The organism is Rhizobium sp. CF142, assembly GCF_000281145.1.
Taxonomy (GTDB): domain Bacteria; phylum Pseudomonadota; class Alphaproteobacteria; order Rhizobiales; family Rhizobiaceae; genus Rhizobium.
The window spans coordinates 1-40385 of record NZ_AJWE01000134.1; the positions used below are offsets into that span (position 1 = coordinate 1).

38 protein-coding genes and 1 tRNA gene are annotated in these 40385 nt (G+C 60.7%); 8 read left to right on the top strand and 31 right to left on the bottom strand.

Annotated elements, in window-relative coordinates; genetic code table 11:
- From PMI11_RS33950 to pcsA, 12 genes are all read right to left on the bottom strand, one after another.
- Nucleotides 1-206: NTP transferase domain-containing protein (locus PMI11_RS33950; RefSeq protein WP_007826680.1), on the bottom strand; the 206-nt coding region annotated here is incomplete at its 3' end.
- 64 nt (nt 207-270) lie between these two features.
- The gene (locus PMI11_RS33955) at nt 271-1044 is read right to left on the bottom strand and encodes a FadR/GntR family transcriptional regulator (RefSeq protein WP_007826683.1); all 774 of its coding nucleotides are present in this window, start codon (nt 1042-1044) and stop codon (nt 271-273) included.
- Nucleotides 1045-1057: 13 nt separating this feature from the next.
- On the bottom strand, nt 1058-2026 hold the full coding sequence (gene yjfF / locus PMI11_RS33960; RefSeq protein WP_007826686.1) for a galactofuranose ABC transporter, permease protein YjfF: 969 nt from the start codon (nt 2024-2026) through the stop codon (nt 1058-1060).
- Nucleotides 2023-3033, bottom strand: a complete 1011-nt coding sequence (locus tag PMI11_RS33965; RefSeq protein WP_007826688.1) for an ABC transporter permease — start codon at nt 3031-3033, stop codon at nt 2023-2025. Before PMI11_RS33965 ends, yjfF begins: the two co-directional genes overlap by 4 nt.
- The gene (ytfR, locus tag PMI11_RS33970; RefSeq protein WP_007826689.1) at nt 3030-4553 is read right to left on the bottom strand and encodes a galactofuranose ABC transporter, ATP-binding protein YtfR; all 1524 of its coding nucleotides are present in this window, start codon (nt 4551-4553) and stop codon (nt 3030-3032) included. The genes PMI11_RS33965 and ytfR overlap by 4 nt, the downstream gene beginning before the upstream one ends.
- 123 nt (nt 4554-4676) lie before the next feature.
- Complete coding sequence (ytfQ, locus tag PMI11_RS33975; protein WP_007826690.1) at nt 4677-5639, bottom strand: galactofuranose ABC transporter, galactofuranose-binding protein YtfQ; 963 nt, start codon at nt 5637-5639, stop codon at nt 4677-4679.
- 148 nt (nt 5640-5787) lie between these two features.
- Nucleotides 5788-6864: a BMP family ABC transporter substrate-binding protein gene (locus PMI11_RS33980; protein WP_007826691.1), complete on the bottom strand. Its 1077-nt coding sequence runs from the start codon at nt 6862-6864 to the stop codon at nt 5788-5790.
- A 52-nt stretch (nt 6865-6916) separates the two neighbouring features.
- Nucleotides 6917-7837 (bottom strand): ABC transporter permease, encoded by a 921-nt coding sequence (locus PMI11_RS33985; protein WP_007826692.1) that lies wholly within the window; start codon nt 7835-7837, stop codon nt 6917-6919.
- Nucleotides 7834-8919 (bottom strand): ABC transporter permease, encoded by a 1086-nt coding sequence (locus tag PMI11_RS33990; protein WP_007826693.1) that lies wholly within the window; start codon nt 8917-8919, stop codon nt 7834-7836. Before PMI11_RS33990 ends, PMI11_RS33985 begins: the two co-directional genes overlap by 4 nt.
- Nucleotides 8909-10477: an ABC transporter ATP-binding protein gene (locus PMI11_RS33995; protein WP_007826700.1), complete on the bottom strand. Its 1569-nt coding sequence runs from the start codon at nt 10475-10477 to the stop codon at nt 8909-8911. The genes PMI11_RS33990 and PMI11_RS33995 overlap by 11 nt, the downstream gene beginning before the upstream one ends.
- A gap of 39 nt (nt 10478-10516) precedes the next feature.
- Complete coding sequence (locus tag PMI11_RS34000) at nt 10517-11497, bottom strand: quinone oxidoreductase family protein (protein WP_007826702.1); 981 nt, start codon at nt 11495-11497, stop codon at nt 10517-10519.
- Between the two features lie 11 nt (nt 11498-11508).
- Nucleotides 11509-12234, bottom strand: coding sequence for a phosphatidylcholine synthase (gene pcsA, locus PMI11_RS34005; RefSeq protein WP_007826704.1), 726 nt, complete (start codon nt 12232-12234; stop codon nt 11509-11511).
- Nucleotides 12235-12482: 248 nt separating this feature from the next.
- Here pcsA and PMI11_RS34010 point away from each other — a divergent pair, with 248 nt between their 5' ends.
- The gene (locus tag PMI11_RS34010; protein WP_007826706.1) at nt 12483-13295 is read left to right on the top strand and encodes a ferredoxin--NADP reductase; all 813 of its coding nucleotides are present in this window, start codon (nt 12483-12485) and stop codon (nt 13293-13295) included.
- Nucleotides 13296-13343: 48 nt separating this feature from the next.
- On the opposite strand, the gene PMI11_RS34015 is transcribed toward PMI11_RS34010, so the two are convergent.
- From PMI11_RS34015 to PMI11_RS34065, 10 genes are all read right to left on the bottom strand, one after another.
- Nucleotides 13344-13958: a GntR family transcriptional regulator gene (locus PMI11_RS34015; protein WP_007826707.1), complete on the bottom strand. Its 615-nt coding sequence runs from the start codon at nt 13956-13958 to the stop codon at nt 13344-13346.
- A 102-nt stretch (nt 13959-14060) separates the two neighbouring features.
- On the bottom strand, nt 14061-15263 hold the full coding sequence (locus tag PMI11_RS34020; protein ID WP_007826708.1) for an ABC transporter permease: 1203 nt from the start codon (nt 15261-15263) through the stop codon (nt 14061-14063).
- Complete coding sequence (locus PMI11_RS34025) at nt 15253-15969, bottom strand: ABC transporter ATP-binding protein (protein ID WP_007826709.1); 717 nt, start codon at nt 15967-15969, stop codon at nt 15253-15255. The genes PMI11_RS34020 and PMI11_RS34025 overlap by 11 nt, the downstream gene beginning before the upstream one ends.
- 12 nt (nt 15970-15981) lie before the next feature.
- On the bottom strand, nt 15982-17280 hold the full coding sequence (locus PMI11_RS34030; protein ID WP_007826710.1) for an efflux RND transporter periplasmic adaptor subunit: 1299 nt from the start codon (nt 17278-17280) through the stop codon (nt 15982-15984).
- A 295-nt stretch (nt 17281-17575) separates the two neighbouring features.
- Nucleotides 17576-18454, bottom strand: coding sequence for a carbohydrate kinase family protein (locus PMI11_RS34040; protein ID WP_244430745.1), 879 nt, complete (start codon nt 18452-18454; stop codon nt 17576-17578).
- 14 nt (nt 18455-18468) lie between these two features.
- Nucleotides 18469-19500 (bottom strand): ABC transporter ATP-binding protein, encoded by a 1032-nt coding sequence (ugpC, locus tag PMI11_RS34045; protein ID WP_007826715.1) that lies wholly within the window; start codon nt 19498-19500, stop codon nt 18469-18471.
- Nucleotides 19500-21014 (bottom strand): argininosuccinate lyase, encoded by a 1515-nt coding sequence (gene argH, locus PMI11_RS34050; RefSeq protein WP_007826717.1) that lies wholly within the window; start codon nt 21012-21014, stop codon nt 19500-19502. Before argH ends, ugpC begins: the two co-directional genes overlap by 1 nt.
- A 3-nt stretch (nt 21015-21017) precedes the next feature.
- Entirely contained in the window at nt 21018-21875 is an 858-nt protein-coding gene (locus PMI11_RS34055) for a carbohydrate ABC transporter permease (RefSeq protein ID WP_007826719.1), read from the bottom strand.
- Nucleotides 21872-22744, bottom strand: coding sequence for an ABC transporter permease subunit (locus PMI11_RS34060; RefSeq protein WP_037072659.1), 873 nt, complete (start codon nt 22742-22744; stop codon nt 21872-21874). Before PMI11_RS34060 ends, PMI11_RS34055 begins: the two co-directional genes overlap by 4 nt.
- Nucleotides 22745-22828: 84 nt before the next feature.
- Entirely contained in the window at nt 22829-24085 is a 1257-nt protein-coding gene (locus PMI11_RS34065; protein WP_007826725.1) for an extracellular solute-binding protein, read from the bottom strand.
- 260 nt (nt 24086-24345) lie between these two features.
- Between PMI11_RS34065 and PMI11_RS34070 the strand changes: the two genes are divergently transcribed.
- From PMI11_RS34070 to PMI11_RS34080, 3 genes are read left to right on the top strand one after another with little or no spacing between them, the layout of a single operon-like run.
- On the top strand, nt 24346-25566 hold the full coding sequence (locus PMI11_RS34070; RefSeq protein ID WP_007826726.1) for an ROK family protein: 1221 nt from the start codon (nt 24346-24348) through the stop codon (nt 25564-25566).
- Nucleotides 25567-25601: 35 nt separating this feature from the next.
- Nucleotides 25602-27998, top strand: a complete 2397-nt coding sequence (locus tag PMI11_RS34075; RefSeq protein ID WP_007826728.1) for a PIG-L family deacetylase — start codon at nt 25602-25604, stop codon at nt 27996-27998.
- Between the two features lie 10 nt (nt 27999-28008).
- Complete coding sequence (locus tag PMI11_RS34080) at nt 28009-28875, top strand: DMT family transporter (RefSeq protein WP_007826729.1); 867 nt, start codon at nt 28009-28011, stop codon at nt 28873-28875.
- A gap of 54 nt (nt 28876-28929) precedes the next feature.
- Here PMI11_RS34080 and PMI11_RS34085 read toward each other — a convergent pair whose 3' ends face one another.
- The 8 genes from PMI11_RS34085 to PMI11_RS34120 form a co-directional block, all read right to left on the bottom strand.
- Nucleotides 28930-29823, bottom strand: a complete 894-nt coding sequence (locus tag PMI11_RS34085; protein ID WP_007826731.1) for an ABC transporter permease — start codon at nt 29821-29823, stop codon at nt 28930-28932.
- 11 nt (nt 29824-29834) lie between these two features.
- Nucleotides 29835-30773 (bottom strand): ABC transporter permease, encoded by a 939-nt coding sequence (locus PMI11_RS34090; protein WP_007826733.1) that lies wholly within the window; start codon nt 30771-30773, stop codon nt 29835-29837.
- A 1-nt stretch (nt 30774) separates the two neighbouring features.
- Complete coding sequence (locus PMI11_RS34095) at nt 30775-31770, bottom strand: ABC transporter ATP-binding protein (RefSeq protein ID WP_007826734.1); 996 nt, start codon at nt 31768-31770, stop codon at nt 30775-30777.
- The gene (locus PMI11_RS34100) at nt 31770-32807 is read right to left on the bottom strand and encodes an ABC transporter ATP-binding protein (RefSeq protein WP_007826735.1); all 1038 of its coding nucleotides are present in this window, start codon (nt 32805-32807) and stop codon (nt 31770-31772) included. The genes PMI11_RS34095 and PMI11_RS34100 overlap by 1 nt, the downstream gene beginning before the upstream one ends.
- Before the next feature lie 16 nt (nt 32808-32823).
- On the bottom strand, nt 32824-33654 hold the full coding sequence (locus tag PMI11_RS34105; RefSeq protein WP_007826736.1) for a metallophosphoesterase family protein: 831 nt from the start codon (nt 33652-33654) through the stop codon (nt 32824-32826).
- Between the two features lie 57 nt (nt 33655-33711).
- On the bottom strand, nt 33712-35358 hold the full coding sequence (locus tag PMI11_RS34110) for an ABC transporter substrate-binding protein (protein ID WP_007826737.1): 1647 nt from the start codon (nt 35356-35358) through the stop codon (nt 33712-33714).
- Nucleotides 35359-35602: 244 nt separating this feature from the next.
- Nucleotides 35603-37150 (bottom strand): alkaline phosphatase family protein, encoded by a 1548-nt coding sequence (locus PMI11_RS34115; protein ID WP_244430747.1) that lies wholly within the window; start codon nt 37148-37150, stop codon nt 35603-35605.
- Complete coding sequence (locus tag PMI11_RS34120; RefSeq protein ID WP_007826739.1) at nt 37137-37964, bottom strand: DeoR/GlpR family DNA-binding transcription regulator; 828 nt, start codon at nt 37962-37964, stop codon at nt 37137-37139. The genes PMI11_RS34115 and PMI11_RS34120 overlap by 14 nt, the downstream gene beginning before the upstream one ends.
- 305 nt (nt 37965-38269) lie before the next feature.
- Here PMI11_RS34120 and PMI11_RS34125 point away from each other — a divergent pair.
- The 4 genes from PMI11_RS34125 to PMI11_RS34140 all read left to right on the top strand — a co-directional run bounded on the left by PMI11_RS34125 (nt 38270) and on the right by PMI11_RS34140 (nt 39942).
- Nucleotides 38270-38345, top strand: a tRNA-Lys gene (locus PMI11_RS34125).
- Nucleotides 38346-38766: 421 nt separating this feature from the next.
- Nucleotides 38767-39021, top strand: coding sequence for a hypothetical protein (locus tag PMI11_RS34130; protein ID WP_007826740.1), 255 nt, complete (start codon nt 38767-38769; stop codon nt 39019-39021).
- Between the two features lie 302 nt (nt 39022-39323).
- Nucleotides 39324-39671: a helix-turn-helix domain-containing protein gene (locus tag PMI11_RS38320; RefSeq protein WP_037072658.1), complete on the top strand. Its 348-nt coding sequence runs from the start codon at nt 39324-39326 to the stop codon at nt 39669-39671.
- Between the two features lies 1 nt (nt 39672).
- Entirely contained in the window at nt 39673-39942 is a 270-nt protein-coding gene (locus PMI11_RS34140) for a hypothetical protein (protein WP_007826745.1), read from the top strand.
- 127 nt (nt 39943-40069) lie between these two features.
- On the opposite strand, the gene PMI11_RS38325 is transcribed toward PMI11_RS34140, so the two are convergent.
- Nucleotides 40070-40249, bottom strand: a complete 180-nt coding sequence (locus tag PMI11_RS38325) for a hypothetical protein (protein WP_007826747.1) — start codon at nt 40247-40249, stop codon at nt 40070-40072.
- Nucleotides 40250-40385: the final 136 nt, after the last annotated feature.

Here is a 40385-nt window from a genome sequence, read left to right on the forward strand (position 1 = left end):
CCGCCGATATCGGCGGCCTTCGCCACTTTCTCGGCATCGCGACCGACGACAAGGGCAACGGATGAAACGCCTGTTGCTGCCACCGCGTCCACGACATGGGCGATCATCGGACGGCCTGCGACCTCATGAAGCACCTTCGATTTCGCTGATTTCATGCGCGTGCTGTCGCCGGCGGCGAGAATGACGGCAAGGCAGGTGCGTTCCATGGGCAGACTCCGAGAATCCATTGCTAGTCGGCTGTTCTGCCGCTCATAGCAGCAAGGCGAGGCTTCAAAAAGACGAAATCGGCAGGGAGACGATGGGCTCGGAGAGCGCGGAGAAGGCTTCGTGGACGTGCTCCCTGCCCTCGATGATGACATCTTCCATCGCCTTGCGCGCTGCAGCAGTATTGCCTGCCGCGATCGCATCGACGATGCGCATGTGGGTTTCGGCGATGTTGGCGAAACCACTCTGCGATGGCGGCGTGCTCATGCGGAACATGCCGACGAGTGCGGCCTCTATGAGCCCGCCGAGCGTGCGCATGAAGGGATTGTGGGATGCTTCGGAAACGGCGAGATGGAAGCGCAGATCGGCAAGTGCCAGGCTGTCGGACGTATGGCCGCTTGCGGCCATGTCGAGCGCCAGACCGCGCAGCAATTCGATATCGGCCGGGTTTGCACGCTCGGCCACGAGACCGGCGGCGAATGGTTCGAAAGCCAGGCGGATATCGTAGAGCTGCAGGAGGAATTCTTCGCTCACACCGTTGGCGAAATGCCAGGAGATGATTTCGGTGTCGAACATGTTCCAGAAGTTCTTTTCCGTCACACGTGTGCCGACACGCGCCTTTGCAACGACCATGCCCTTGGCGGCGAGCGTCTTCATCGTTTCACGCAGTACCGTGCGTGAGACCTTGAAGCGCTGCGCCAGCTCTCCGTCTCCGGGCAGGATCGTGCCGACGGGATAGGTGCCGGCAACAATTGAACGGCCGAGTTCATCGACGACATGCGCGTGGCTTGTTCGGGTTCTTCGCCCTGCCTTACGGGTTTCAAGCGGTCTGTTGCGCAATCCGTTACTCCTCCTAGCCATATCTCCTGTTCAGACTGGAAAGGAAAAGGATGGCCTTCTGCATTACCATGAATGCAAAAAGCAGCAGGCCAATCAGGATTTTCGTCCACCAGCTCGACAGCGTACCGTCGAAGGTGATGTAAGTCTGAATGAGCCCCTGGATCAGCAGACCGATGAAGGTCCCTGCCACGAATCCCGCTCCTCCTGTCAGCAGCGTCCCTCCGATGACGACTGCCGCGATGGCATCGAGTTCAACGCCCACCGCCGCAAGAGAATATCCGGCAGAGGTGTATAGGGAAAAAACGATTCCGGATAGGCCCGCCAGGAAACCCGACAATGCGTAGATCTGGATCGTCGTGCGCGCCACCGGGACGCCCATCAATTGCGCCGTCTGCACGCCACCGCCCAGCGCATAGACATTGGTTCCGAAGCGGGTGCGATGGGCGATGAAGATGCCGGTTGCGAAGACGACCAGCATGATGCCACCGATCAGCGTCAGGCGCCCACCGCCCGGCAGACGATAGTAGAGGCTGGTCAGCGTCGAATAATATTCGTGATTGATCGGAATGCTGTCGATCGACAGGACATAGGCCATGCCGCGAGCAAGGAACATCCCGGCAAGTGTCACGATGAAGGGTGGCATCTGCAGGAAGTGAATGATCATGCCCATGACCGCACCGAAGGCCGTGGTGATGATGAGAACGATTGCGAAGGCCGCCAGCGGATGAATGCTGGTGTTCTGCAGGACCACGGCCAGAAAGACGCCGGTGAAGGCGATGACGGAGCCGATCGACAGATCGATGCCGCCAGAGATGATGACGAAGGTCATGCCGACGGCGGCGATGCCGAGAAATGCGTTATCCGTCAGCAGGTTGCCGATGACGCGTGTCGACAGCATGTTCGGATATTGCAGGGTGCAGACTGCATAGGCGAGCACGAAGATGACGATCGTTGCAAGGAGCGGCAAATATTTGGAATTCATTTGCGCCCTCCTGCGTCCGTCCGGCGAGTGAAGAAGCTGGCGAGCGATTGCATGGCCGGCGACTGGATGACCAGGATGACAATGATGATGACCGCCTTGATGATGAGGTTGAACTCCGGCGGAAAGCCGGAAAGCAGGATACCGGTGTTAACCGCCTGGATGATCATCGCGCCGATCAGCGAACCGATGATGCTGAAGCGGCCGCCGAGCAGCGAATTGCCGCCGACGACCACGGCAAGGATGGCATCGAGCTCCAGCCAGAGGCCGGCATTGTTGGCGTCCGCCCCCTTGATGTCGGCGGCGACGATGATGCCGGCGATGGACGCGCAGAGGCCACTCAGCATATAGACCGCCATCAGCAGCACCGGTGTCTGTACGCCGGAAAGCGTGCTCGCGCGCCTGTTGATACCGACAGCCTCGATCAGCATGCCGAGCGCCGTGCGGCGAACCAGCAGGATGACCAGCAGGGCGACGATCAGCCAGATGACGACGGGCATGGGCAGAAAGGCGAAGGAGCCGCTGCCGAGAAAGATCAGCCCGTCATCGTTGAAGGTCATGATGACACCTTCGGTAATGAGCTGGGCTATCCCGCGGCCGGCGACCATCAGCACAAGCGTCGCAATGATCGGCTGGATATTGAGGACGGCAACAAGAAAGCCGTTCCAAAAGCCACAGAGCAGACCGATGACAACGGTAAGCGCCAGCGTATAGGGAAGCGAATTGCCTTCGACGATCGACGAGGCAGCGACGGCGCCGCAGATCGCGATCACCGCGCCGACCGAAAGGTCGATGCCCTTGGTGGCAATGACGAGCGTCATGCCAATCGCCAGCAGCGCCACGGGCGCGCCGCGATTGAGCACATCGATGATGCTCCCATAGAGCCGGCCATTTTGAACAATCACATCAAGAAATTGCGGGAAGAAGCTGAAATTCAAAAGAAGAACAACCAAAAGCGCAATCAATTGCGGCGCAAGACGAAAGCCCAGCACCTTCAGCGAGGCAGTCATGCATCCTCCGTTCGTTTATCGGCGGCAGCAATGGCGTCGACGATGCCGGCGGCGGTAATGCGCTCACCGGTCAATTCAGCGATATGTTCGCGATCGCGCAGTACGATGACGCGCGAACTGTAAGCGACCAGCTCTTCCAGTTCCGAGGAAATGACGATCAACGACATGCCTCTGGCGCACAATTGCTCGATCAGCTTGATGATCTCGGCATGAGCGCCGACATCTATGCCACGGGTCGGTTCGTCCAGGATCAGGAAATCTGGATTCGTGGCGAGCCAGCGCGCAAGGATCGCCTTCTGCTGATTGCCGCCCGACAGAAGCCGGATGGGTTTTTCGCGGTCGGTCGTGCGGATATCGAGCGCCTTGATGTATTCGTCGGCAATCGCATTCTGTTCTGCGCGCGACAGCGGCCGTGCCCAGCCTCGGCGGGCCTGCAGCGCAAGGGCGATGTTCTCGCGGATCGACAGGTCACCGATGATGCCATCCGTCTTGCGGTCCTCCGGGCAAAAGCCGAAACCCTTGCCGATCGCGGCACGCGGGCTCGACAGCGTCACCGGCGATCCGTCTATCCTGGCAACACCGCTGTCGGCGCTTTCGATGCCGAACATGAGTTCGGCGGTCTCTGTACGCCCGGAGCCCAGAAGTCCGGCAATGCCGACGACTTCACCGACACGGACTTCGAGATCGAAGGGCTTCACCTTGCCGCGTTTTCCAAAGCCCTCGAAAGTATATTTAACCTCGCCGGAGGCAATGGTGCGTTCTTTGGCGGCATGCTCCGTCTGGGCGAGTTCGCGCCCGAGCATCATGGAGATCAGGTTCTGCCGCGGCAGTTCCGCTGCCTCATGCGTACCGACAAGCCGGCCATTGCGCAGCACGGTGATGCGGTCGCTGATTGCATAAACCTGCTCAAGGAAATGGGTAATGAAGACAATGCCTAATCCACGTTTCTTCAAGTCGTTTATGACGCCAAAAAGCATTTCGACTTCATGCGCATCGAGACTTGCCGTTGGCTCATCCAGAATGAGCACCTTGCCGGAGAGATCGACGGCACGGGCAATCGCCACGATCTGCTGGACGGCGACCGAGAAACGGTCGAGCTGCGCGGTTACATCGATATCGAGGCCATAGCCTGCCAGAAGCTCACGGGCATTCCGATTCATGGTACGGGCATCGATCATGCCGAAGCGCTTCGGCTGGCGGCCGAGGAAAAGGTTTTCCGCAACACTGAGATTGGAAAGGAGGTTGACCTCCTGGTAGACGGTGCCGATGCCGAGCTTCTGCGCGGCCAGCGTATCAGCCGGATCGATCTCGTGACCTTCCAGCGTCAGGCTTCCGCCGTCGCGGCGATAGGCACCTGTAATGCACTTGATGAGCGTCGATTTGCCGGCGCCGTTTTCGCCGAGAAGCGCATGCACCTCGCCCCGGCGCAGCGTGAAATCCACCTTATCCAGGGCGACGGCACCGGGGAAGAATTTCGATACGGCCGAAGCTGCGAGAATATTCTCGAAATTGTGAACCATGAGGGCTGCTGTTTCCTGATATTGCGCCTTGCGCCTGTGCCAAAACCAGGCATGACGCCCGGCCCGGCACCGGCAGTTCCGCACCGGTCCATGATGGACCGGTGCGGTTCCAGGTTCAAATCATCAGTAGCCCTGACCCTTCTTCTCTTCGTAGACCTTCATCGGGTCGTCGGCAGGCGTGTAGAGCTTGGACTCGGTCTGGATCCACTTCGGCGGAGCCTTCTTGTCCTTCAGATAGGCATCGAGCGCATCGAAGGCCGGACCTGCCATGTTCGGCGTCAGCTCAACTGTGGCATTGGCCTCACCCTCGGACATGGCCTTGAAGATATCGGGCACGGCGTCGATGGAGACGACGAGAATATCCTTGCCGGGCTTCAGGCCGGCTTCCTTGATCGCCTGGATCGCGCCGACGGCCATGTCGTCGTTATGGGCGTAAAGAGCGCAGATATCCTTGCCGCCATTCTCGGCCTTCAGGAAGCTTTCCATGACTTCCTTGCCCTTGGTGCGGGTGAAGTCACCGGTCTGGCTGCGAACGATCTTCAGGTTGTCGTGGCCGGCAAGGGCTTCTTCGAAGCCCTTCTTGCGAGCGATGGCCGGCGACGAACCGGTCGTGCCCTGCAGCTCGACGACATTGCACTTCTTGTCGCCGACGGTCTTGACCAGGAAGTCGCCGGCGACCTTGCCTTCATGGACCAGGTCGGAGGTAACCGCAGTCAGGTAGAGATCGTCAGGAGCCTTGATGGTGCGGTCGAGCAGGATGACCGGAATCTTGGCTTCCTTGGCTTCCTTCAGAACGTCGTCCCAGCCGGTTTCGACAACAGGAGCAACGAGAATGGCATCGACGCCCTGAGCAATGAAGGAGCGCAGTGCCTTGATCTGATTTTCCTGCTTCTGCTGCGCATCGGCAAACTTCAGATCGATGCCGCGCTTCTTGGCCTGCTCCTTCGTCACGGTCGTTTCAGCCGCACGCCAGCCCGATTCCGAGCCGATCTGCGAGAAGCCGACGGTCAGGCCGGCAGCCGAGGCCGAACCGAACATGCAGGCAGCCAAAATCGTGGCACTCAAAAGTGCAGTCTTCAATTTCATGATTTCCTCTCCCAATGCCGCGTCTCGCGGCGCAGGGTCAAAAAATCATATAGTATTACTTTTGTAAATGAGCATTTTAGCATGCAGCGCAGCAAAAAAGGCGCCCTTTTCAGAGCGCCTTTTCGCAACTGCGAGTTACAAACTCTGCTTACTGCGCCGGCAGCTTGTCATCCACGCCTTCGATGTAGAAGTTCATGCCGAGCAGCGTGCCGTCATCAGCCTTTTCACCGGCCTTCAGCCAGGGCGTGCCGTCCTGCTTGTTGATCGGACCGGTGAAGGGATGCAGTTCGCCGGACTTGATCTTGGCTTCGGTTTCCTCAGCCATCTTCTTTACGTCGTCAGGCATGTTCGTGTAGGGCGCCATCTTGAGGATGCCATCCTTCAGGCCGTCCCAGCTCTGCTCGGACTTCCAGGTACCGTCCAGAAGCGCATGAACGCGCTTGGAGTAATAGTTACCCCAGGTATCGACGATCGCCGTCAGCTGAGCTTTCGGGCCGGCTGCGATCATGTCAGATGCCTGACCGAAGGCATGGATGCCGCGCTCTTCGGCCACCTGCATCGGCGCGGTCGTGTCGGTGTGCTGCGTCAGCACGTCGACGCCCTGGTCGATCATGGCCTTGGCGGCGTCGGCTTCCTTGCCCGGGTCGAACCAGGTGTTGACCCAGATGACCTTCAGCTTGAAGCTCGGGTCGATCGACTTTGCGCCCTGCTCAAAAGAGTTGATGCCCATGACCACTTCCGGGATCGGGAAGGAAGCGATGTAGGCAGCGCCGTGATTCTTCGAGGTCTTGGCGGCGATCTGGCCGAGGATGTAGCGGCCTTCATAGAAACGCGAGTTGTAGGTCGCGAGATTCGGGCCGGCCTTGTAACCGGTGCCGTGTTCGAACTTGACCTTCGGGAACTTGGCAGCAACCTTGACCGTCGCGTCCATGAAGCCGAAAGACGTGGTGAAAATCAGCTGGCAGCCGGAGCGGGCAAGGCGCTCGATGGCGCGTTCGGCATCCGGCCCTTCCGGGACGTTTTCGAGATAAGGCGTTTCGATCTTGTCGCCGAATTCGGCCTGGACCTGCTGGCGGCCGACATCGTGTGCCTGCGAATAACCGCCGTCATTGTGTGCGCCGACATAGACGAAGCAGACCTTCGTCTTGTCCGCTGCCGCGGCAGCAGAGGAAATGCCGATCACGGCTGCGGCCGATGCGGCAAGAGTGAGTGCGAACTTCTTCATGATGACCCCTGTTGGTTTGAAGTTATTCCGTAAACCCGTCCGTGTTCTTGTTTTATCGCTCCGGTACGAAGGCTTTTCCAAGCGACGCGGGCGTGTTGATCAACGTCGTGCGTCGATTATGAGAAATGATGATGAGAACCACAATAGTCGCGGCGTAGGGCAGCATCGAGAGAAACTGCGCGGGAATACCGAGGCCGAAGGCCTGTGCATGAAGCTGCAGGATCGTGACCGCGCCGAAAAGATAACCACCGGCAAAAACCCGCCACGGACGCCAGGAGGCGAAGACAACCAGCGCCAGTGTGATCCAGCCCCGGCCGGCCGACATGTTCTCCACCCATTGCGGCGTATAGACGAGCGAAAGCTGCGCACCGGCAAGACCCGCACAGGCACCGCCGAACATGACAGCCAGATAGCGCGTGCGGATGACGTGAATGCCAAGCGCATGGGCCGAGCCGTGACTGTCACCGATCGCCCGAAGCTTCAGGCCGGCGCGGCTCTTGAACAGGAACCAGCTGACGCCGAAGAGCAATGCGATCGACAGGTAGAAGATCAGGTCCTGCTTGAAGAGAACCGGGCCGATAACCGGAATATCGGACAGGAGCGGAACGTCGATTTCCTCCAGCCGGATGCCGGGTACGCTGACATAGGGCTCGCCAAGCTGGCCGGAGACGCCAAGGCCGAGAAGGGTTAGCGCCAGGCCGGTCGCCACCTGGTTTGCAACCAGCGTCAGCGTCAGGAAGGCGAAGAGCAACGAAAACAGCCCGCCCGCGACGATGCCACAGATGATGCCGACATAGGGTGAGCCCGAGATCTGCGCACCGGCAAAAGCGGCGACAGCGCCCATGATCATCATGCCCTCGACGCCGAGATTGAGGACGCCGGAGCGCTCCGTTACGAGTTCGCCGAGTGCGGCAATGACGAGAGGCGTGGAGGCGGTAATGACCGTCAGCAGAATGGCTTCGAAGATGCTCATGCCGCGCCACCCCTGACCCGCGACCAGACGATGCGGATTTTGTAATAGATCAACGTGTCACAGGAGAGCACGAAGAAGAGGATCAGCCCCTGGAAGACACGGGTGACCTTGTCCGAAACACCGATCGAAAGCTGCGCCGCCTCACCACCCAGATAGGTCAATGCCAGCACCAGACCCGAAGCGATGATGCCGAGTGGGTTGAGGCGGCCGAGGAAGGCGACGATGATGGCGGTGAAGCCATAACCCGGCGAAATCGCCGGCTGCAGGTGGCCGATGGAACCCGAGACTTCGCAGATGCCGGCAAGGCCGGCCAGCGCACCGGAAAAGAGGAAGCTGAACCAGATCATCTTCTTCGACGAGAAGCCTGCGAAGCGCCCTGCCCGTTCCGATTGGCCGAGCACGACGATCTCGAAGCCCTTCAGCGTGAAGCGCATCATGAACCAGACGAGCACCGCCGCAACAATGGCGAAGATGAAGGCCCAATGGGCGCGTCCCGATTCCTCCCAGATTGCCGGCACGATCGCTTCCGGCGCGAAATCGCGCGAGACCGGGAAGTTGAAGCCCTTCGGATCACGCCATGCGCTCCGGATCAGCCAGTCGAGAAACAACTGGGCAATATAGACCAGCATCAGCGATGTCAGGATCTCATTGGTATTGAAATGCGCCTTCAGGAGCGCCGGAATGGCAGCAAACAGAGCGCCGCCGAGTGCGCCGAGGATCAGCATCAGCGGTAGCACGAGCGGCGAATGCCAGTCGTAGAAGACGATCGGAATATAGGAGCCGGTGATCGCGCCGATGGTAAACTGGCCTTCGGCGCCGATATTCCAGTTGTTGGAGCGATAACAGACCGCGAGACCAACGGCGATCAGGATCAGCGGGGCCGCCTTGACGGCCAGTTCGTGCAGCGACCACACTTCCAGAAGCGGCTCGAGAAAGAAGGCGTCGAGCGCTTCGACCGGATCCTTGCCGAGCATGGCGAACATGATGGCGCCAAATATCAGCGTCAGAACGAGAGCGAGAAGCGGTGAAACGAAGGCATAGAGTTTCGAGACCTGCGGGCGCTTTTCAAGCTCAATGCGCATGAGCAGCCTCCGCAGCATGCTTGCTTTCATGCAGCCCGCCCATCAGCAGGCCGATCTTCTCGCGCGTGAGTTCACCTGCCGCGTAGGGTTTCGAAAGACGCCCCTCGGAAATGACAGCGATATCAGTCGCCACTTCGAAGATCTCGTCGAGATCCTGGCTGATGACGACGACGGCCGAACCGGCCTTTGCCAGGTCCACCAATGCCTGGCGGATGCGGCTTGCCGCACCAGCGTCCACGCCCCAGGTCGGCTGATTGACGACGAGAACGGAGGGCTGGCGGTCGAGCTCGCGGCCGACGATGAATTTCTGCAGGTTGCCGCCGGAGAGCGAGCCTGCGGCGGGGTCATCGCCGCTCTTGCGCACGTCCATGGCCTCCGAAATGCGACGTGCGGCAGATTTTACTGCGCTGTAGCGGATAATGCCGAGGATACCGAGGAAGGCGTTGCGGTCGGACTGGCTGCGGGCCAGCACCAGATTATCGGAGAGTTTCATGGCGGAAACGGCCGCATGGCCATGCCGCTCTTCCGGCACGAAGCCGGCACCGAGCAGGCGCCGCGCGGTAATGCCTTGCGCTCCGACCGGCTTCTTGCGGATCACGACCGCTTCGGCCGAGGTGACAGGATATTCACCTGACAGCGCATCGAAAAGTTCGCTCTGCCCATTGCCCGCAACACCGGCGATCGCGAGGATCTCGCCTGACCGTACCGTCATGGAGACATCGCGCAGCGGCATGGCAAAGGGCGTGCGCGCGGCAACGGAAAGATTCGAGACCGCGAGCTGTACATCACCCTTGTCACTGCGCTCGGGATGCGTGACGGAAGCCACCTCGCTGCCGACCATCATGCGGGCGAGAGAGGCTGGCGTTTCCTGCTTCGGATCGCAGGCGCCGGTTACCCGGCCATGACGCAGCACGGTGGCGCGATCACAGATGCGCTGCACCTCTTCCAGACGATGGCTGATATAGAGAACGGAGCGGCCCTCGGCACGCAGCTTGAAGAGGGTTTCGAAGAGCTTGTCTGCCTCCTGCGGCGTCAGCACCGATGTCGGCTCATCAAGGATGATGAGCTTCGGATTCTGCAGCAGCACCCGGACGATTTCGATCCGCTGGCGCTCGCCGACCGAGAGATCGGCGACATGGGCGTGCGGATCGAGCGGCAGGCCATAGGCCTGCGACAGCGCCCTCGCCTCTTCGGCGATCCTGCCGATCGGAATGCTGTCATCAAGCGAAAGCGCGATGTTTTCGGCAACGGTCAGTGCTTCGAACAGCGAGAAATGCTGGAAGACCATGCCGATGCCGAGCTTCCGGGCCTCGCCCGGCGAGGTGATCGTGACCGGCCTGCCCTCCCAGAGGATCTGCCCGTCCGTCGGCTCCAGAACGCCGAAAAGCATCTTGACCAGTGTGGATTTGCCTGCGCCATTTTCGCCGAGGAGCGCATGAATTTCGCCCGGCGCTATATCGAGATCGATTTCATTGCAGGCGGCAAAGCTACCGAAGAATTTCGTCAGCTTCTGGACCGATAACAACGCACCGGAAGCCGGCACATTCAATGGCGACACGTTCCCCTCATTTCTTCTGCCGACCGGTCCGTTCGGATCTCATGGAATCAGCAGCGTCGTTCCGGTTGTTTTTCTTGTTTCCAGATCTGCGTGGGCCCGCCCAACCTCACGCAGCGGATAGGTTTGGTTGATATTGATACGCACTTTGTTGCTGCGCACAACATCAAATAGATGGTTTGCACAATCGGTTAGCTCCTGACGTGAGGCGATATAAGTGAAGAGCGTCGGCCGCGTGGCATAGAGCGAGCCCCGTTGCGCGAGATGTGCCATGGTAAAGTTCTCGATCGCGCCCGAGGATTGGCCAAACGACGCGAAGAGCCCGCGCGGCTTCAGGCAATCCAGTGATTGCAGGAAAGTGTCGCGGCCGATCGAGTCATAGACCACGTCGACACCTTTGCCACCGGTGATCTCCCGCACGCGCTCTGCGAAGTTCTCGGTCTTGTAGTTGATGACATGATCATAGCCATGTTCGAGCGCCAGCTGAACCTTGTCGGCGGAACCTGCCGTGCCGATGACGGTTGCACCGAGCGCTTTCGCCCACTGGCCGGCGATGAGGCCGACGCCGCCGGCTGCGGCATGAAACAGCAGCACGGTCTCGGGGCCGACCTTGAAGGTTCGGTTCAGCAGATATTCCGCCGTCATGCCCTTCAGCATCATGGCAGCGGCCGTTTCCAGGCTGATGCCGTCAGGCACCTTTACCAAATGTTTCGTCTCGATATTGCGTTCCGCGCTATAGGCGCCATCGGCACTGGCATAGGCGACGCGGTCACCCACGGCGAAATCGGTCACACCGGGGCCAATTGACGTGACGACGCCGGCGGCTTCCTTGCCGGTCACGAAGGGCAGATGCGGCGCCTTGTAGGTGCCGTCACGGAAATAAACGTCGATGAAATTCAGCCCGACCGCTTGCTGGCGGATCTGCACCTGCCCCTCAGAAGGCGGCGGCAGATCGATATCGACATATTCGAAAACCTCGGGACCACCATTTCTGGAGAAAGAAACCGCCTTCGTCTTTGTCATCTCAGTCTACCTCATTTACGTCCAAGCGCCGGGAAAAATTGGAGCACGGCACCGATAACGTAAAGATAGATGCCGCTCACGATGAAGAGAACGACCGCCCATTGCGGCATGTCGAAAGACTTCAGCAGCGAATAGGCACCGAGTGCCGACCACAGCAGAAAGACGCCGAGGTTCAAAGGGCGCAGACGCTGGACCCGTACGGGGTGCAGGAAGTTGATCGGCAGGAAAGTCAGGATCACGGAGACGGTGACGACGATAAAGGCGGTCATTTCGCTCGCATGCATGACGAAGAGCGTGAAGACCACCATATTCCAGACAACGGGGAAGCCGGAAAAGAAATACTCCTCCGTCTTCATGCCCATATCGGCATAATAAATGGCGCTAGACACGACAATCATGCCGGCTGCGGCGAAGGACCAGGGCTCGCCGATCATGCCGCTCTGATAGAGCGCAAAGGCCGGCAGCAGCACATAGGTTACGTAGTCGATGATATTGTCGAGTGTGTCGCCGGACCAGTTGGGCAGGACTTCCTTGACGCGCACCTTTCGGGCGATCGGCCCGTCGATGCCATCGACGAGGAGTGCCAGGCCCAACCACCAGAACATGTCAACGAAGCGATGCTCGGCGGCGGCCACCACACCGAGAAAGGCAAGGAAGGAACCTGAAGCCGTCAGTATATGGACGGAAAATGCGCGCATTTCCGCATAAGGAACGCGCTTGTAATTGAAGATTTTCATGTTCCCCCGTGACCACCTGTCGCGCCCCGCGCCGCGGCGGACGTCGTTTTTCGCCTAATATGCATCCTTTGAATAGCTTAGCCAGCGCAAAAGCGACAGTTCATCACAGGCCAGGAATCCTGACCGTGACATGCATATTTCGCTCCCCAGCCGTGCGAAGGAATGGATTGCCTTTAATTTAGCGGGGTTTTGTAATATCTGCCTCGCATACAGATGATCATCTTGAGAACGACGAGCCCGATATCGAAATGAACGCTCCTGCAAAGACCGAAGAATTCGCTTCCGCCATTCCCGCCGGCGTCTACGCCGAGACGGTGCTGAGCGTGACGCATTATACCGACCGGCTCTTCCGCTTCACGATGACCCGGCCGGATGGCTTCCGTTTCCGTTCGGGCGAATTCGCGATGATCGGCCTGATGGTCGAAGGCAAGCCGATCTTCCGCGCCTATTCGATCGCCAGCCCCGCTTGGGCCGAAGAGCTGGAATTCTTCTCCATCAAGGTGCCGGATGGCCCGCTGACCTCGCATCTGCAACTCATCAAGCCGGGCGACCAGGTGCTGATGCGCAAGAAGCCGACGGGCACGCTGGTTCTCGATGCGCTCACCCCGGGCAAGCGCCTCTACATGTTCTCGACCGGCACCGGCGTCGCACCGTTCGCGAGCCTCATCCGCGATCCGGAAACCTACGAGAAGTTCGACGAGGTCATCCTCACGCATACGGCGCGCGAGATTTCTGAGCTGAAATACGGCTTCGATCTCGTCCACGAGATCCAGAATGACGAACTCCTCAAGGAAGTCGTCGGCGACAAGCTGCGCCACTATGCGACCGTCACCCGCGAAGATTTCGAATATCGCGGCCGCATCACCGACCTGATTTCCTCAGGCAAGCTCTTCACCGATCTCGGCGTGCCGCCGATCGATCCGGCCATCGACCGCGGCATGATCTGCGGTTCTTCGGCCATGCTGAAGGACACCAAGGAGCTTCTGGAAAAGGCCGGCCTCGAAGAGGGTGCCAACAGCAAGCCCGCCGAGTTCGTGATCGAACGCGCCTTCGTCGGCTGAAGCCAGAAAATAGATTTCCAGGTAACGGCTCCGGAGACGGGGCCGTTTCTATTTCTGGCTCAGATAATCGATCAGATCGGCCATGGTCTCGCGCGCCTGCTCGACCTCACCCTGATGAATGGCCCTGATGACCGCGACGTGCAGCGAGATGGAACGATCCATTCGTTCCGGATTGGCGGTTGAATACCACAGACGGCGGGAATGGGTCTGGACCGCCCCCAATGCTGACGTCATGAAACTGTTCGGGCAGGCATCCTCGAGGATCTCGTCAAAGGCCTTGTCGGCGGCGAAAAAGCCCGCCACATCGCCGCTGACAGCGCATTCCTCCATGGCGCGGGCGCAAGCGCCGAGCCGGGTCCTCTGCTCCTCATTCGCAGCATCTGCAACAAGCGCTGCCGCAACCGGCTCCAGCTTGCGGCGCACCTGCATGACATTGGCATGATCTTCAGCATGGATTTCGGCGATCTGCAGACCGACGCGCGGCTTCACTACGATCAGCCCCTGCCAGGCAAGCTTCTGGATCGCTTCGCGGACCGGTGTGCGGCCATGGCCCGCAAGATCGATGAGCTGTTTTTCCGTTACCAACGCGCCCGGCGCCAAAGCCAGCGTCACGATAGCGTGCTCCAGCGCCAGATAGGCGAGATGGCTTAGCGATTCCTGCATGCGGGCGAATCCCAAACTGATATATCAATACTGGCACGGTTAAATGCCAAAGACAAGTTATCCTGATATATCAAAGTCATGCAGTGTGCGAGAGCGTTCCCCCTATTCGTGACGCAACGCCTCGATGGGATTGAGCTGTGCTGCACGTCTGGCCGGAAAGAAGCCGAAGATCATGCCGATTGCCGCCGAGAAGACGAAGGCGATGAAGATGATGAGCGGACTGACCACGAAGGGTACGTTGAGGAAGCTGACCGCAGCGTAGGCGAGAGTCAGGCCGAGCATGATGCCAGCTATGCCGCCGAAGAGCGACAGGGCGACAGCCTCGACGAGGAACTGCGTCAGCACCTGATTTTCAAGCGCGCCAATGGCAAGGCGAATGCCGATCTCGCGCGTGCGTTCCGTCACCGACACGAGCATGATGTTCATGATGCCGATGCCGCCGACGAGCAGGCTGACGGCGGCGACTGCGCCGAGCAGGCCGGTCAGCAATGTCGTCGTGCCGGTCATGGCTTCGGCGATCTGCGTCATGTCATTGACGTTGAAATCGTCCTGGCGGCCGGGGATGATCTTGCGGCGCTCGCGCAACAGGTTCTCGACATCGGCTTGCACCTTTGATGTCGAGACGCCGTCACGCGCCGAGATGAGGATCGTCGGCACGTTGGAGCTGCCGCTGATGCGTCTCTGGAAGACCTTGACGGGCATGATGACGGCATCGTCCTGGTCATTGCCCATGCCGGACTGGCCGCGCTTTGCCAGGACGCCGATGACCGGGCAGGAAACCTTGCCGACACGGATCAGCTGGCCGATCGGATCGGCGGCGCCGAAAAGCTGCTCGCGCACGGTCTCGCCGATGATGCAGCGCGACTGGCCGCGCTCTTCTGCCGGCGTGAAATTGCGGCCAAGCGCCAGATCCCAGTCCTGCGCGATGAAATAGTCGTTGGTCGTGCCGTATACCGTGGTGGAGTGGTTCTGGCCGCCAAAGATGACCGTCGCCGTCGACTGATTGGATGGCGCCACTGCCCGCAGGCCGGAGACCTGATCGCGGATCGCCTCGACATCTTTCAGCGTGAAGCGCCGCGCTTCGGAGCTGGCGCGACCGGGACCGAACTGGCCGGGGCGCACGAAGAGCATGTTGGTGCCGAGGCGCGAAAGCTCGGTCGAAACCTGCGCCGTCGTGCCATTGCCGATGGTGACGAGCGCGATGACGGCGGCAACGCCGATGACGACGCCGAGCACGGTCAGAAAGGAACGCAGAAGATTGCGGCTTATGGCCCGCAGCGCCAGCTTCAGCGTCTCAAAGAACATGCTCCGCCCTCCGCTGATGCTCGACCTCGGTTTCGAGCTTACCGTCGACGAAGCGGAGCAGGCGTCCGGCATAGGCGGCGATATCGGGCTCATGCGTGACCATGACGATGGTAATACCTTGCTCGCGGTTCAGCCGCGTCATCAGATCCATGATCTCCATGCTGGTCTTGGTATCGAGGTTGCCGGTCGGCTCGTCGGCAAGCAGCAGAGCCGGTTCGGTGACGATGGCGCGGGCAATAGCCACGCGCTGCTGCTGACCGCCAGAAAGTTCCTGCGTCTTGTGATGCTCCCTGCCCGACAGGCCGACCAGGCCGAGCGCTTCCCTCGCCCGCCTGCGCCGCTCGCCGACCGCCATGCCACGATAAATCAGCGGCAGTTCGACATTCTCCACGGCGGAGGTCCGCGACAACAGGTTGAAGCCCTGGAAGACGAAGCCCAGCATATGGCGGCGCAGCAACGTCAGCTGGCTGCGGTCGAAGCCGCCTGTCGAAATGCCCTGGAAGACGTAGTCGCCCGAGGTCGGCACGTCGAGGCAGCCGAGAATATTCATCGCCGTCGATTTGCCGGAACCGGACGGTCCCATGATCGCGACGAATTCATGCACGCGGATCGAGAGATTCACATGGTCGAGCGCGCGGATGGCCGCAGCGCCCTCACCGTAGATTTTCGAGACCTGCCTGAATTCAAGAAGCGGCGGGCGTTCCATCATCGGCCCCCGTCAGTTCGTTCGTGCCGCAGCATCGGTGATGATCGCATCCTTTTCGGCGAGTTCGCCCGAGGTGACCTGCGTGAACTGGCCATCAGAAGAACCGACCTGGATCACGACGGGCGCAGGGTGGCCGTTGCGTAGCACAAAGATGCGGCGCTGCGTGCCGCTGAGTTTGGAATCACCGCCGCCGCCACTGCGGGGCAGACGCGGCGGGCGGAACAGGCTGAAGATGCCGCGACCACCGCGCCCTTCCACTTGCGGCGGCGCGTAACGGAGGGCCGCATTCGGCACCATCAGAGTATCCTTGACGGCCTCGACGGTTATATCGGAGGTCGCCGTCATGCCGGGGCGCAGAAGCAAGTCGGCATTGTCGACCGAGAGGACCGCCTTGTAGGTGACGACATTGTTGACCACTTCAGAGGCAAAGCGGATCTGCTCGATCACGGCCGGGAAGGTGCGGTCGGGATAGGCATCGACGGTGAAGGTCGCCTTCTGGCCGACGGCGATCTGGCCGACATCGGCTTCATCGACATCCACCTGCAGCTCCATCTTCTTGAGATCGCCGGCAATGGTGAAAAGCACGGGCGCCGAGAGCGAGGCAGCAACGGTCGCACCCGGATCGACGGAGCGAGTGAGGATCACGCCATCGATCGGCGAGACGATCTTCGCCTTGCCGAGATTGACCTCGGCAAGCTGCAGGTCCGCCTCGGAGGCCAGGACCTCGGCCTCGTTGATATCCTTGGCGGCAACTGCCGAGTCATATTTGTAGGTCGCGTCGTCAAGGCTCTGCTGGGTCGAGACGTTACTTTTCACCAGGCTCTTCAGGCGGTCGAGCGAGGTCGCAGCCGATTCCAGATCGGCGTTCGCCTTGACCACATTGGCCTTAGCCGAGTTGAGCTTGGCACGCGAACTCTTCACATCGGCTTCCAGCTTGTTGGTATCAAGGACGGCCAGAACGTCGCCTGCCTTGACGGTGCTGTTATAGTCGACATTCACGTCGCGCATGGTACCCGACAATTCGCTCGATATATCCACCTGTTGGGTCGGTTGGACGGAACCCGTGGCGGTGACGAGCACTGTGAGGTCGCCGCGCTTGACCGGCTGTGTCGTGTAGGTGACCTCCGCGCTGCTGCGGCCCATGTAGAAATAGGCGGTAGCGGCGGCTGCGAGGATCAAGAGCACCAGAACGATCAGGCGTCCGCGCCAGCGACGGCCCCTGCTCTGCCGGCCGGCGACCAGAACGGCAGCCAGATCGGCATTTGCGCCTGTTACAGAACCGGTCTCTTTGCCAGCCTCCAAATTGTCCATCTAATCCTCGATGTATGCTTCGCCGTATCAGCCCTGCTTCACGCCGAGATAATCATGCCGAAGATGAACCCAACATTACCGATGCCCTGACGATGGCACGGAAATGCGGCTGAAAAACATGAAATATTCGTAAGGAAACAGCTGGATGGCGCAGCCAGCGAAAGCTGTTCGGCAACAAGCCCGCGGGCTCGACGCGAATAATTCAGGGTTGCATCTGGCGCAGCGATTTTGGTGCCGCTTTCGGTCAACCTAGAGCGATCCGCGGCTCTGGAAAGGCCGCGGTATCGTCCAAGCTCTAGCGTGCAGGCAGGATCGCAGCGCCGCCCGCAGCCTGAACCGCGAGGCTGCCCATGGCAATGCCTTCGCGCAGGCAGATATCGGCGCTCGCGCCGCCAAGCCAGGCATGGACGAGCCCGGCATTGAAGGCATCCCCCGCACCGGTCGTATCCACGACGTTGACGGCGGGGGCATTCTGATGGAGGCGCATATCTCCGGCCGCGAAGTAAGCACCGCCGGCGCCGGCCTTCAACGCCACCGCCGGGAAGCGCTCGGCGAGCCTGTCCAGCGCTACGTCCGGATCGGAGTATCCGGTGATGGCAACGGCTTCCTCGACATTCGGAAGGAAGAGATCGACACCCTCACAGCGATCGAGGAAATCGTGCTGGTAGATCAGCGTCTCGTCCCAGCTCGGATCGAGAGATACGGTAAGCCCATTCTCCCTCGCCTTTGCGATCAGGCCGGGGATTTCCGCCAAGGTGGCAAATTCGGCGATGTGCAGGTGACGCGCCTCGTTCCAGGCAAGCGCCTCGCCAAGCGTTGCCGGTTCGGCACCGCCGGCGCGACGGGACAGAAAGGCCCGCTCCTCGCCGTTGTTGATCGCGACCGTGACCTGCGGACCAGCGTCAGCCACCCGGTCGAGAAAGCGAAGATCGACCCCGCTCGCTTCCAGTTCCGCGATCAGGCCATTTGAAAGCCCATCAGTGCCGAGGCGGGAGAGCAGAGCCGTTTTGCGGCCGATATGGGCGGAATAAGCGGCCACGATGAAAGCGCCGCCGCCCGCTGCAATGCGCAAGTCATCGGCAAAGAGCTCACGCCCGAGCACGGGCATAGTCTCCAGTCCTGTGAAGATCAGGTCGCAATAGATCCGGCCGATGCTGAGCACCGCGGATCGCATGTCATTATCAGAGGTCATTGGCGCCCGAGGGCCTTTTCCGTTTTTGCATCGAAAACATAGAGAGCACCGGAGGCTGCATGGGCATTCACGGCGCTGCCGACGGCCGGTATCACCTTACCGGGGGCGGTTGCAATCACCGGCGTGCCCGCCACATCGAAATGCACCAGCGTTTCGGCACCGAGCGGCTCGACGGCCGTCACCGCGCCTGAGAGCGAAACGACGCCCGTGCCTTCGCCGATAACCAGATCATGCGGACGCACGCCGATCAGATGCGGGCCGCCCTGCCCGATACGCAAGCCGTCCGCTGCAGCGGTGCCCGGCAGAAGGTTCATCGACGGGCTACCGATGAAGCGCGCCGTGAAGACATCGGCGGGGTTTTCATAGATATCCATCGGGGTTCCCGCCTGCAGGATATGGCCGTCCTTCATGACGACGATGCGGTCGGCCATGGTCATAGCCTCGACCTGGTCGTGCGTGACGTAGACGATCGTCGTACCGAGCCGCTGGTGCAGGCGCTTGATCTCGATGCGCATCTGCGTGCGCAGCTGAGCATCGAGGTTCGACAACGGTTCGTCGAAGAGGAAGGCAGAGGGGTTGCGCACCATTGCGCGACCGATCGCCACACGCTGGCGCTGGCCGCCGGAAAGGGCTGCCGGGCGGCGGCCAAGATAGTCCGTCAGTCCGAGGATCTGCGCCGTCTCATCGATGCGCTTGTCCTTATCCGCCTGCGAAAGCTTGGAGGTATAGAGACCGAAGCCGATATTCTGGCGCACGCTCATATGCGGATAGATGGCGTAGTTCTGGAACACCATGGCGATGTTGCGCTGTTTCGGCTCGCGCTCGTTCACCACCTCGCCGCCGATCCTTAGCGTGCCGCCGGAAATATCCTCAAGGCCCGCGATCATGCGCAGCGTCGTCGATTTCCCGCAGCCGGACGGGCCGACGAAGACGACGAATTCACCGTCGGCAATCGCAAGATCGATGCCGTGCACAACATCCAGCTTGCCATAACGTTTGACGAGCCCCTGCAGTTCGATATTTGCCATCAGGCCGTCCCCATCAATGCCGTGAATCTGGTGTGAAGTTCCTGAGCCGCAGCGGCTTCGCGCGCTGCACTCTCCTGTGCATCTGCGGCGAATGCGGCAGCCTTTTCCTGGTAGGCTGCGAGCGCATCCGCCATCGGTGCCGGCGCGGGCCCGCCGAAGCGGGCGCGGACGGCAACGAAATGTTCCGGCGAAACGATCTCGGCAAATTGCGCCTCGTCGATACCGGGTTTGCGGCCGGCCAGTTCCTCGAAAGCGGCGAGGAAAGGCTGATAGCCGTCATCCGAAAGACCACCAGCCTTGGCGACCACGGCGCGGGCGACCGTTGCGGCAATCTCATGCGCCTGCCGGAAGGAGAGCCCTTCGAGGCGAACCAGCGAATCCGCAAGCTCGGTAATCGTGATGCAGGAACGGCGGATATTGTCTGCCACGCGCTGTGGATCAATGCTGATCTGCGCGACGAAGGCTGCGAGTAGGTCGAGCACGCGTCCGGCCGAATGAAAGGCTTCGTAGCCCATGCCCTGCGTTTCACCCTCGCTATCATTCATGTCGGTGAAGGGCGTGTTGTGCATGACATCAAGCACGGTGCGGGCGCGGCCGAAGGTCTGGCTCGCAAGATGGCGCATATGCTCGATCGGCACCGGATTGCGCTTCTGCGGCATGATCGAGGAGATCTGCACCAGCGCATTCGGCACATAGATCTGCCCGACCTCGAAGCTCGTCCAGAACTGGAAATCCTGGATCAAGCGGCCGAGATGCAGGAACATCAGCTCGATCGCGCTATAGGTCGACGTCGTATAATCGACGGCGGCAATGCAGCTATAGGAATTGCGCAGCGGCGCGGCGAAGCCCAGCAGTTCTGCAACGCGGGCCCGGTCGATCGGGAAGCCCGACGTCGTGATCGCCGCAGCCCCCATCGGGCTCAGATTAACGATCTCGCGTGCCTCGGCAAAGCGCTCGATATCGCGGATCAGCACCTCGATCGCCGCCGAGAGATAATGGCCGAACGTGGTCGGCTGGGCCGGCTGGCCGTGGGTATAGGCGACGATCAGCGTCTCCTTTTCCCAGTCGGCGGTGGCGATCATCGCATCGAGCAGCTTGCGTGCCCTGACCATCAGCGCGTCGATGCGCTCCTTCAGGCCGAGCTTGAACAGTGTGTGGTCGATATCGTTGCGTGAACGCGCCGTGTGCAGGCGGCCGGCGATATCGACGCCGATCCGGGCTTTCAGTTCCTTCTCGATGAGAAAGAAGAAGTCTTCGACTTCGCCAGTATAGACGAGCTTTTCCGGATCGATATCGCGATCGATCGCTTCGAGGGCGGCGGCGATCTTGCCGGCCTGTTCGCGATCCAGAATGCCGGTTTCGACCAGCATGACGAGATGGGCGCGGTCGATACGGCGGAAGCCATCGACATGGTGGGTCTTGGCGCCATCGAAGAGCGGCTTCAGCACCGTTTCCTTGTAGACAGGATCGGGAAAGACGCTTTTGTCGGCAAGGCGTGGGTTGGTTTCGGTCATGTCTTATCCCTTCAGACCGGCCAGCATGACACCGCGCACGATGTAGCGCTGCAGCACCAGGAAGACGAGCAGCGTCGGCAATGTCGCGAGTGCCGCACCGGTCATGATCATTTCCCATTGGATGGATTGCTCGACGGCAAAGCTCGAGAGGCCGACCGGCAGCGTGTAGAGTTCACGGCTGGTGGTGACGATCAGCGGCCAGAAGAAGGCCGTCCAGTTGCCGAGGAAGGTGAAGATGGCGAGCGCCGAGAGTGCCGGTGTCACCAGCGGCATCGCCACCTTCCACCAGATCTGGAATTCGTTGAGGCCGTCGATGCGGGCTGCTTCGAGGAAGTCGTTCGGCACGGTTTCGAAGAACTGCTTCATCAGGAAGGTGCCGAAGGCCGTCATCATGCCGGGGAACATGATGCCCCAATAGCTGTCGAGCCAGCCGAGCTGTGCCGACATCAGATACCAGGGAATGACCAGCATTTCCGTCGGGATCATCAGGGTCGAGAGGATCGCGAGGAAGATGAGGTAGCGGCCGCGGAATTCGAACTTGGCGAGGGTGTAGCCGACGAGACTGTCGAAGAAGACGTTGGATAGCGTCACCGTGCAGGCGACGATCGTCGAATTGAGGAACCAGCGCATGAAGCGGCCGTCGGAGAGAACGGTGATGTAGTTCTGCAGCGTCGGCTCGGCCGGAATGAGGCGCAGATCGTAGACCTGGCCTGCCGTCTTCAGCGAGGTCGAGAACATGAAGAGTAGCGGCGACACCATGATGAGGCCGCCGATGAAGAGCAGCGTCCAGGTGATGATGGCGCCGGGACGGATATTAGCTTTCGGCAGCGGTGCCGCGTTGTTTGTCGTCACGGCACTCATTTGCGCTCCCTCAGGATCCAGAGCTGCAGCAGGGAGACGCAGAGCAGGATGGCGAAGAGCACCACCGTTTGAGCTGCCGCATAGCCCATGTTGTAGGATGAAAAGGCCGTCTGGTAGATCATGAGAACCAGAGGCTTGGTCGATCCGAGCGGGCCGCCGGGATCGTTGGTCGTCATGTTGTAGACCTGGTCGAAGATGCGCAGGAAGCCGATCGAGGAGAAGACCACGAGGAAGACTGTCGTCGGTTTAAGGAGCGGCAGCGTGATCTTCCAGAGGATCGGCCATTCGCCGAGACCATCGATCTTCGCAGCCTCGTAAAATGTGTTCGGGATGGCGCGAAGGCCGGCCATGAAGATGATGATCTGGAAGCCGAGGCCGGCCCAGATCGAGGTGACCATGATCGATGGCAGAGCCTGATCTACGGAGCGGATGAACTGCTGCTGCGGCAGGCCCATCATGCCGAGCACGTCATTGATGACGCCGATCGGAGCCGGCTGGTAGAACCAGCGCCATACCCAGGCCATGGCGGCCGCCGTCGTCAGGAACGGCAGGAAATAGAGTGCGCGGATCAGTCCGTGCAGGAAGCGCACACGATCCAGGAAGAAGGCCACGACGAAAGAGACGACGAGGCTCAGCGGCGTGCCGATGATGAGATAGGTGAATGTGTTGCGGAAAACCTTCCAGAACTGCGGGTCGTTATAGAGCTTCACATAATTGGCGACGCCGATGAATTTCGGCGGCTTCATCAGATTCCAATTGGTGAAGGACAGGTAGAAGGCTTGCAGCGTCGGATAAAAACGGATCACGCAGTAAAACAGGATCGGCAGGGCGAGGAATGTCCAGACCCAGACGAGGCGCTTCTGACGCATCGTCAGCCGATCCCAGAACGATCCGGCGGGACGGCTCAAGGCCGCCCCTTCCGTATTCGCGGGTGCGGAGCTCATGGCCGTCCCTTATTTGCTCTTGGCATTGTCGATGATTTCCTGCTCGGCGGTTGCAGCCTGAGCAAGCGAATCCTCGGGCGACTGTCCCTCGAGCAGAACGCGGTTGACCATATCGATGGCGTTCTGGCGCTGGCCAGCTTCATCCACGAAGAGCGAGGTATGCGCGTAGGCGAGCGCCTTCAAGAACGGCGAGTAGATCGGGTTCTTGAGGTTTTCTTCGGTCAGCGCAGCTTCGCGGCGGGCCGGCAATTCGCCGACGGTGCCCAGCCAGACCTTCATGGCTTCCGGCGACGTCACGTAAGCCAGGAACTTCTTGGAGGCCTCAAGCTTTTCGCCGGAGACCTTGGCGCCGATACCGTTGGCAAAATAGCTCGCATAGTTTGAGCGCAGGCCATCGGCGTTGGCCGGAAGCTCGGTGACGCCCCATTCGAAATCCTTGATGCTGCCGAAGGAACCGAGACGGAAGGTGCCGTCGATGGTCATCGCCGCCTTGCCGCCGCGGAAGGCTGCCTGGCCCTCATCCATGAAGCCGGTCTGACCGACTTTCTTTTCGGTCTGCAGGCTGGTGTAGAATTTCAGCGCCTTGATGCCGGCATCGCTGTTGTAGGTCACCTTGGAATAGTCAGCCGTATAGGGCTCGCCGCCAAACTGGCGGATCAGAACTTCACGCCACCACTGGTGATCCTGGCCGCCCATGTCGAGCGTCGTGCCTTCGACGGCAATGTTGCCAGCGGCATCGCGCTTGACTGTCTTTTCAGCGGCAGCCACGAATTCATCGACGGTCTGCGGCGGTTTGTTCGGGTCGAGGCCAGCTTCCTGGAAGAGCTTCTTGTTATAGAAGAGCGCCAGCGAACGGACAGCGGTCGGCAGGCCGTAATAGTCGTCACCGCGCTTCATGGCTGATACGATCGGGAAGAAGTCTTTCTCGATCTGGTCATGCGGGAAAGCGTCTGTTGGCAGCGGCTGCAGCAGTCCACCGGCGATGAACTGGTCGAGCCAGCCGTAGAAGAGCTGCATGACGTCGGGACCATTGCCGGCGAGATTTGCGGCGACGACACGCGTCTGGTAATCGGCATAGGGGAAAGTCGTCTGCTTGACGGTGATGTCGGGATTGGCCTTTTCGAAATTGGCGATCAGCTGGTCCATCGCCTTGACACGCGTATCGTAGACATATTGCCAATATTCGATTTCGACGGCCTGGGCGCTGTTGACCGCAACCATGCTGATGCCGGCAAACAGCCCGGCCAATAAGATTCCGCGACGCATATTATCCCTCCATTGCCGAGCCGGCCTTCGAACCGCTCGCGCTCATCTGGTTCCCCAGGGCATCCCGCAAATCAGCAGCACCCCGATTTGATTGGCTCGGGAAGATGGAACTGAGGCTCCTCTTCCTCGGCATCGCACTGCGACCCTTTCAGGCTGGTTCGGGCGGAGGGTTTTGTCAATAAGATAATTTAGTTTAATTATTCTATTGCTCCTTTCATGATATCGGCGCTATCCATATCGGCAGAGACGAGGGCGGCGAGATGACACGGCAATCCGGCAAGCAGCAGATCGCGATGGGCAAGAATCCTGAGCGCAGCCGCGACCACAATCGTCGTGTCGTGCTCGATGTCGTGCGCATGCATGGTTCGCTCGGCCGCATGCACATTGCCAAGCTCACGCATCTGACCGCGCAGGCGGTGGCCAACATCGTCGACGAGCTCGTCAGCGAGGAGCTGCTGATGGAGATTGGAAGGTTGCGCTCCGGCCGCGGCCAGCCGCCGATCCAGTTTGCCGTCAACCCTGACGGGGCCGTGACCATCGGCGTGGAAATCGCCGCCGACCATATGGTGACGACAGTGCTCGACCTCTCCGGCAAGGTGCGCTCGGAAACTATCATGCCGGTGGACAATACCAGCCCGGAACATATCGTTCCGCTCTTTGCCGGCGAGGTGAAGAAGGTCCGAAAGCACTTCCCTTCCAAGCTTCTCGGCATCGGTGTGGTCATGCCCGGCCCCTTCGAGATCGAAGGCATGAGCTCGGTCGGCCCGACCACCCTGCCCGGCTGGAGCAGCATCAATCCGGCTGCATTGCTCAGCGAAGCGAGCGGCGAGACCGTTATCGTCGAAAACGATGCGAATGCTGCCGCCGTCGGCGAGCGGCTGTTCGGTGCGGGCCGCGCCATTTCCAATTTCTGCATGATCTATTTCGGCGTCGGCGTCGGTCTCGGGCTGATCCATGACGGCGCGCCTTTCCGCGGCGCCTTCGGCAATGCGGGTGAAATCGGCCATGTGGTCGTCGCCCCGCGCGGAAAACCCTGCCCCTGCGGCCAGCGCGGCTGCCTGGAGCGTTATGCCTCGCTGCATGCGCTGAAGGAGAAGCTCGCCGAGGCGGGCTATGAGAATGCCGATTTTGCGGCGATCGAAGTGCTGCATCGGGAGGGCAATCCCGTCGTGAAGGAATGGATCGCGGAGACCGCTGATTATCTTTCGCCAATGGTCGCAATGCTGGAAAATATCCTCGATCCGGAGACTGTCATCCTCGGCGGTGCGCTGCCGGATGCCGTCATCGACGAGATCGTCGCGGCTATGCAGGCGCTGCCCGTTTCCGTTGCCAGCCGGCGCACGCGCGCCCTGCCGCGCGTCATCCGCGGCCAGACGGGTCAGTTGACGGCCGCCCTCGGCGCCGCCGCGCTGCCGCTTTTCGAAGCCGTCACCCCCAAACTCGACATTTCACCGACCGCCGTCGCCGATAACGCAGCCTAAGATGCGTGCCGCCGGTCTGCCCCAATGGAGGAACCATGCTGACCGATCGAGATCGTATTGAGAAACAGAAGCGGAGCCTTTCGCTCACGCGGCTGCACCGGGCCCTGTCCCGCCTGACCTCGACCGTCACCATGATGAATACCGGCGCCCATCCCGATGACGAGCATAACGGCCTGCTCGCCTATCTGCGCCTCAGCCTCGGCATGCGCGTCATCGTCGCCTGCTCGACGCGCGGCGAAGGCGGGCAGAATGCGCTCGGACCGGAACGGCTCGGCGCGCTCGGCATCATGCGAAGCCGCGAGATGGAGGAAGCCGCCTACGAACTCGACGCCGATGTGCACTGGCTCGGCCACGGCCCTGATGATCCGATCCATGATTTCGGCTTCTCCAAGAATGGCGACCGGACCTTCGACCGTTGGGGCGAAAAGCGCATCGTCGAGCGGCTGGTGCGCGCCTACCGCAAGGAACGTCCCGATATCGTGCTGCCGACATTTCTCGACGTACCGGGTCAGCATGGGCATCACCGCGCGATGACGCGGGCGGCGGAAACGGCTGTTGGACTTGCCGCCGATCCGTCGGCTTTTCCCGAACATTTCGACGAGGGTCTGACGCCGTGGCAGGTCGCGAAATTCTATCTGCCGGCATGGTCAGGCGGCGGGGATACTTATGATGACGAAGTGCCGCCGCCGGTTATGACATTGCCGCTCGAGGCCACTGATCTCGAACCTGTCAGCGGCGTCAGCTACGACCAGATCGGCGAATGGTCGCGGTATTACCATGCCTCACAAGGCATGGGCCGCTGGTACGATATCGGCGATACCGAATGGCCACTGCATCTGAAGCTCAGCACGCAGGGCTCTGTCGCAGAAACCTCCATCCTCGATTCGCTTCCCTCGACGCTCGCCGAGCTCGCCCGCGAAACGGAGCTGCCGCAAAGTGTCGTCGATGCGCTGATGCGGGCGGATGGCGCAATCGGCAAGGCGATCGAGCGCTTTCCGGAACGATCCGCCATCGTCGATGCTCTGCTGCAAGCGGCACATCAAGTTGAAAAGGTACTTAAGGAAGCGCCTGAAGCGTTCCTCGAAACGCACGGGCATCGTCTGCAGCGCAAGCTCATGGAAATCGATGCCGCACTTTGTGAAGCCGAACAGGTCTTCGTCCGGGCGGTTGCCGAACCCGCCGCGCTTTCGGCTGGAGCAACCGGCACACTGATCCTCCATCTCAGCGGCAATGCCGGGACCGCCGTTGTCGACGCCGAAATAAGCTTGCCGGCGGGCATTTCGGCAAGCCTCAAGGAAACCTTGACGAAGCGGATCGTGTACGCGCTGACAGCGGCGGCGGATGCACCGCTGACGCGGCAATATCAGCCGGGATGGTCGAGCCTCGGCGGTAATGGCAACGCGTCAGTCGATGTGAGGGCGCAGATCGGAAGCCGTTCGGTCACGGTAACCGTCGATCTTGAGGAGCCGCTTACAGTCGCGCCGCAACACTCGCTGAACCTTCAGCCCAATGCCTTCATCATCCCCGTGGAGGGCGAGAGGCCGGAGCTGACGATCAAGGCTGCGTCTGCAGGACGTGTCGGCTTTTCCGCGCCGACCGGCTGGGCGATCAAGGAGGCTGATGGCGCGCTCACGCTTTCGTCTCCCGCCTCGATAACGCCCGGCCTCGTCACCATTTCGCCACTTGTGGACGGACAGCCGGCGATGCGCATCTCGCCGATTGCCTATCCGCATATCGGCCGCACCAGCTTTCGCGAACCGGAACTGCTGCGCATTCTGGCGCTCGACCTCAAACGGCCCGAAGGAGCCAAGATCGGCTATGTCGGCGGCGGCGCGGATCGCGTCGGGCTCTGGCTTGGCCGCATGGGGCTCGATGTCACCGAACTCGATGCGCAGGCCCTGTCCGGCGATCTCTCGCGCTTCACGACCGTCGTCGTCGGTATCTTCGCCTTCGGCATTCGCAAGGATCTCGCTGCTGCGACGGCCCGCCTGCATCGCTTCGTCGAAGACGGCGGCCATCTGCTGACACTCTACCACCGTCCGAGCGATGGCTGGCAGCCGGATGCCACACCGCTGAGGCGGATCGATATCGGTTCGCCCTCAGTGCGCTGGCGCGTGACCGATCCGACAGCAGAGGTGACCGTGCTGGAGCCTGATCATCCACTGCTCAGGGGACCAAACAAGATCACATCCGCGGATTGGGATGGATGGGACAAGGAGCGCGGGCTCTATTTCGCGGCCCGCTGGGACGATGCCTATGTGCCGCTGCTTGCCATGCACGACCCCGAGGAACAACCACTCAAGGGCGCATTGATTTCGGCTGAGATCGGCAAGGGACGGCACACGCATACGAGCCTCGTGCTGCATCACCAGCTCGACAAGCTGACGCCAGGCGCCTTCCGGCTGATCGCCAATCTCGTCCAGCCCGCCTGAGGCAACAGGAATGGATGCATCCACAGCAGCCAGGGACAGCCGTTTCGGCATTGTCTGGCTGCTTTCCGACACGACGCTGGTGACCGGCATGACGGTGCTGGTGAAGATGCAGGGTGCGTCCTATCCGGCGATCCAGCTCGTCTTCATCCGCGCACTGATCGGGCTCATGCTGATCCTGCCGATGATCTGGCGGCATCGCCGGCAGCTTGCCAATCCCAGGGATCCGCTGCGCAACATCATGCGCATCAGCTGTAATGCCGTCGCGCTGACCAGCAATTTCGTGGCGCTCACCATGCTGCCGCTGGTGCTGGTCAATGCGCTCGGTTTCACGCGGCCGCTGGTTTCGATGCTGATGGCCGTCGCCATGCTCGGCGAACAGGTCAGCCGATGGCGTTGGATCGGCGCGGTGTTCGCCTTTGTCGGCGTGCTGATCATGCTGGCGCCGGATACATTCGCCTGGAATCTCGGGCTGGTGGCGGTGCTGCTTTCCATCGTCTTCGGGGCGCTGGCGACGATCCAGACGCGGATGCTGCATTACGAGAATACCACCGTGATGATGGTCTTCTATACGGCCGGCCTGACCGTTATCACCTTCACTCCAGCACTCTTCGTCTGGCAGCCGGTGCGCAGCGAGGACTGGCCCGCCCTGCTCGGCATCGGCCTTCTGGCTCAACTCGGACAATTCTGCTTCCTGCGTGCCTATCAGATTGCCAGCGCCAGCCTGCTTGCGCCCTTCGGCTACCTGTCGATCGTCTTTGCGACGGCGAGCGGTTATGTCTTCTTCAATGAAGTTCCCGATCTTCGCACGCTCATCGGCATTGTCGTCATCATCGCAACGCTGCAGGCAGTCGCTTTCCTGGAACGACGCAAACGTTAATGCGTTGACGCAATTCCGGACGCAAAACCGCTGCGCACTTTTGCTGGAATTGCTTTAGCGCAGCGTCGGGTCCAGCCTGTCGCGGAGCCAGTCACCCACAACGGAGACGGACAGCGTAGTGATGACGATCACCGCAGCCGGCATCAGCATGATCCACGGTGCGGACTGAATATAGTCGCGACCGTAACCCACCATATTGCCGAGGCTCGTCTGCGGCGGCTGTAGGCCGATGCCGAGGAAGGAGAGGCTCGATTCCAGCAGGATCACGGCGGGGATATTCAGCGTCATGGCGATGACGATCATGGCGGAGATATTCGGCAGGATGTGGCGCAGATAGATACGCCAGGGCGAGGCACCGATGTCGCGCGCCGCGGCCGCATAGCCCTGCGCATTGGCCGAGATCGCCAGGCCACGGGCGATGCGAGTCACCTGCTCCCAGCCATACAGGCCGAGCAACATGATGAAGATCGGCAGCGAATTGCCGAGGAAGGCAAGTACGGCAATTGAGATGATCATGAAAGGCATGGCGAGCTGCGCATCGACGAAGGTCAGGATGACCTGATCGACCCAACCGCGGAAATAGGCGGCGATAAAGCCGAGCGTCACGCCGACCGCAGTCGAGAGCATTGTGGCGCAGATCGCAATGGTCAGCGAGATGCGGATCGAGATCAGCGCACGCGAAAACACGTCGCGGCCGAGCTGGTCCGTTCCGAGGATATGGGAGAAATCGCCGTCGAAGAAGACGGGTGGCTTTAGCCGTGCGCGTACATCTACCGCCATGAAATCATATGGGACGATCAGCGGCGCGATCACGGCGATCAATATCACCAGGCCAAGCCAGAACAGGGCGATCAGAACTGCTGGTGGCCATGCCTCCAGGAACGCCGTGATCTTCTTCTTTTCCTCGATGACGCTGCCGCTGGCGGCAATCTGCTGGTCGAGAGCCATGTCGTTCTCCCTCAAGCTGTTGCGCCGCGACCGCGGCTGCGCATGCGCGGATCGATGAGCCCGTAGAGCAGATCGACCATGAGGTTGGAAATCACCATCATCAGACCGATCAGGAGCACGATGACCTGTACCACGGCGAGATCGCGTGCCTGAACCGAGGAGACGAGCAGCCGGCCGATGCCCGGCCAGGAGAAGACGCTTTCGACGATGACGGCGCCGCCAACGAGGCTGCCCATCATGAAGCCGAAGATGGTAACAATCGGCACGGCGGCATTGGGCAGGACATGGCGTGTGACGATCTCCGAGGACCGTACGCCCTTGGCGGCCGCGGTACGTACAAAGGGACGGCCGATCACTTCGATCATGGCCGAGCGCGTATAGCGGGCGATGATGGCGGCACCCGCAATGCTCAGCGTCGCAATCGGCAGGATCATGTGGGCATAAGTCGAATAACCGCCCGACGGTAGCCAGCGCAATTGCACGGCGAAGATCAGCGCCAGCACCAAACCGAGCACGAAGGTCGGCACGGTGAAGCCGAGCACAGAGACCGACATGATGAGGCGGTCGAAGAAGGAATTTCGGTGCAGTGCCGCGGTGACGCCGGCCGCGATGCCGAGCGCGGTCTTGATGAACAGCGTCGGCACCATGATCTGAAGCGTCGCCGGCAACCTCGCCAGCACTGACTCAATTGCCGATCGGTTCTCCCGCATCGAGTTTCCGAGATCGCCATGGATGATGGCGATCAGGTATTTATAGAACTGCACCCAGAGCGGCTGATCGAGGCCCCACTGGCGACGGAATGCGGCAATCACCTCGGGCTGGGTTTGCGCCGGATCGAAGAAGCGCGTCGCGGGATCGCCTGCAACACGCAGGATGATGAAGGTAAACGTGACGATGATGAAGAGCGTCACCAGCGCCCGCAGCAGGCGGACCAGAATGAATTGCAGCATGTCAGGCCGCCTCCCCGCCAACGAGCGACGGATTGTTGACGAGATGGCAGGCGACGGAACGGCCACCTTCGGCGATGAGTTCGGGTTTGAGCGAACGGCAGGCCGGGCGCGCCTCCGGGCAGCGCGTGTGGAAGGGACAGCCCGATGGTACGTTGACGGGATTGGGCGGATCGCCGGTCAGGATGATGCGGCTGCGCGCCGGTCTTCCCGGCTGCGGCACGGCAGACACTAGCGCCTTCGTATAGGGATGGGCGGGAGACTGCAGGATATCTTCAGGGATGCCCATCTCGACGATGCAGCCGAGATACATGACGGCTACGCGATCCGCCACCTGGCGCACGACCTTCAAGTCATGGCTGATAAAGACGCCGGTAAAACCGGTGCGGGCGCGGATATCCTCGAAGACATTCAGCACCTGCGCCTGCACCGAAACATCGAGCGCAGAGACGGGCTCGTCGCAGACCAGCAGTTCCGGCTCCATCGAGAGGGCGCGGGCGATGATGACGCGCTGGCGCTGGCCGCCGGAGAGTTCATGCGGATAGCGGCTGCCGTGATGGGTGATCAGACCGACGGCGGCCATCACTTCGGCGACGCGGCGCTTGCGGTCGGCCGGCGTCATTTCGGGATTATGGATGATCAGCGGCTCTTCGATCTGACCGGCAACGGCGATACGCGGATCGAGCGCGCCGAGCGGATCTTGATAGATCATCTGCATGCGTTTGCGCATGGCACGCCAATGGGCGTTCGGCACCGCACCGACTGGTTCGCCGCCGAACCAGACATCTCCCGATGTCGGCGGAATATGGCCGAGCAGCAGCCGCGCGGTCGTCGACTTGCCGCTGCCGCTTTCGCCGACGATGCCAAACATTTCGCCCGGAGCCACAGTGAAGGTCAGGCCATCGACTGCCTTGAGGGTCTTTGCCGACGAGAACAGGCCGCTGCGTTGGCGGAGCGTATAGTGGCGCTTCAGCGCGCGAACGGAGAGAGCGCCCTTCATTACGCCACTCCCGCGGCACTTGCCTGAACGACAGCTGATGTCTTTGGCACAAAGGAAGATACTGCGCCGAGATGGACGCAGGCAGCCACATGCCTGTCATCCGCACTCGCCGAACGCATGGGCGGCACACATTGCAAACAGTCTTCATCGGCCAGCATGCAGCGCGGCGAGAAGGTACAGCCCGGCGGCAGAGCGCTCGGCGGCGGCACCGTGCCGGGAATGGCCATCAAGCGCTGGCGCGGGCCGTCTATGCGCGGCAGGGCGGCGATCAGGCCGCGCGTATAGGGATGGGCCGGATTAGCGAACAGATCCGATGTCGGACTGTCTTCTACGATGCGGCCGCAATACATGACTGCGACACGTTCGGTCATTTCCGCCACCATACCGAGATCGTGCGAGATCAGCACCAGCGCCATGCCGCGCTCGCGCCTGATATCATCGAGAAGGTCCAGGATCTGCGCCTGGATCGTCGCGTCGAGCGCCGTCGTCGGCTCGTCGGCGACGAGAAGATCGGGGTTGCCGGCAAGCGCCATGGCGATCATGACGCGCTGGTTCATGCCGCCAGAAAACTCATGCGGATATTCGCCGAGCCGCTGGCGAGCATTGGCAATGCCGACGCGGTCGATCAGCCGCTCGGCCTCCTTGCGGGCCGCCTGCCCCCACATGCCCTGATGCAGCCGCAGCGCTTCGGTGATCTGCCAGCCGATCTTGTGAAGCGGATTGAGCGAGCTCGACGGATCCTGGAAGATCATGGCGATCCGTCCGCCGCGCACACAGCTGAGCGTTGCGTCGTCGGTGCCCAGGATCTCCCGACCCCCGAGCGTCACGGAACCGCTGACACGGGCATTGCGGCCGAGCAGGCCGAGTGCCGCCATCCAGGTAATCGACTTGCCGCAGCCGGATTCACCGACGATGCCGAGCGCCTCGCCGCGCGACAGCGTCAGATCGATGCCGTGCAGCGCACGGGTGAAATGACGGTTGCTCTCGAAATCGACCGATAGATTGCGAATTTCGACAAGGCTCGACGGCGTGCTCATGCTCGTTTTTCCCTGACTAACTTTGTTGCTGGGTGAGATTGCCGACCTGCAGGATGTAACGGTCCCGCCCTTCCAGGATCACGCAGCTCAAGACCTGCTGTACATAGGCGCCGGTATCGACGTTGATGCGGTTCGGAAAGCTTTCGACTGCGTCGCGATGGCTGTGCCCGTGAACGACAACCTTGCCGAAATTCTTGCGCGAGAGCAGAAACTTGTCGCGTATCCATGTCAGATCCTCACGCCGCTGATCGGCGAGCGGGCGATCCGGATCGACCCCGGCGTGGGCGAAGAAATAATCGCCATCGCTGTGCGAGAATGGCAGCGAGAGCATGAAATCCTTATGACGTGCCGGAAGCGCGGAGAGAAATTGCTGCCGCAACGCCTCGGCAATATCGGGATCGGCAACGGCTGCGAGCACGTCGTCTTTCGGGAGCCCGTAGGAGGCGAGCGTTTCGAGGCCACCCTTCAAAGCCCAGGGCGAAACGATACTGGCATCGTCGACGAAGGCGATCAGCCAGTCGTCGTGATTGCCTCTCAGGCACATGACCTGTGCATTGGCCGGCGGGTTTGCCTTCTGGTCGATGATCATGTCGATCACGTCAAGAGAATTCGGACCGCGGTCGATGACGTCGCCCAGATAGATGATCAGCGTCTGCTCGGCCGGATACCGCTCCAGATCAAAGGCGATCGCCTGCTGCATCGCTTCCAGGAGATCGTCATAGCCGTGGATATCGCCGATCGCATAGATCCGGCGCGGGCCGGTCTCGGCAGGGTTTGCATTGTCGAATTCGGGCCAGTCGCCATCCGTCCGGTCGACGGGCAGCACGCGGCGCATCGGGGCAATCATCAACACTATCCTTGGAAGAATGGAGGGCGGGATGGCCTGCATCCCGCCCCGCCTGCATTACTTCTTGATCGAGAAAGCACCCGGACGGAAATCCATGACGAACATGGCCGACGGCTTCCACTGGATGTCGGCGCGCTTGCCGTAGAGGATGGCGTTCTGGTGCAGAACGATCAGAGCCGGATCTTCGACTTCGATGATCTCCAGCGCGCGGGCAAAGGCCTTCTTGACTTCAGCCTTGTCGGTCGAAGTGTTCAGGACGGTGCAGAGCTTGTCGAACTCCTCGTTCTTCCACATGCCGGTCTTCGGGTTCGTACCGCTGTGGTAGGAACCGTTCGGGCAATTGTTGGCGAGCAGCGAGACCGGATAGGCGAAGTATGCCGTGTTCGAAAGATCCTGCATCATACGGTCCGGAGCCGGATCGTTCGGGTTGTCGACAACCGAGAAGTCGATGTTGAAGCCGATCTTGCGCAGGTTGTCGAGATCGAACTGGGCAACCGTCAACTCGTTCGGATAGTAGTCGTTGTGGACACGGTATGTGATCGCTTCGCCCTTGTAGCCGGCCTCAGCCAGCAGCTTCTTGGCGAGCTCCGGATCGTAGGCCGGCGACTTGAAATCTTCCACGAAGAGATCGCCGAACAGCTTGTGCTGGAAACCCTGCGGAACGGCGGTAAGGCCACCCCAGAGCGAGTCGACGATCGTCTGGCGGTCGATCGAGTGCGAGAGAGCCTGGCGGATCAGCTTGTTCTTCAGCGGGCCGTTGTTCGTGTCGAGCGCGATGAAGCGGATATTGGCAACCGGACCGCCGGCGACTTCGAAATCGGAATTGCCCTTGATCATCGGAACCTGATCCGGACCGACGTCGCTGACGATGTCGTATTCGCCTGATAGCAGGCCGTTGATGCGGCTTGCGGCTTCCGGAACGATGTTGAAGTTCAGCTTGGCGATCGGCGGCTTGCCGCCCCAGTAATCGTCATGGGCAACGAGATGGATGGCCGACCCCTGATCGACGCTGTCGACCTTGTAAGGGCCGGTTGCGACTGGATGCAGGGCGAAATCCTTCCAGGACTTGGCGTTCTGGAAGGCGCGCTTGGAGATGATGGCGGCATAATTGACGCGGGCGAGACGCGCTTCGGTATCGAGCGTCGACTTCTGCATGACGAAGCGGACAGTATAGTCGTCGACCTTCTCGACCGACTTCAAGAGCGGCCATTCGGATTTGCGGCCTGCAGCGCTAACGGCCGGCGGAACGATGCCGGTCGTGCCATCGGCACGCGTGAAGGTCGGCTGGTTGGCGTCACGGGCTTTCGCCTGTTCCGGCAGCAGACCATAGCGTTCGTCGGAGAAGGAGAAGACCACGTCGTCGGCCTTCATCTCGTCACCATTGTGGAACTTGACGCCCTGGCGCAGCTTTACTTCCAGGATCTCGGGCGAAACCCACTTCCATTCGGTGGCGAGGCCCGGCTTGGCGCCGAGGTTCGGATCGGACAGATCGAGCGCGATCAGCTGCTCGTAGATGTCGTTCTGATATTTGCGGGCTGCCGTACCCGTATTGTCGGTCGTATCGAGCGTGCCGGCGCTGCCCATGCTCTGCAGCGCGACATTGATGGTCGGACGGTCTTCGGCACGCGCGATCTGGTTGAAGCCGAGGACCGTGGTGGCAAGAAGGGCTGATGTCAGTGACAATGTTCTGAAATTCATGTTCATGGCTATGTCTCCGTTCGGAAAAATGGCGCCGGCTCTGAAAAGCCGGCATGGCTTCGCCGTTCGCCTGCCACTCCTCAGTCGGCCTGCGTCCGGGATCTGAATGAAGCGCCCCGGCTAATCAGGGCGCTGTCTGATGAAAATGCTTAAAGCGTGCCGCGATCTTTCAGATGCGTCTGCCACGCTTTAGTTTTTTGTTTTGCGCATGCGTTATCGCAAAACCGCTACGCGTTTTTGCGCGTCATGCTTATGCGGTCTGCAATTCGACCTTCAGTTCCTCGCGCCGCATCGGCTCGGCCGCCGGCCTGCCTTCGAGAACGAGATCGGCTTCGTCGATATAGTGATGGGTGCCGACGCGGGCGATCGCGATGCGGGAGACCTTGTCGCCGGCAGATGCGGTAAAGTGGGTTACGACAGGTGTCGAAACCGGTTGGCCGCCATCCAGCAATTCGTGCATGACGCGGCCGGTCATCGTGGCGGCCGGCTCGACACCGAGAAGATGCAGCACGGTCGGGGCGATGTCGTAGATACCGGTGCGCGAGGCGATCACCTCGCCGCCGTGGCGGATGCCGGCGCCACCGCCGACGAGCACGGCAGCAAGCTCGGTCGCATGCAGGCCGCCATGCGTGCCGCCCCCAACCGGAATGTTGTAATTTGCGGCATCGCAGTAAGAGGTGCCGGGAATGCCGTGGGCGTTGCTGTCGTTATCGCCCTTCAGGTTGATGTAGAGATCCGGCGCGCGGTGATGGGCCGCGCCCGACAACCCTAGCGCCAGCGTGCCGGCGATGATGCCCTCGCTTGCGCCCGGTGCGATCGCCCGCGTGAAGGTCGCGCCGTACCATTCCTGTGCGGCCAGCACATCGAAGGCTGCCTGCAGCAGGCCGCGGTCGAACTTGCGCAGCCACAGGCCAGGGGCGCGGCCGCCGCGGTAAAGGATGTCGGCGTTATTTTCGAAGTGGTGGTCCGCCGAAATGCCCGCGTCTCTCAACGCTTCGCCGACGGAAATGAATTTCGCCGAGGTGGAATGGCCGTGATCCGAGGTTACGAAGATCGCGATGGCATCCCTCTCCGGCTGGCGTTCGCGCCACTCCATGAGGTCACCGATCGCCGCATCGCAATCGCGCATCGAGGCGAGCATGCCTTCGGCGCCGAGGCCATGAACATGCGAGGCGCTGTCGACCTCGGTCAGCCAGATGATCGCCGCCGACGGTTTCCTGGCAGGCCAGACGCTATCGGTGAAGACAGAGACCGCGCGCCGTTCAGCGCCACGGTTGAAGCCGGTCGGCGGAACGGAATGCCGCTCGGCAATCTCGACCGCTAGCTCCGGCGGGAAGGCAATTGCCGGATGGCGAACATTGAAGCCCGCCTGCCCCCAGTCCGCGCCCTTCCAGTTCAACGCAGTGAAGGAGCCCTGCCCGCTCGACGTGACGGTCGCGAAAGAAAGTCCGTGCTTGGCAAGCGTTTCCGACAAATTGGTCGCCGTCGCCATGCCGCCGACGAGGCGCCGGTCGCTGGCCCGCCAGTCGTGGATCGTGTCGGTGCCCGTCAGCCGGCCGGAGCCGTCGCGCGAATAGAACTCGTTGCCGAGAACGCCAGTCGTTTCGGGGCGTGCGCCGCTTGCAAGCGCCGTCAGCGCGCCGCGCGTCTCGCTCGGGAAAACCGTGCGGTGATCGCGGCTCGTAACACCGGACGCCTTCAGGCTCGCGAGATTGGGCATGGTCGTCGCGTCGATCATATCCGGCCGCAGGCCGTCGACACCGAGCACGATGACATGACAGACATCAGTCATCTTCATTCACCTTCTCTTCTATTGTCGCGCCAGCAGGACCGGCATTGTCATTGACGCTTTGGGGATAGAGGACGCTGGCGCCGGCCTCCGTCAGCAGGCGCACGAATGGCTCCTCCAGCGGCTGGTCAGTCACGAAGGTCTCGATTTCGGAAAATGGAATACTGCGATAGCGGCCGACGGCACCGATCTTGGTATGGTCGGCCACATAGATATTGGAACGGCTCTGTGCGGCGAGCCGTGTCTTGAGCTGCATGTAGTGCTTGGTGCGCTCGACCAGCCCGTATTCGGCATCGAGACCATAGACGCCGATGATCGACAGGTCGAAGCTGCAGTCGCGGATCGCGTCGAATACTTCATCACCAAGCAGCGTCTTGCCGTTATAATCATATTCGCCGCCAGTCAGGATAACCTTGTGACGCAGGCCCGCCTGCAGCGCCTCGCCGATGGCAGGCATATTGGTCATGACCGTTACCGGCGGGCCGTTGCGCATCGCCTGGGCGACAGCAAGCACCGAGCTTCCGCCCGTCATGAATATCCATTGATCGGGCTGGATCATCGCGGCGACGAGATTGCCGATCGCCTGCTTTTCAGCCCGCTCCATGTTGACGCGCTCGTCGAGCGCCGCCTCGCGGCCTGACGGGATCGCGCCGCCGTAAACACGCTGCAGCGAGCCGCCCCGCTCCAAAGCCACGAGATCGCGCCGGATCGTTTCCGTCGAAACACCGAAGGTCTCGGCAATCGCGCTGATCGACATGCCGCTGCCGCCATTGATGAGGCGGATGATGGTCTGGTGACGGCTGGCTGCGGGAAGCTTGGACATGAAACAACTGCTCGCCTTGATGACGAGGCATTTCTAGGCCGGTCATGTTTCAACGCCGTGACAGTTTTTTGATGTTTTTGTTTATGCCCTCAAAGTCGCACAAAGTTCCACATTTGCGCGCTATATGCCTTTGTCGTTCGCCGTGACGAGTCAAATGATCGGTGCGTGGCCAGTTTCCGAAAAATGGCAAGTCCGCAAGAAATGCGCCAAACGCGTAAATAGGAGGATTTTTTCAGTTGACCGCGATAGGTCACCTGCATATGTTCCGCGCACTTCCGGCCGGGGTGCTTCGCACCGCGGAGAGTGAGAGCGTAGCTCAGCCGGTAGAGCAACTGACTTTTAATCAGTAGGTCTCGGGTTCGAACCCCGACGCTCTCACCATAATTTCTTAATGAAATCAAATTTTTAGAGATAGCAACCGGCACAGATTGCTGACGCCTATCGCCCAGCTTTTACCGCACATGGCGAGCATGTGCGGCACACGATTGGCGCAGGGCATATCGGGAATTTGCCGAGTTGGCAGAGCGGTGGGCTGACCGCCTTCCAGTCGAATCGCGACGAATCCGCGACACTGCCGCCCTCTGTTTCATGCTCACGCCTAGGCCAGCAGCCGCTAATTCCTGTGATTTCTCTGAAAGTTTGGTCATGTCCTTCTCTCTGGCAACGCGGCACAGGCACGCCCAATTGATGAACGGCTCGCTCTTCTCTGGGGCTGGGCGGGCCGCTCGGATTTTCTTGGCGTTCGCCTACAAGGGCAGGCATTCGCTGGCCAATCAAGCGGCGCCGGTGTAAAGCACGTGCCATGGCCCTAGATCCTCAGAAGGCATTTACAGATTACAGTGCGGCGGACTGCAGCGTGCAGTTCTGGACCGCCAACGCACCGGCCGTGCAATTCACCTCTCTGGAAGCCGCCGTCAGGTTCGCAAAAGACCATGGCGGCAGATGGGAAGAGATTGAGATAACGGTCCATCTGCCGCGCGAAGACATCGTCTTCGCCACCGGAAAGGTGCATCAGCTAATTGATGCTTTGCCAGGTGACGCCCGGGAAAAGCGATAGCCAGGTCGATCAGACATCGGCACTGGTGACGGAAACCTGCCCGCGGACGACAGGGCTTGCTCCTACGGGCAGCCTCAGCCGGGTCGCGCTTCGGTCCGCTACGATGGCTATCTGTCGCCAAAGATGACCGATTGCGATGTCAAATCGGAAACGTACTGCGCATATACCGGCCGTTGCAGGCGGCTGCCAGGGACACAAGTCCAATGATCCCATCTCCTCAATGCGAGGCGTTTTCATTGATTAATTTCGCTCACAATGATAATAAATCCCATCGATAGAGCGTATCGGGCGATATTTTCATAATGAGCGATTTTGATCATTTAACTGGTCGACAGTTGGCGGCCGCCCGCGTTTTACTGGGGATTGGTCAGGTTGAGCTGGCCAGCAGGTCAAATGTATCAGCACCGACCCTGCGACGCATGGAAGCCAGCGAGGGCGCTGTCGAGGGCATGCGCAATAACGTCGCGTCAGTCATTGCGGTATTGCAAGCCGCCGGTGTCACCTTTCTTGACGGGAACTATTCCGGTTCAGGCGGCCCAGGTGTCCGCCTGAAGCAGCCTGCCGACGCGTCGATCGACGTCAAAGAACGCGAGACTATTCAGTATCGTGAGTTTTATGAGAATGATGCACCTCCTGGTGCTGGAGGTTAAAATGGCGAAAACACCCAAAGAACCAAAGCTCGAGCATTCCGATTTCTCCGGCGAGTTCGAAGATGACGGCGTAACCGTGCTCGTCGATATACATCGGCCGGCGGGCACCAATGGCGATTGGACTCTCGAGGTCATTTCGCAAACCGAGGTCGTGACGACCTGGGAAGATGCATTCGCAACGGATCTGGAAGCTTGGGAAGAGTTCCTGGCCACCGCAGAACGAGATGGCGTGCGGAGCTTTCTCGATGAGGATGAGCCGCTAGTGCATTGATGGGATCGACCGGTTCCCTGGCCTCTCGTCGCCGCCCACCAATCCGTGCACTGCCACATTGAGGAGACCTTGTAAGCTTCTGGTACTGGTGCCGGAAGCTTATCAATGCGATTCGCAATACTCGCCATCAGTAGCTGCAGGAGCGACCATCCCTGGGCCTGAAGCCATCTTCACAGGCGCGATTCATCGAATCTCCCGGCACGTAGCCTGAGGCGGAGCCGTATGAATTCGGGGGCGTTGCGCATGCCGTGAGCAGCGAGATGCCGATCAGCGCTCCGGCGGCTACCAATGCCCGAAATCTGCTCATCAATGTTTCTCCTCGGTGGATGTTCCGGCGTCAATCTCTCACGCTAGAGCGCCCTGCGTCCATTCGGACGCACAAAGGACGCTCTAACTCCTTGAATCTACGCATCAGGCTTTCCGAAAATCGATTCCGATTTTCG

What these genes read in the sequence shown, in the direction of transcription:
- PMI11_RS34140 (WP_007826745.1), top strand. Translation starts at nt 39,673, where the DNA reads ATGGCGAAAACACCCAAAGAACCAAAGCTCGAGCATTCCGATTTCTCC.
- PMI11_RS34020 (WP_007826708.1), bottom strand. Translation starts at nt 15,263, where the DNA reads ATGTTCTTTGAGACGCTGAAGCTGGCGCTGCGGGCCATAAGCCGCAAT.
- ytfR (WP_007826689.1), bottom strand. Translation starts at nt 4,553, where the DNA reads ATGGTTCACAATTTCGAGAATATTCTCGCAGCTTCGGCCGTATCGAAA.
- ytfQ (WP_007826690.1), bottom strand. Translation starts at nt 5,639, where the DNA reads ATGAAATTGAAGACTGCACTTTTGAGTGCCACGATTTTGGCTGCCTGC.
- pcsA (WP_007826704.1), bottom strand. Translation starts at nt 12,234, where the DNA reads ATGAAAATCTTCAATTACAAGCGCGTTCCTTATGCGGAAATGCGCGCA.
- PMI11_RS34000 (WP_007826702.1), bottom strand. Translation starts at nt 11,497, where the DNA reads ATGACAAAGACGAAGGCGGTTTCTTTCTCCAGAAATGGTGGTCCCGAG.
- PMI11_RS34120 (WP_007826739.1), bottom strand. Translation starts at nt 37,964, where the DNA reads ATGTCCAAGCTTCCCGCAGCCAGCCGTCACCAGACCATCATCCGCCTC.
- PMI11_RS34115 (WP_244430747.1), bottom strand. Translation starts at nt 37,150, where the DNA reads ATGAAGATGACTGATGTCTGTCATGTCATCGTGCTCGGTGTCGACGGC.
- PMI11_RS34070 (WP_007826726.1), top strand. Translation starts at nt 24,346, where the DNA reads ATGACACGGCAATCCGGCAAGCAGCAGATCGCGATGGGCAAGAATCCT.
- PMI11_RS38325 (WP_007826747.1), bottom strand. Translation starts at nt 40,249, where the DNA reads ATGAGCAGATTTCGGGCATTGGTAGCCGCCGGAGCGCTGATCGGCATC.
- PMI11_RS34065 (WP_007826725.1), bottom strand. Translation starts at nt 24,085, where the DNA reads ATGCGTCGCGGAATCTTATTGGCCGGGCTGTTTGCCGGCATCAGCATG.
- PMI11_RS33980 (WP_007826691.1), bottom strand. Translation starts at nt 6,864, where the DNA reads ATGAAGAAGTTCGCACTCACTCTTGCCGCATCGGCCGCAGCCGTGATC.
- PMI11_RS34015 (WP_007826707.1), bottom strand. Translation starts at nt 13,958, where the DNA reads ATGCAGGAATCGCTAAGCCATCTCGCCTATCTGGCGCTGGAGCACGCT.
- PMI11_RS34085 (WP_007826731.1), bottom strand. Translation starts at nt 29,823, where the DNA reads ATGGCTCTCGACCAGCAGATTGCCGCCAGCGGCAGCGTCATCGAGGAA.
- PMI11_RS34080 (WP_007826729.1), top strand. Translation starts at nt 28,009, where the DNA reads ATGGATGCATCCACAGCAGCCAGGGACAGCCGTTTCGGCATTGTCTGG.
- PMI11_RS34095 (WP_007826734.1), bottom strand. Translation starts at nt 31,770, where the DNA reads ATGAAGGGCGCTCTCTCCGTTCGCGCGCTGAAGCGCCACTATACGCTC.
- PMI11_RS34060 (WP_037072659.1), bottom strand. Translation starts at nt 22,744, where the DNA reads ATGCGTCAGAAGCGCCTCGTCTGGGTCTGGACATTCCTCGCCCTGCCG.
- PMI11_RS34075 (WP_007826728.1), top strand. Translation starts at nt 25,602, where the DNA reads ATGCTGACCGATCGAGATCGTATTGAGAAACAGAAGCGGAGCCTTTCG.
- PMI11_RS34105 (WP_007826736.1), bottom strand. Translation starts at nt 33,654, where the DNA reads ATGATTGCCCCGATGCGCCGCGTGCTGCCCGTCGACCGGACGGATGGC.
- PMI11_RS34030 (WP_007826710.1), bottom strand. Translation starts at nt 17,280, where the DNA reads ATGGACAATTTGGAGGCTGGCAAAGAGACCGGTTCTGTAACAGGCGCA.
- PMI11_RS33990 (WP_007826693.1), bottom strand. Translation starts at nt 8,919, where the DNA reads ATGCGCATTGAGCTTGAAAAGCGCCCGCAGGTCTCGAAACTCTATGCC.
- PMI11_RS38320 (WP_037072658.1), top strand. Translation starts at nt 39,324, where the DNA reads ATGAGCGATTTTGATCATTTAACTGGTCGACAGTTGGCGGCCGCCCGC.
- PMI11_RS34025 (WP_007826709.1), bottom strand. Translation starts at nt 15,969, where the DNA reads ATGGAACGCCCGCCGCTTCTTGAATTCAGGCAGGTCTCGAAAATCTAC.
- PMI11_RS34110 (WP_007826737.1), bottom strand. Translation starts at nt 35,358, where the DNA reads ATGAACATGAATTTCAGAACATTGTCACTGACATCAGCCCTTCTTGCC.
- PMI11_RS34040 (WP_244430745.1), bottom strand. Translation starts at nt 18,454, where the DNA reads ATGCGATCCGCGGTGCTCAGCATCGGCCGGATCTATTGCGACCTGATC.
- PMI11_RS34055 (WP_007826719.1), bottom strand. Translation starts at nt 21,875, where the DNA reads ATGAGTGCCGTGACGACAAACAACGCGGCACCGCTGCCGAAAGCTAAT.
- PMI11_RS34090 (WP_007826733.1), bottom strand. Translation starts at nt 30,773, where the DNA reads ATGCTGCAATTCATTCTGGTCCGCCTGCTGCGGGCGCTGGTGACGCTC.
- argH (WP_007826717.1), bottom strand. Translation starts at nt 21,014, where the DNA reads ATGACCGAAACCAACCCACGCCTTGCCGACAAAAGCGTCTTTCCCGAT.
- PMI11_RS33965 (WP_007826688.1), bottom strand. Translation starts at nt 3,033, where the DNA reads ATGACTGCCTCGCTGAAGGTGCTGGGCTTTCGTCTTGCGCCGCAATTG.
- PMI11_RS34130 (WP_007826740.1), top strand. Translation starts at nt 38,767, where the DNA reads ATGGCCCTAGATCCTCAGAAGGCATTTACAGATTACAGTGCGGCGGAC.
- yjfF (WP_007826686.1), bottom strand. Translation starts at nt 2,026, where the DNA reads ATGAATTCCAAATATTTGCCGCTCCTTGCAACGATCGTCATCTTCGTG.
- PMI11_RS34010 (WP_007826706.1), top strand. Translation starts at nt 12,483, where the DNA reads ATGAACGCTCCTGCAAAGACCGAAGAATTCGCTTCCGCCATTCCCGCC.
- ugpC (WP_007826715.1), bottom strand. Translation starts at nt 19,500, where the DNA reads ATGGCAAATATCGAACTGCAGGGGCTCGTCAAACGTTATGGCAAGCTG.
- PMI11_RS33985 (WP_007826692.1), bottom strand. Translation starts at nt 7,837, where the DNA reads ATGAGCATCTTCGAAGCCATTCTGCTGACGGTCATTACCGCCTCCACG.
- PMI11_RS34100 (WP_007826735.1), bottom strand. Translation starts at nt 32,807, where the DNA reads ATGAGCACGCCGTCGAGCCTTGTCGAAATTCGCAATCTATCGGTCGAT.